Annotated in this window: 55 protein-coding genes and 1 pseudogene (1 of these 56 running past the window's edge); 29 read left to right on the forward strand and 27 right to left on the reverse strand. The window is 68.4% G+C overall.

Annotated features, from left to right (window positions below):
• The 3 genes from UK23_RS51475 to coaE all read left to right on the forward strand — a co-directional run.
• Window positions 1-1,046: endonuclease domain-containing protein (locus UK23_RS51475; RefSeq protein WP_231114475.1), on the forward strand; the 1,046-nt coding region annotated here is incomplete at its 5' end.
• 118 nt (window positions 1,047-1,164) lie between these two features.
• Entirely contained in the window at window positions 1,165-1,782 is a 618-nt protein-coding gene (locus UK23_RS12540) for a hypothetical protein (protein ID WP_045311640.1), read from the forward strand.
• Window positions 1,783-1,792: 10 nt separating this feature from the next.
• Complete coding sequence (gene coaE / locus UK23_RS12545) at window positions 1,793-2,941, forward strand: dephospho-CoA kinase (RefSeq protein ID WP_045311641.1); 1,149 nt, start codon at window positions 1,793-1,795, stop codon at window positions 2,939-2,941.
• Here coaE and UK23_RS12550 read toward each other — a convergent pair.
• Together UK23_RS12550 and UK23_RS12555 are read right to left on the reverse strand one after the other, a co-directional pair.
• A complete protein-coding gene (locus UK23_RS12550; RefSeq protein ID WP_231114476.1) occupies window positions 2,917-3,381 on the reverse strand; it encodes a DUF402 domain-containing protein in 465 nt (154 codons plus the stop codon). The genes coaE and UK23_RS12550 overlap by 25 nt on opposite strands.
• A 142-nt stretch (window positions 3,382-3,523) precedes the next feature.
• Complete coding sequence (locus tag UK23_RS12555) at window positions 3,524-4,033, reverse strand: DUF402 domain-containing protein (RefSeq protein WP_045311700.1); 510 nt, start codon at window positions 4,031-4,033, stop codon at window positions 3,524-3,526.
• 50 nt (window positions 4,034-4,083) lie between these two features.
• Here UK23_RS12555 and UK23_RS12560 point away from each other — a divergent pair, with 50 nt between their 5' ends.
• The 6 genes from UK23_RS12560 (at window position 4,084) to UK23_RS12585 (ending at window position 12,805) form a co-directional block, all read left to right on the forward strand.
• A complete protein-coding gene (locus UK23_RS12560; protein WP_045311643.1) occupies window positions 4,084-5,214 on the forward strand; it encodes a DUF5685 family protein in 1,131 nt (376 codons plus the stop codon).
• A gap of 54 nt (window positions 5,215-5,268) precedes the next feature.
• A complete protein-coding gene (gene uvrB, locus UK23_RS12565; RefSeq protein ID WP_045311644.1) occupies window positions 5,269-7,431 on the forward strand; it encodes an excinuclease ABC subunit UvrB in 2,163 nt (720 codons plus the stop codon).
• 460 nt (window positions 7,432-7,891) lie between these two features.
• A complete protein-coding gene (locus UK23_RS48565; protein WP_052684604.1) occupies window positions 7,892-8,701 on the forward strand; it encodes an AAA family ATPase in 810 nt (269 codons plus the stop codon).
• A gap of 387 nt (window positions 8,702-9,088) precedes the next feature.
• Window positions 9,089-11,971 carry a S8 family serine peptidase gene (locus UK23_RS12575; protein WP_196777716.1) on the forward strand — a complete coding sequence of 961 codons (2,883 nt, stop codon included), beginning with the start codon at window positions 9,089-9,091 and terminating at the stop codon, window positions 11,969-11,971.
• Between the two features lie 50 nt (window positions 11,972-12,021).
• Window positions 12,022-12,453 carry a MarR family winged helix-turn-helix transcriptional regulator gene (locus UK23_RS12580; RefSeq protein WP_231114477.1) on the forward strand — a complete coding sequence of 144 codons (432 nt, stop codon included), beginning with the start codon at window positions 12,022-12,024 and terminating at the stop codon, window positions 12,451-12,453.
• Between the two features lie 7 nt (window positions 12,454-12,460).
• Window positions 12,461-12,805: an MmcQ/YjbR family DNA-binding protein gene (locus UK23_RS12585; protein WP_045311646.1), complete on the forward strand. Its 345-nt coding sequence runs from the start codon at window positions 12,461-12,463 to the stop codon at window positions 12,803-12,805.
• Here the strand turns inward: UK23_RS12585 and UK23_RS12590 are convergent.
• A complete protein-coding gene (locus UK23_RS12590) occupies window positions 12,802-13,182 on the reverse strand; it encodes a VOC family protein (RefSeq protein WP_045311647.1) in 381 nt (126 codons plus the stop codon). The genes UK23_RS12585 and UK23_RS12590 overlap by 4 nt on opposite strands.
• Window positions 13,183-13,238: 56 nt before the next feature.
• On the opposite strand from UK23_RS12590, the gene UK23_RS12595 reads away from it, so the two are divergent.
• Window positions 13,239-13,637 carry a VOC family protein gene (locus UK23_RS12595; RefSeq protein ID WP_045311648.1) on the forward strand — a complete coding sequence of 133 codons (399 nt, stop codon included), beginning with the start codon at window positions 13,239-13,241 and terminating at the stop codon, window positions 13,635-13,637.
• A 27-nt stretch (window positions 13,638-13,664) separates the two neighbouring features.
• Here the strand turns inward: UK23_RS12595 and UK23_RS12600 are convergent, their stop codons facing one another.
• Genes UK23_RS12600 through UK23_RS12605 form a run of 3 tightly spaced genes read right to left on the reverse strand, consistent with a single transcriptional unit; the run spans window position 13,665 to window position 17,612 of the window.
• Window positions 13,665-14,591: an ABC transporter permease gene (locus UK23_RS12600; RefSeq protein WP_045311649.1), complete on the reverse strand. Its 927-nt coding sequence runs from the start codon at window positions 14,589-14,591 to the stop codon at window positions 13,665-13,667.
• Window positions 14,588-14,794, reverse strand: coding sequence for a hypothetical protein (locus UK23_RS51480; protein WP_156213055.1), 207 nt, complete (start codon window positions 14,792-14,794; stop codon window positions 14,588-14,590). The genes UK23_RS12600 and UK23_RS51480 overlap by 4 nt, the downstream gene beginning before the upstream one ends.
• A complete protein-coding gene (locus UK23_RS12605) occupies window positions 14,787-17,612 on the reverse strand; it encodes an alpha/beta fold hydrolase (protein WP_045311650.1) in 2,826 nt (941 codons plus the stop codon). Before UK23_RS12605 ends, UK23_RS51480 begins: the two co-directional genes overlap by 8 nt.
• Window positions 17,613-17,970: 358 nt before the next feature.
• On the opposite strand from UK23_RS12605, the gene UK23_RS12610 reads away from it, so the two are divergent.
• Window positions 17,971-18,969, forward strand: coding sequence for a TerC family protein (locus tag UK23_RS12610; RefSeq protein ID WP_045311651.1), 999 nt, complete (start codon window positions 17,971-17,973; stop codon window positions 18,967-18,969).
• Here UK23_RS12610 and UK23_RS12615 read toward each other — a convergent pair.
• On the reverse strand, window positions 18,966-20,168 hold the full coding sequence (locus UK23_RS12615; protein WP_045311652.1) for a metal-dependent hydrolase family protein: 1,203 nt from the start codon (window positions 20,166-20,168) through the stop codon (window positions 18,966-18,968). The genes UK23_RS12610 and UK23_RS12615 overlap by 4 nt on opposite strands.
• A gap of 89 nt (window positions 20,169-20,257) precedes the next feature.
• Between UK23_RS12615 and UK23_RS12620 the strand changes: the two genes are divergently transcribed.
• A complete protein-coding gene (locus UK23_RS12620; protein WP_045311653.1) occupies window positions 20,258-22,120 on the forward strand; it encodes an alpha/beta hydrolase family protein in 1,863 nt (620 codons plus the stop codon).
• Here the strand turns inward: UK23_RS12620 and UK23_RS12625 are convergent.
• The 4 genes from UK23_RS12625 to UK23_RS12640 form a co-directional block, all read right to left on the reverse strand.
• The gene (locus UK23_RS12625) at window positions 22,110-23,468 is read right to left on the reverse strand and encodes an NAD(P)/FAD-dependent oxidoreductase (protein WP_045311654.1); all 1,359 of its coding nucleotides are present in this window, start codon (window positions 23,466-23,468) and stop codon (window positions 22,110-22,112) included. The two genes, UK23_RS12620 and UK23_RS12625, sit on opposite strands and share 11 nt — an antisense overlap.
• A 59-nt stretch (window positions 23,469-23,527) precedes the next feature.
• Window positions 23,528-24,184 carry an RES family NAD+ phosphorylase gene (locus tag UK23_RS12630; protein ID WP_030466547.1) on the reverse strand — a complete coding sequence of 219 codons (657 nt, stop codon included), beginning with the start codon at window positions 24,182-24,184 and terminating at the stop codon, window positions 23,528-23,530.
• A 28-nt stretch (window positions 24,185-24,212) separates the two neighbouring features.
• The gene (locus UK23_RS12635; RefSeq protein ID WP_045311655.1) at window positions 24,213-24,797 is read right to left on the reverse strand and encodes a hypothetical protein; all 585 of its coding nucleotides are present in this window, start codon (window positions 24,795-24,797) and stop codon (window positions 24,213-24,215) included.
• Window positions 24,798-24,866: 69 nt separating this feature from the next.
• Window positions 24,867-25,412 (reverse strand): HdeD family acid-resistance protein, encoded by a 546-nt coding sequence (locus tag UK23_RS12640; RefSeq protein WP_045311656.1) that lies wholly within the window; start codon window positions 25,410-25,412, stop codon window positions 24,867-24,869.
• Window positions 25,413-25,465: 53 nt separating this feature from the next.
• Here UK23_RS12640 and UK23_RS12645 point away from each other — a divergent pair, with 53 nt between their 5' ends.
• Window positions 25,466-25,990: a hypothetical protein gene (locus tag UK23_RS12645; RefSeq protein WP_045311657.1), complete on the forward strand. Its 525-nt coding sequence runs from the start codon at window positions 25,466-25,468 to the stop codon at window positions 25,988-25,990.
• Here UK23_RS12645 and UK23_RS12650 read toward each other — a convergent pair.
• The 6 genes from UK23_RS12650 to UK23_RS12680 all read right to left on the reverse strand — a co-directional run bounded on the left by UK23_RS12650 (window position 25,987) and on the right by UK23_RS12680 (window position 34,016).
• Window positions 25,987-26,883, reverse strand: coding sequence for a hypothetical protein (locus UK23_RS12650; RefSeq protein ID WP_045311658.1), 897 nt, complete (start codon window positions 26,881-26,883; stop codon window positions 25,987-25,989). The two genes, UK23_RS12645 and UK23_RS12650, sit on opposite strands and share 4 nt — an antisense overlap.
• A gap of 97 nt (window positions 26,884-26,980) precedes the next feature.
• Complete coding sequence (locus tag UK23_RS12655) at window positions 26,981-27,847, reverse strand: immunity 49 family protein (protein ID WP_045311659.1); 867 nt, start codon at window positions 27,845-27,847, stop codon at window positions 26,981-26,983.
• On the reverse strand, window positions 27,825-32,630 hold the full coding sequence (locus UK23_RS54565; RefSeq protein WP_052684605.1) for a hypothetical protein: 4,806 nt from the start codon (window positions 32,628-32,630) through the stop codon (window positions 27,825-27,827). The genes UK23_RS12655 and UK23_RS54565 overlap by 23 nt, the downstream gene beginning before the upstream one ends.
• Window positions 32,630-32,935 carry a type VII secretion target gene (locus UK23_RS12670; RefSeq protein ID WP_045311660.1) on the reverse strand — a complete coding sequence of 102 codons (306 nt, stop codon included), beginning with the start codon at window positions 32,933-32,935 and terminating at the stop codon, window positions 32,630-32,632. The genes UK23_RS54565 and UK23_RS12670 overlap by 1 nt, the downstream gene beginning before the upstream one ends.
• A gap of 31 nt (window positions 32,936-32,966) precedes the next feature.
• The gene (locus tag UK23_RS12675) at window positions 32,967-33,500 is read right to left on the reverse strand and encodes a YbaB/EbfC family nucleoid-associated protein (RefSeq protein ID WP_156213056.1); all 534 of its coding nucleotides are present in this window, start codon (window positions 33,498-33,500) and stop codon (window positions 32,967-32,969) included.
• Window positions 33,501-33,641: 141 nt separating this feature from the next.
• Window positions 33,642-34,016: an FKBP-type peptidyl-prolyl cis-trans isomerase gene (locus tag UK23_RS12680; protein WP_045311661.1), complete on the reverse strand. Its 375-nt coding sequence runs from the start codon at window positions 34,014-34,016 to the stop codon at window positions 33,642-33,644.
• A 171-nt stretch (window positions 34,017-34,187) separates the two neighbouring features.
• Between UK23_RS12680 and UK23_RS12685 the strand changes: the two genes are divergently transcribed.
• Both UK23_RS12685 and UK23_RS12690 read left to right on the forward strand, forming a co-directional pair.
• Entirely contained in the window at window positions 34,188-34,994 is an 807-nt protein-coding gene (locus UK23_RS12685; RefSeq protein WP_052684615.1) for a S1 family peptidase, read from the forward strand.
• A 65-nt stretch (window positions 34,995-35,059) separates the two neighbouring features.
• Window positions 35,060-36,985 (forward strand): beta-propeller domain-containing protein, encoded by a 1,926-nt coding sequence (locus UK23_RS12690; RefSeq protein ID WP_045311662.1) that lies wholly within the window; start codon window positions 35,060-35,062, stop codon window positions 36,983-36,985.
• Here the strand turns inward: UK23_RS12690 and UK23_RS12695 are convergent.
• Window positions 36,975-37,730, reverse strand: coding sequence for an EI24 domain-containing protein (locus UK23_RS12695; protein ID WP_052684616.1), 756 nt, complete (start codon window positions 37,728-37,730; stop codon window positions 36,975-36,977). The two genes, UK23_RS12690 and UK23_RS12695, sit on opposite strands and share 11 nt — an antisense overlap.
• Before the next feature lie 194 nt (window positions 37,731-37,924).
• On the opposite strand from UK23_RS12695, the gene UK23_RS12700 reads away from it, so the two are divergent.
• From UK23_RS12700 to UK23_RS12705, 3 genes are all read left to right on the forward strand, one after another.
• A complete protein-coding gene (locus tag UK23_RS12700) occupies window positions 37,925-39,253 on the forward strand; it encodes a helix-turn-helix domain-containing protein (RefSeq protein WP_156213057.1) in 1,329 nt (442 codons plus the stop codon).
• Between the two features lie 79 nt (window positions 39,254-39,332).
• The gene (locus tag UK23_RS51485; RefSeq protein ID WP_156213058.1) at window positions 39,333-39,494 is read left to right on the forward strand and encodes a hypothetical protein; all 162 of its coding nucleotides are present in this window, start codon (window positions 39,333-39,335) and stop codon (window positions 39,492-39,494) included.
• Window positions 39,491-39,757: a hypothetical protein gene (locus UK23_RS12705; protein WP_052684607.1), complete on the forward strand. Its 267-nt coding sequence runs from the start codon at window positions 39,491-39,493 to the stop codon at window positions 39,755-39,757. Before UK23_RS51485 ends, UK23_RS12705 begins: the two co-directional genes overlap by 4 nt.
• On the opposite strand, the gene UK23_RS12710 is transcribed toward UK23_RS12705, so the two are convergent.
• The gene (locus UK23_RS12710) at window positions 39,743-40,417 is read right to left on the reverse strand and encodes a GNAT family N-acetyltransferase (RefSeq protein WP_196777717.1); all 675 of its coding nucleotides are present in this window, start codon (window positions 40,415-40,417) and stop codon (window positions 39,743-39,745) included. The genes UK23_RS12705 and UK23_RS12710 overlap by 15 nt on opposite strands.
• 104 nt (window positions 40,418-40,521) lie before the next feature.
• Here UK23_RS12710 and UK23_RS12715 point away from each other — a divergent pair, with 104 nt between their 5' ends.
• Window positions 40,522-40,959: a nitroreductase/quinone reductase family protein gene (locus UK23_RS12715; RefSeq protein ID WP_156213059.1), complete on the forward strand. Its 438-nt coding sequence runs from the start codon at window positions 40,522-40,524 to the stop codon at window positions 40,957-40,959.
• Window positions 40,956-41,318 (forward strand): hypothetical protein, encoded by a 363-nt coding sequence (locus UK23_RS12720; RefSeq protein ID WP_156213060.1) that lies wholly within the window; start codon window positions 40,956-40,958, stop codon window positions 41,316-41,318. The genes UK23_RS12715 and UK23_RS12720 overlap by 4 nt, the downstream gene beginning before the upstream one ends.
• Here the strand turns inward: UK23_RS12720 and UK23_RS12725 are convergent.
• Both UK23_RS12725 and UK23_RS12730 read right to left on the reverse strand, forming a co-directional pair.
• Window positions 41,289-42,212 carry a YihY/virulence factor BrkB family protein gene (locus tag UK23_RS12725; RefSeq protein WP_045311666.1) on the reverse strand — a complete coding sequence of 308 codons (924 nt, stop codon included), beginning with the start codon at window positions 42,210-42,212 and terminating at the stop codon, window positions 41,289-41,291. The genes UK23_RS12720 and UK23_RS12725 overlap by 30 nt on opposite strands.
• Window positions 42,199-42,384 carry a hypothetical protein gene (locus UK23_RS12730; RefSeq protein ID WP_045311710.1) on the reverse strand — a complete coding sequence of 62 codons (186 nt, stop codon included), beginning with the start codon at window positions 42,382-42,384 and terminating at the stop codon, window positions 42,199-42,201. Before UK23_RS12730 ends, UK23_RS12725 begins: the two co-directional genes overlap by 14 nt.
• 80 nt (window positions 42,385-42,464) lie before the next feature.
• On the opposite strand from UK23_RS12730, the gene UK23_RS12735 reads away from it, so the two are divergent.
• Entirely contained in the window at window positions 42,465-44,078 is a 1,614-nt protein-coding gene (locus UK23_RS12735; protein ID WP_045311667.1) for a hypothetical protein, read from the forward strand.
• Here UK23_RS12735 and UK23_RS12740 read toward each other — a convergent pair.
• From UK23_RS12740 to UK23_RS12750, 3 genes are read right to left on the reverse strand one after another with little or no spacing between them, the layout of a single operon-like run.
• Window positions 44,071-45,213, reverse strand: coding sequence for a cysteine desulfurase-like protein (locus UK23_RS12740; protein WP_045311668.1), 1,143 nt, complete (start codon window positions 45,211-45,213; stop codon window positions 44,071-44,073). The genes UK23_RS12735 and UK23_RS12740 overlap by 8 nt on opposite strands.
• 4 nt (window positions 45,214-45,217) lie before the next feature.
• On the reverse strand, window positions 45,218-45,814 hold the full coding sequence (locus tag UK23_RS12745; protein ID WP_045311669.1) for a TetR/AcrR family transcriptional regulator: 597 nt from the start codon (window positions 45,812-45,814) through the stop codon (window positions 45,218-45,220).
• Window positions 45,802-46,467 (reverse strand): hypothetical protein, encoded by a 666-nt coding sequence (locus UK23_RS12750; RefSeq protein ID WP_045311670.1) that lies wholly within the window; start codon window positions 46,465-46,467, stop codon window positions 45,802-45,804. Before UK23_RS12750 ends, UK23_RS12745 begins: the two co-directional genes overlap by 13 nt.
• A 107-nt stretch (window positions 46,468-46,574) precedes the next feature.
• Between UK23_RS12750 and UK23_RS12755 the strand changes: the two genes are divergently transcribed.
• Window positions 46,575-48,797, forward strand: a complete 2,223-nt coding sequence (locus UK23_RS12755; protein WP_045311671.1) for a glycosyl hydrolase family 95 catalytic domain-containing protein — start codon at window positions 46,575-46,577, stop codon at window positions 48,795-48,797.
• Here UK23_RS12755 and UK23_RS12760 read toward each other — a convergent pair.
• Complete coding sequence (locus tag UK23_RS12760) at window positions 48,794-49,933, reverse strand: GNAT family N-acetyltransferase (RefSeq protein ID WP_045311672.1); 1,140 nt, start codon at window positions 49,931-49,933, stop codon at window positions 48,794-48,796. The two genes, UK23_RS12755 and UK23_RS12760, sit on opposite strands and share 4 nt — an antisense overlap.
• A 55-nt stretch (window positions 49,934-49,988) precedes the next feature.
• Between UK23_RS12760 and UK23_RS12765 the strand changes: the two genes are divergently transcribed.
• The 4 genes and pseudogenes from UK23_RS12765 (at window position 49,989) to UK23_RS53680 (ending at window position 52,706) form a co-directional block, all read left to right on the forward strand.
• Window positions 49,989-50,492 (forward strand): DinB family protein, encoded by a 504-nt coding sequence (locus tag UK23_RS12765; protein ID WP_045311673.1) that lies wholly within the window; start codon window positions 49,989-49,991, stop codon window positions 50,490-50,492.
• Window positions 50,493-50,574: 82 nt separating this feature from the next.
• Entirely contained in the window at window positions 50,575-51,489 is a 915-nt protein-coding gene (locus tag UK23_RS12770; protein WP_045311674.1) for an NADP-dependent oxidoreductase, read from the forward strand.
• A gap of 71 nt (window positions 51,490-51,560) precedes the next feature.
• A pseudogene (locus tag UK23_RS53675) lies at window positions 51,561-51,950 on the forward strand (DUF6359 domain-containing protein); the annotation flags it as partial.
• Window positions 51,951-51,959: 9 nt separating this feature from the next.
• Window positions 51,960-52,706 carry an endonuclease I family protein gene (locus UK23_RS53680; protein ID WP_419503879.1) on the forward strand — a complete coding sequence of 249 codons (747 nt, stop codon included), beginning with the start codon at window positions 51,960-51,962 and terminating at the stop codon, window positions 52,704-52,706.
• Here the strand turns inward: UK23_RS53680 and UK23_RS12780 are convergent.
• Window positions 52,693-53,139 carry an NUDIX domain-containing protein gene (locus UK23_RS12780; protein ID WP_419503878.1) on the reverse strand — a complete coding sequence of 149 codons (447 nt, stop codon included), beginning with the start codon at window positions 53,137-53,139 and terminating at the stop codon, window positions 52,693-52,695. The two genes, UK23_RS53680 and UK23_RS12780, sit on opposite strands and share 14 nt — an antisense overlap.
• 26 nt (window positions 53,140-53,165) lie before the next feature.
• On the opposite strand from UK23_RS12780, the gene UK23_RS12785 reads away from it, so the two are divergent.
• On the forward strand, window positions 53,166-54,224 hold the full coding sequence (locus tag UK23_RS12785; protein WP_045311677.1) for a DNA polymerase IV: 1,059 nt from the start codon (window positions 53,166-53,168) through the stop codon (window positions 54,222-54,224).
• A 31-nt stretch (window positions 54,225-54,255) separates the two neighbouring features.
• Entirely contained in the window at window positions 54,256-54,471 is a 216-nt protein-coding gene (locus UK23_RS12790; RefSeq protein ID WP_045311678.1) for a hypothetical protein, read from the forward strand.
• A gap of 3 nt (window positions 54,472-54,474) precedes the next feature.
• Here UK23_RS12790 and UK23_RS48575 read toward each other — a convergent pair whose 3' ends face one another.
• Window positions 54,475-55,209 (reverse strand): class I SAM-dependent methyltransferase, encoded by a 735-nt coding sequence (locus UK23_RS48575; protein ID WP_052684608.1) that lies wholly within the window; start codon window positions 55,207-55,209, stop codon window positions 54,475-54,477.
• Window positions 55,210-55,283: 74 nt separating this feature from the next.
• Between UK23_RS48575 and UK23_RS12800 the strand changes: the two genes are divergently transcribed.
• Window positions 55,284-55,913: the 5' portion of a hypothetical protein gene (locus tag UK23_RS12800; protein ID WP_045311679.1), read on the forward strand. The gene runs 198 nt beyond the window's last position; 630 of the gene's 828 nt are visible here — the first part of the coding sequence; it begins with the start codon at window positions 55,284-55,286; its stop codon lies beyond the right edge, outside the window.

The following is a 55,913-nucleotide window of genomic DNA, read 5'->3' on the forward strand; positions in this document are numbered from 1 at the left end:
CCAGCAAGATCAGGATGGAAAAGGCTCACCACCAACTCAAGATCAAGAGGCACTTTTCTACTACCAACTGCGTGAGTTATCCACAGAAGAGCGAGGGAGCCGTCCAAGAGCGCTGGTGCTGGGTCAGTCTCTGTCTCATGGATGAGTGGATCGACGACGTCATCGAGCACGACGGATTGATCCTGCGTGAGCGAGCGCTGTGCCAAGGCGTGGATCCTGACCAGATCATGAAGGCGCTGCGGACAGGCCGGATCCGCCGGGTGCAGCGTTGCGTGTACGTGCGCCGAGGGACGGAGGCGGCTCCGTTGGCGTTGGCCAGGGCAGCGGTGCTGAGTTCCGGAGTGGCTGATGCCGTCGCCAGTCACCAGACCGCTGCGCGGGTCCACGCGATAGCCGTACCTGACGGGCGATGGCCGGAACACATCACGGTCGCACGTAACGAGCGGCGTATCCGCAGGCGAGAGTTGATCTGTCATGGCCGAGCTCTCGCACAGGGTGACGTTGAACTTCGTGATGACGTGCCCGTCACCACCGCAGTTCGTTCGTTGCTCGACATGTCGGCTGAGGTGCCCAGGCTCAATGCTGTATGGGCGATTGACGACGCTGTCCGTCGAGGAGTCGTCTCCGCACGTCAGATCGCCATGTCGTTGGCCACTCGTCCTGGAGGCAGAGGTGACGGTGTGATCAAGCTGCGGGTCGCGGAGTCAGACGGGCAGGCTGAGTCCATCCTGGAAACAGCTGGCAGGCTTGCTCTGAAGGATGCAGGAGTCGAGCTGCCAACCGCTCAGCACGAGGTTTTCGCGGGTGGTGAACTGGTGGCGCGTCTTGACGCCGCCTATCCAGAACGTCAACTCGGTCTCGAGTTCGACGGTGCCGCAGTGCATGAGGCCCCTCGCGCGGTGTATCGAGATCGGCAGCGGCAGAACCGCTTGCTGCAGCTCGGCTGGACATTGCTCAGGTTCACGTGGTGGGACGTGGTGCACGATCCGGCCGGGTTCGTGGCTACGGTTCGGCGAGCCCTTGAGCGTCAGCGAAGTTGGGTGTAGCTGGCGGCGGTTTGATCATGAGTTGGTGGTACTTGCAGACGCCTTGACCGAGCCTTGTTCGGTGGACACGTTCACTCTGTGGTGGAGGGCTTGAGGCGTTGTGTAGGTTGGCAAACCTATGCGTGGGAACAAGTTCTTCGGTGTGCTCGGCGCGATGGCGCTGACGTTGTGCGCGGCCTGCTCTGGTGTGGCGCCGCAGACTCAGGCGCCGCCGCCGCAGATTCCGAAGATCACTCCGCCCACCACGCCTTCGCGGGTTCCGGTGATGGTGGATCGGCCGTTGCCTGACGACTGCGAGCTCGTGGTGCCCGTTGATGTCATGAACGCGACGCTCGGGCAGGAGTTGCCTGGGGAGCCTCGGATCATCATCGGGATCAAGGAGCCCTCGATCGGGAAGACCGGGAAGATCGACTGCTACTACGGGATTCCCGAGAAGAAGGGCCTGGACGACGCCAAGATCGTCATCGGGCTGTCGACCTACACCGATGAGCTGACGGCTCGGACTCGGGTGTCCGAGAGCGTCGAGGCTGAGCGGGGCGACGGGGCGAAGATCACCGAGGTCGACGTCGGGAAGCAGAAGGGGACGTTGATCGAGGGGAAGGACGAGCAACTCCTCATCGGGTCTCTCGGGAAGTCGACGTTCGTGGTGCGCAACCGGAACAACTTCCTCCCGCAGGCTCGGTTGATGGCGGTTCTGCCGGTACTCGCCCAGCAGTGCATGACGCCGCCGGTCTAGCCTGTGCGGCATGCTCAGGGTGGGGTTGACCGGGGGAATCGGGTCCGGGAAGTCGACGATCGCGCGGCTGTTGGCCGGGAACGGCGCGGTTGTGATCGATGCGGACAAGCTCGCGCGTGAGGTGCTGGAGCCTGGGACTGACGGGCTCAAGGAGGTCGTGAAGGCGTTCGGTGAGGACGTGCTGAACGGCGACGGCACGTTGAACCGGGCTGCGTTGGCGGGCAAGGCGTTTGCTTCTGAGGAGGCTCGGCAGACGCTCAACGGGATCACGCATCCGCGCATCGGGGCGTTGACCGGGCAGCGGATGGCCGAGGCGCCTGAGGACGCCATCGTCGTGCACGACATCCCCCTGCTGGTGGAGCGGGACATGGCGGCGGCGTACCACCTGGTGATCGTCGTGTACGCGGATGCCGAGACGCGGCTGGGGCGGTTGGTGAGCAGTCGCGGGATGGATCGGCAGGACGCCGAGAACCGGATTGCCGCGCAGGCCACGGACGAGCAGCGGCGTGCGGTGGCGGACGTGTGGCTGGACAACTCCGGGGAGGTTCCGGACGTCACCGGGTTGTGGGATCGGCTGGTGGGGTTCGAGAAGAACGTGCGGACGCAGTCGTACGCGTCCGGCTCGCCGATCGTCGTGCCGTACGACGGAAGGTGGCCCGCTCAGGCTCGGAGGGTGGCGCGGCGGATCAGCTTGGCGGCCGGTGGGCGGTACGTCGAGCACATCGGGTCGACCGCGGTGCCGGGGCTCGCGGCCAAGGACGTGCTGGACTTCCAGCTCGCCGTCGAGGACATGGAGACCGCCGACTCGTTGCGGGACACGTTGGGGCAGGCGGGTTTTCCGTACGTGGGGCCGTACGTGGACACGCCGCGCGGTGAAGGCGACTGGAGCAAGCGGCTGCACGCCGGGGCCGATCCCGGGCGGCGGGTGAACCTGCACCTGCGGGTCGAAGGTGCGGCCAACTGGCGGTGGGCGGTTGATTTCCGGGACTGGCTGCGGCACGACGCGGCGGCTCGCGAGGAGTACGCGGAGCTGAAACTGAAGCTGTCCCAACGGTTCGCGGCCGACTCCGGAGCCTTTGCCTACGGTGAGGCGAAGGAGCCCTGGATGGAGACGGCCGTCGCGCGGGTGGAGGCCTACAGGGGCGGCCAGGAGTCGTAGATGCCCTGCCACGTCAGCCACGACGTGAGGTTGTGGTTGACGTTGCTGAGCTCTTCGAGGGTGCGGTGGATCGTGCGCAGGGCCTGGTCGGCGTCGCCGGGGCGCAGCACTCGGCCCGCGACGGCGGCGGCGAACTCCTCGTTGCGGACGATGCGCGGGGTCGTGCCGCCGGGAACTGCCAGGCCCAGCAACAGGTCCGTGGTCTGCCAGTGGCGGTGGTCGCGCTCCACGCGGACGGCTGAGAGCACGCTCGGGCCGCTGCGGGAGTGGCGTGAGCGGGCGCGGTAGGTCGTGAGGCGCAGGCCCAGTTCGGGCAGCAGCCAGGTGACCTCGGCGTCCGAGAACGGGTCTTCCGGGGTGGGGTGCTCGATTCGCAGACCCCACCGTTCGACGTCGCACGAACTGAGAGTTCGTGAACCACCGGACGAATAGGTTCGCACGCCCGAAATGGTGTCGACGACGTCTACCAGCTGAGGTGTAGTGACCGCTCCCACGCCGCCGAGCGTAGTCAAATAAGTGCGCCCAGTTACACGCCGGGTCGATTTGTTACGTCACGGTCAGATGACGACCACACTCTGTGTATCAACGCCAGGTGGTGGGACAACCCGAAGAGGTGAGCCACCTGACCACATCGTGACCGTGCGCTGAAATTCCCGACACCGCTGAGTAGGTGGTTTCCAGCGCCCATTGCGCGCGTTCCGGGGTGATCAACTTGTGCTGAACTGCGGCGATCAGTTCGTCCGTGTCCAGAACAGTCACGCTGTGACCCGTTCGGACGATCAGATCGAGGTACAGATCGGTCGTTTTCCAGACGGTGCCGATCGCGTTGATCTCCACGACGTCCACGTAGAAGTCGAAGTCGATCAGGTGACCTGGGTGCCAGGACTGCCGGGTGACCCGGATGTTGAGCTTGGGCAGGAACCAGCTCTCGAAGTGGCTGATCTTCGGGTGCCCGGCGAGCGGCCGGAACATGTAGAGGCCGGTCGGCGTGAGGCGGTACTCGTCGACGCTCCTCAACTGTCCCTTGGGATCGGTGTTGCTCTTGGCGTCCAGGTCGAAGTACTCGATCTTCGGCGGATGGATGTGTGCCACGTCCGCGATACTGCCATCGTTCGGCGCTGCGGCCACTTAGGATGCCGCGCATGTTCGGGATCATCCGCCCCTGCCGCAACAGAATGGGCGCTGAGCTGCGGTCCGCGTGGCTCGCGCACCTGTGCGGGATGTGCCTGTCGTTGCGCGACGAGCACGGTCATCTCTCCCGGCTCGTCACCAACTACGACGGGCTGTTGATCTCGGCGGCGGTCGAGGCGCAGTCGGTCGTGTCGAGGCGGACCGCGGGACCGTGTGCGTTGCGGGGTATGAAGTCCGCGGACGTGGCCATCGGTGATGGGGCTCGGCTGGCGGCTTCGGTCTCGCTGGTGCTGGCGTCGTTGAAGATCCACGACCACGTGGACGACGGGGACGGGCTCGCCGGCAAGGTCGGCTGGGCGGGACGGGTGGTGGCGCAGCGCTGGGCTGCCAAGGGCCTGGGAACGGCTTCCGACCTGGGGTTCGACGCGTCGCTGATGATCGACACGGTGCGACGGCAGCCCGAGGTGGAGCGCGCGGCCGGGCTCGGGAGCTCGGTGCTGCTGGTGACCGAGCCTACGGAGACGGCGACCGGGTTCGCCGTCGCGCAGACGGCGTTCATCGCCGGAAGGCCTCAGAACGCCGAACCGTTGCGCGAGGTGGGACGGCTGTTCGGGCGGGTCGCGCACCTGATCGATGCCGCGGAGGACCTGGAGGAGGACCGCGCGTCGGGTGCGTGGAATCCGTTGCTGGTCACCGGAACGTCGGTCGAGGAGGCGCATCGGCTGTGCCTGGACGCGGTGACGGGCATCCGGCTGGCGTTGAAGGACGTGGAGTTCACCGACTCACGGCTCGTGCACAGGTTATTGGTGCACGAGCTGGAGGAGTCGGTCGTCCGGGTGTTCGGCCGACGGGACCGGCACGACGACGGCAGGCGCACGCCGGTGGATCCCGGCAGCGGGCCGTGGGCGTACCCGAGGCTGACCCACGACCCGCGGCCGCGCGGGTTCCTGGAGGGCTGCGGTGCGTTCCTCTACATGTGCGGGACGTGCCAGTTCTGCTGCCGGGACCCGTACCCCGGCCCGTGGAGCGACAAGTGGCGCAACTCGTGCGACTGCGACTGCACCGGCAGCAACTGCGACGGCAGCCACGGCAGCGGCCCCGGCTGTGACTGCTGCGACTGCGGCTGCTGCCCGTGCGACTAGGCCTCTGACCAGGGCCGATCTGAAATTGTCAGACCCCCGGCGTAACGTGGCGCCGTGGCTTTCGCAACCGAGCTCCCGCCAGAGGAGAGCACCGTCAAGGCGCACTCCGAGCACCGTCCCGTCGGCGACATCGTCCGGTCCGACGGGCAGTTCCGCGTGGTCAGCGAGTACCAGCCGGCCGGCGACCAGCCCGCGGCCATCGACGACCTGGAACGCCGCGTCCGCACCGGCGAGCGCGACGTGGTGCTGCTCGGCGCCACCGGTACCGGCAAGTCGGCCACCACGGCGTGGCTGGTCGAACGGCTGCAGCGCCCCACCCTGGTCATGGCGCCGAACAAGACGCTGGCCGCCCAGCTGGCCAACGAGCTGAAGGAGCTCTTCCCGCACAACGCGGTGGAGTACTTCGTCAGCTACTACGACTACTACCAGCCAGAGGCGTACATCCCGCAGACGGACACGTACATCGAGAAGGACTCCTCGATCAACGAGGACGTCGAGCGGCTGAGGCACTCCGCCACCATGTCGCTGCTGACCCGGCGCGACGTCATCGTGGTCGCCTCGGTGTCGTGCATCTACGGCCTGGGCACGCCCCAGTCGTACCTCGACCGCTCGATCCGGCTCGAGACCGGTGTGGAGGTCGACCGCGACGCGTTCCTGCGCCTGCTGGTCGACGTGCAGTACACCCGCAACGACATGTCGTTCACCCGCGGCTCGTTCCGCGTGCGGGGCGACACGGTCGAGATCATCCCGTCCTACGAGGAGCTCGCCGTCCGCGTCGAGTTCTTCGGCGACGAGATCGACAAGCTCTACTACCTCCACCCGCTGACCGGCGACATCGTCCGCGAGGTGAACGACCTCCGGATCTTCCCGGCCACCCACTACGTCGCGGGCCCGGAGCGCATGGAGCGCGCGATCCGCGACATCGAGGCCGAGCTGGAGACGACGCTCGCCCAGATGGAGCGCCAGGGCAAGCTCCTCGAAGCCCAGCGCCTGCGCATGCGCACGTCCTACGACATCGAGATGATGCGCCAGGTCGGCTTCTGCAACGGCATCGAGAACTACTCGCGCCACATCGACGGCCGTGGCGCCGGCACCGCCCCCGCCACGCTGCTCGACTACTTCCCCGACGACTTCCTGATGGTCATCGACGAGTCGCACGTGACGGTGCCGCAGATCGGCGGCATGTACGAGGGCGACGCCTCCCGCAAGCGCAACCTGGTCGAGCACGGCTTCCGCCTGCCCTCCGCGTTGGACAACAGGCCGTTGACGTGGGAGGAGTTCGCCGACCGGATCGGGCAGGTCGTCTACCTGTCCGCGACGCCAGGGCCGTACGAGCTGGGGCAGTCCGGTGGCGAGTTCGTCGAGCAGGTGATCCGGCCGACCGGTCTGGTGGACCCGGAGATCGTCGTGAAGCCGACCGAGGGCCAGATCGACGACCTGGTGCACTCGATCCGCGAACGGGCGGAGCGGGACGAGCGCGTCCTCGTCACGACGCTGACGAAGAAGATGGCGGAAGACCTCACGGACTACCTGCTGGAGCTGGGCATCCGGGTCCGGTACCTGCACTCCGAGGTCGACACGCTGCGCCGCGTGGAGTTGTTGCGCCAGTTGCGTCTTGGCGAGTTCGACGTGCTGATCGGCATCAACCTGCTGCGGGAGGGCCTGGACCTGCCAGAGGTGTCGTTGGTGGCGATCCTCGACGCGGACAAGGAAGGGTTCCTGCGGTCCGGGACGTCGCTGGTGCAGACGATCGGTCGCGCGGCCCGCAACGTGTCGGGCGAGGTCCACATGTACGCGGACCGGATCACCGACTCGATGCGGCACGCGATCGACGAGACGAACCGGCGGCGGGAGAAGCAGGTCGCGTACAACGAGGAACGCGGGATCGATCCGCAGCCGCTGCGGAAGAAGATCACCGACATCCTGGAGGCGGTGTACTCCGAGATCGAGGACGAGGTTCCGGTCGGTGGCTCCGGGCGGAACCAGTCCCGGGGCAAGCGCGCCACCGGGGAGGGTGGTCGCTCTTCCGGCGTGGTGGCGTCTCATGAGCGGGCCGGGATGGCTCGGTCGGAGCTGGCCGATCTGGTGCAGTCGCTGACCGACCAGATGATGAACGCGGCGCGGGACCTGCAGTTCGAGCTGGCTGCCCGGTTGCGCGACGAGATCCAGGACCTGAAGAAGGAGCTCCGGGGGATGGACGCCGCCGGGGTGAAGTAGCGGCCGGCGCGCGTGCTCACCGGAAGCGGGCACGCGCGCTTGGCTGGATGGGGCTGGTCCGGTCAGAAGTCGCCGGTGTGCTTGAAGATCCAGCGCTGGTTGGTCTGGGCTTCGTCGCCGATCAGGTACCAGGGTTGTACTGGAGCGCTGTTGGACCCGGTCGTGCCGACGTTGGCGACCTTCGCCGCGTGGCCCAGGTCCGCGCGTCGAGGCAGCGGCCACCGGCGAGGTTGATCAGTTGGCGGTCCGGCCGGCGCGGCCCGCTCAAGGCAGTCTCTTTCAGTCGTGGGCGAACGCGCGGTCTGTCTCCGGGCATGCTCGCTAGGTTTGATCGGCTCGCTTCAACCACTTGCCTGGGGGAACAGTGCGATGTATCGCGGCCAGTCCTGCACTGGCACGGCTGGAATGGATTCTTGACGGCCTGGACGGGAAACCCGGTTGGGGGGCCGACGCGTCCACCGTGTTCGCGGCCGCGTTCGCCGCTGTCGTCACGCCCGAGAGGTACGTCGAGGTCACCCGCGGTCGAGCGGCCAACTACGCTCCGGTCGTCGTGGTCGGGCTCGACGTCGGCGAGACCACCGCGCGGGCACGGATCCGCCGTCACGACGGCACCGTTGATGTCGTCACCTGCGTCGTCGAGACCGCACGGCCGCATCGAATTGCCACCACGTGGGTTGTCGGACTGGTGCCGACCGATCTGACACCGAGGTTGCCCGCCGATTTCACCGACTACGACCTGCCTTCCGTCGCCACGGACGCTCGGCTGGTCGTGTTCTCCGGTATGCCCGGCAGCGGGAAGAGCACCCTGGCCGACGCCGCGGGCGCCGAACTGGGGATCCCTGTCTTCGCCACCGACTGGCTGCTCGGCGCGCTGACTCCGTTCGGCGGTCGCCATTTCGAAGAGCCAATGGCCATGGCCGAGGAGATGCTGACCACGCTCGCTCTGCGGCAGCTCGTCGCCGGACAGTCCGTCATCCTCGATCATCCGACCGAACTGGTGGCGACCAGGGATCGCTGGCGTGGCCTGGCGCGCCGGGCCGGTGCCGAGTTCCGCGTGGTCGTGTGCCAGTGCTCCGACCCGGAAGTCCACCGTGCCAGGCTCGAAGGTCGCAGTCGCGGAATCCCCGGCTGGCACGACGCCGGCGACTGGTCCGACGTGCAGCAGCGACTGGCACGCTTTCCCTCCTGGCACGGGGAGGCGCTCTCAGTGGACACCGCTCAACCACGTGAGCAGGCCCTTGCCGCGGTCATGCGGCACATCACCGCCTGACGGCCTCCGGGCAGGCGACAATCGACCTGAGCGTGCGCTGCTCCTGATGGCGCTTGACGGAAAACGTTTTCCCAGCCAGTGTCGATCTCGCGCACTCGCCGCTGCGCTACCGGAATCGGTTGGTGGCGGGAGGCTTTCATGTTGCGCGGGGTGGCGATTGGTGCTGCGCTCATTGTGGTTGCCGGGGGCGTTGGGGCCCCTTCGGCTGGGGCCGAGCGACTACCTTCCGGTGCGCCGCGTCTTGGTGTCCCGGTTCCCAGGGCGGTCACGTTGGTCACTGGTGATCGTGTTGTTCTGCAAGGTGATCAGGTCACGGTGGTGCCTGGGGGCGGGCGTGATGGGGTGTTGTTCCATCAGCGGGTCACGGCCAAGGGGCATGTTGAGGTCGTGCCGCAGGATGCTGTGCCGTTGATCCGGAGTGGCAAGGTCGACAAGCGGTTGTTCGACGTCACCGGGTTGATCGAGCAAGGGCGGGATGACGGTAGCCGGGACACGTTGCCGTTGATCGTTGATCGGGTCGCCCAGGCGCCGGCCAAGAGTGCGCTGCGGAGCACCTGGGAAGGCATCAAGAGCGATCCGGGCATCGCGAAGGTGTGGTTGGACGGGCGGGTGAGGTTGCTGGATGCGGAGAGCTTCCAGCAGGTTGGGGCGCCCGCGGCGTGGGACTTGGGGTTCACCGGGCGTGGGGTCACCGTTGCCGTGCTGGATGGCGGGGTTGATGCGGACCATCCGGACTTGCGGGGGAAGGTGTTGGAGGCCAAGGACTTCACCGGGACCGGGGTGAAGGACACGTTCGGGCACGGGACGCACGTTGCGGCGACTGTGGCTGGGGATGGGGCGTTTGGCGGGGTTGCGAAGGACGCTCGGTTGTTGGTGGGCAAGGTTTGTGCGGATGAGACGTGTGACGAGTCGGCTGTCTTGGCGGCCATGGAGTGGGCTGCGCCGCGGGCTGGGGTGGTCAATCTCAGTCTTGGCGGTGGGGCGAGTGACGGCACGGATCCCCTGTCCCTTGCCGTCGATCGTCTTTCCGCGCAGTTCGGGACGTTGTTCGTGGTGGCTGCCGGGAATGAGGGGGAGGACGGGGTCAGTTCGCCTGCGGCTGCCGATGCCGCGCTGGCGGTGGGGAGTGTCAGCAAGGCCGATCGGTTGAGCCGGTTTTCCAGTCGGGGGCCGCGGGTCGGGGACTTCGCGGTCAAGCCGGACGTGGTGGCGCCTGGGGAAGACATCGGGGCGGCGCGGGCGGCTGGGACGAGCATGGGGGAGCCGATTGACGCGTTGCACACTCGGGCGGACGGGACGTCCATGGCTGCGCCGCATGTGGCTGGGGCGGCTGCGTTGGTGAAGCAGGCGCATCCCGAGTGGGGTGGGGCGGAGTTGAAGGCGGTGCTCACCGGGAGCGCGAAGTCGATCGGGCGCGGTGTTTACGAGGAGGGCAGTGGGCGGCTTGATGTTGCCAGGGCTGTCGGGGCGCGGGTTGTTGCGAGCGCTTCGAGTTTGAGCTTCGGGGTGTTGAGGTTTCCGCACACGCAGTTGCCGCCGATCACCAAGAAGCTGAGTTATCGCAACGGGTCGGCGCAGGCGATCACCATGCCGATCAGCGTCGACAACGCGGCGGTCGAGGTGAGTGCCTCGGAGATCGTGGTGCCTGGCAACGGATCTGTGGACGTTGAGGTGACGTTGGATCCGGCGAAGGTCGCGGTGGGGTCTGGTGGGGCGCGGATCACGGCTGGGGGCGTGGTCACGGCTGTCGGGTTCACGGCTGAGGCTGAGATGTACGAGCTGACTGTGCTGACGGTGGGGCGGGATGGGAAGCCGTCGGATGCCGAGGTCAGTGCGCTCGAGTTGGACAGCGGGGAGAGCGTGGACTTCGCGCAGCCGGTTGGCGGGGTGACGAAGTTGCGGCTGTTGAAGGGGAACTACTCGGTGGACGCGTTGGTGCACGGGGAGTCGGAGCACACGTGGGCCAGCACCGGGAAGATCAGTGTGGACAAGGCCACGACGGTCACGATCGATGCGCGGCAAGGGAAAGAGGTCGGGGCGCGGTTCGATCGGGCGGTTGGGAGGAAGTACGTCGGGCTTGACGCGGTGTACCAGGCAGGGGGTGGCCGGGTGCAGACCGGGGTGTCGTCCAAGACTGACGATGCGTTCTTCGCGGTGCCGGTGAAGGCGGATGCGGCGTATTTCAGCTTCGGCACGTTCCAGGTGTGGGGTGGTGGCGGGCACGAGTACTTCGTGGCGGCGCCCCATGCCGGAGAGATTCCCGTCGAGCTGAAGCCTCGGGTTCGGGATCGCGAGCTGTACGGGGAGAAGGTGCGGTACCGGGCGCAAGGGGCACCGGCCATCGGGTCGCGGTCGTCCACGCCGTTCTACGTGAAGGGACAGGCGGTGACGTTCGGGGTGGCGCTGGACCTGCCGATTCCGCAGCGGCGGGTGGAGCACTTCACCGGGCGGCCGGACGTCAAGTGGGTCATGGACTTCTTCCAGCGGCCGCTTTCGCAGCCCAGTCTCGGGTTTGACGGGCACATCAGTGCTGGGCGGCTGGTGTTTCCGGGTGGGAAGACGGGATCCAGGTCGTGGAACAGCGTGGTGGCGTCCACGGATCTGAACTTGCGCGGGTTCCACGGGCTGGTGCGGTACGGGAACAACGGATGGGTGCAGCACTGGCCCTTCGCGCCTGGGGAGGCGGACGCGTCGGACGAGTTCGTGTTCGGGGCGCCATATGTGCGGGCGCGCACGAAGCTGTCCACTGTGGACGGAGAGGTGCTCGCCGAGAGTCCTGGGGTGTTCGCGAACTTCTCCGGGTTGCCTGAGGTGGAGGCGCGGTACGTGCTGGACGTCGAGGCGACGCGCAGCCCCAAATGGACGCCGTTCGCGCCGAAGGTGTCGGCGAGGTTCGAGTTCAAGTCGGCCCAGACGGACGGGAACGTCTACCTGCCGGTGCCCACGGTGCGGATTTCCGGGGCGTTCGACGACCTGAACCGGGCTCCTGCCGGGTGCCGGGTGTTCCCGGTGGACGTGAGCGTGGTGCCGCAGACGGGATCGGTCGGGGCGGCTGAGGTGAAGAGCGTGACGGTGCAGGCGTCGGTGGACGACGGGGCGACGTGGCGGAGTGTGCCTGTGGTGGGTTCCAAGGCGCGGTGGAAGGCGTTGGTCGCGCATCCCGGTGGGGCCGAGTTCGTGTCGCTCAAAGTGAAGGCGGTGGATGCGGCGGGTAACTCCGTGGAGCAGACGACCATGCGCGCTTACGGGATAAATCGCTCTCTGGGGTGAGATGTCGGCTGACAGCTTTCGTCACGGCGCGGGACGGCAATGATCTCGGGGTGGATGTGGACTCCCACCTCGCCGCGGTGGAGCAGGCTCTGATCGCGATGCGGCGCAGTCAGTCACGCCGAGCGCTTGCCGAGCTGGCCGTACCGGCCTTTGACGTGCTCGATGTCGTGGAGACGGCTGAGCGGACCGGCACGCAGGCGACGGTGTCCAGTGTGGCCTCGGCGTTGCACGTGGATCAGCCGCGCGCCAGCAAACTCGTCACGAGCGCGGTGGATTCCGGGCTGGTGTCGCGAGTCGCGGACAAGGCGGACGGGCGGCGCGTGCTGCTCGTCCGCACGCCGCGGGGGCGTGCGACGTCGGCTGAGCTGCACCGGGCGCGGCAGGCGGCGTGCGCGTCGGCGATGGACGGCTGGACCGACGAGGAACGGGTGGCGTTCGCCGAGTTGCTCACGCGTTTCGTCTCGGTGTTCGGCGCGCGATAATCCCGTCGTGACACTGGACGAGCTGATCGCCTACTGCGCAGGGAAGCCGGGCGCGGAGGAGACGTATCCGTGGGGCGACGCCGAGCTGGTGTGCAAGGTGGGAGGCAAGGCGTTCGCGTTCGTCGGCCTCGACTCGCACACCGTCGGGCTCAAGTGCGGGGCGGACGCCGAGGCCGCCGCGCCGTGGCGGGACCGCTTTCCCGGCGACATCACGATCAGCGGCTACGTCGGCCGCTACGGCTGGAACACCATCGCGCTCAAGGGATCGGTGCCCGACGACGACCTGCTGGAGCTGGTCGACGGCTCCTACGAGGCCGTCGTCGCGCGGTTGCCGAAGCGGAAGCGGCCTTAGCCCTCTTCCGGCTGCAGGATGCCGAAGATGTTGCCCTCGGTGTCCTTGTAGTAGGCGAGCAGGCCGACGCCGGGCATCTTGTCCTTGGGCAGCGCGACCGTGCCGCCGTTGACCTCGATGGCGGCGATGGTGGCGTCGATGTCCACCACGCTCGTCGTCATGACGAAGCCGTTGACGGGCGCGTCGGGCGCCGGGTCGGGGCCGCGGCGGGGAAGCAGTCCGCCGTTGACGCCGGGCTGGTCGTCGTCGCCGGTGGTGATGATCCAGTAGGGGATGTCGCCCCACTGGTCGATCTTCCAGCCGAAGACGGACGAGTAGAAGTTCCGCGCTCGCTCGGGATCTGCGGCGTGGATCTCGAAGTGCACAGGACGTGACATGAGACGGCACGCTACTCCGGACACTGGTTGTCCGCATTGGGTTCTACGGTGCGCTCATGGCAATCGGAATCCAGGTGACGATGGACGCGGCGGACCCCGCGAAGCTGGCCGAGTTCTGGGCGGAGGCACTCGGTTACGTGGTGCAGCCGCCACCTCCCGGCTTCGACTCGTGGGAGGCGTTCGCCGAGGCGAACAACATCCCGGCGGACAGGTGGAACGACTACTCGGCGATCATCGATCCCGCCGGCTCGGGCCCGCGGTTCTTCTTCCAGCGCGTGCCGGAGGGCAAGACGGCCAAGAACCGCGTCCACCTCGACGTGAACGCGGGTCTCGAGGCCGTTGATCGGCTCGTTGCCCTCGGGGCGACCAAGGTCCAGGAGTTCGACCAGCGGCCGATGGGCCACTGGGTCGTCATGCTCGACCCCGAAGGCAACGAGTTCTGCGTGCAGGCCTAGCGGCGCGACCCAGAACGTGCCACGCCACTAGCTGGTGATGTCCTTGTTCTTGAACTGACGTGCCGCGAGCAACGTGAAGATGCCGCCGTAGACGAGCGCGGAGAACGTTCCCCGCGTCATCTCGGACCAGTCCACATCGGTCGAGAGCAGGTCGGCCCACGCCATCGAGTAGTGCGTCGGCAGGTAGTTGCGCAGATCCTCGAGCGGCTGAATCTGGTCGAGGATCTGCGACACGATCGACACCAGCACCGTGCCGCCGACCGCGCCGAGCGGTGCGTCGGTGGACACGGACAGGAACAGTGCCAGGCCCGCGACCCAGAACAGGTTGATCGCGATGTAGCAGACCGCGAGGCCCATGCCGAGCACGCCGTCCGCGAACGGCGCCGCCTCGCCGGTGGGGCTCACGACCTCGCCCGCGCCGTACCAGATGACGCCGACCGCGAGGGCGACCGCCGGGAGGAGTGCGAGGGCGAAGAAGCTGAGCAGGCCGGACGCGATGGCCTTCTGGCGGAGCAGGCGGTGGCGCGGGATCGGTGCGGCCAGCAGATATTTGAGGCTCGACCAACTCGCTTCGGACGCGATCGTGTCGCCGAAGAACAGCGCCACGATCATCGGCAGCAGGAAGCTGCCGCTCACGAACAGCGTGAGCACCACGAAGTTGATACCGCTTGCCGTCGCGAGGTCCACGAAACCGCCGCTGCGCCGGTTCGGGTCGGACTGACCGATCTCGAAGCTCAGGGCGAGGATGAACGGCAGCAGCACCAGGAAGCCGAGGACGAGCTGGGTGCGTCGTCGCCGGATCTGTCGCTGGATTTCGACGCGGATCCTGAGTGTTCTCCGGGCTTTGTAGCCGGCTGCCGAGCCGTCCGGGGCCACCTCGGTGTGCTGGTGGGCGGCGGCTTCGGTGAGCTCGGTGAGCGCGCCGGGGTCGGTGTGGACGTCGTGTTCGTTCACCGGTCCACCTCCTGCCGTGGTGCTTTGGTGCGGTTCGGGTTCGCCAGACCGGAGCGCCCGAAATTGTCGGTGCCGGCTGGGATAATTGAGTCAAGGGGTCCCCCTTCGCCGGCGAGCAGCGTGCGCTCGCTCGACGAGGGGACCTCTGCCTCGGCTTGGGCGTTCGTCGTCGCGGACGCCGCTGCCATCAGGAAGTCATTCACCGACCAGCTCCAAGAACGCGTCTTCCAGCCTGCGTCGCGGACCCGCCTGGTCCACCGCCACACCGGCCGCCACGAGAGCGGACAGTGCTGCGGCGCGCGGGACGCCGTTCATCGACGCGTGCACGGCGTCCTCGTCCTCGTGCACGTCGTGCACGCCTTCGAGGCCCCGCAGGACGTCGGCCGCCTTCGAGGGGGAGTCGACGCGGAACGTCGCCTCGCCGCCTCCCGCCGCGATGTCGGCCACCTCGCCCGCGGCGACGAGTTGGCCCTTGTGCATCACGACCACGTGCGAACAGGTCTGCTCGACTTCGGCCAGCAGGTGCGACGACACCAGCACGGTGCGGCCGGCCGCGGCGTAGCGGCGCAGGACCTCGCGCATCTGGTGGATCTGGGGCGGGTCGAGGCCGTTGGTCGGCTCGTCCAGGATCAGCAGGTCCGGGAGGCCGAGCATCGCCTGGGCGATCGCGAGCCGCTGGCGCATGCCCTGGCTGTAGGTGCGCACGCGGCGGTTGACGGCGTCGCCGAGGCCCGCGATCTCCAGCGCCTCTTCGACGTGCGCCTCTTCGAGCGGCCGGCCCGTTGCCGCCCAGTACAACCGGAGGTTCGCGGCACCCGACAGGTGCGGCAGGAAGCCCGAACCCTCGACGAACGAACCGATGCGCGACAACACGGGCGCGCCGGGCGTCACCTTGTGGCCGAAGACCCGGATGTGGCCCTCGGACGGGTGGATCAGGCCCATCACCATGCGCAGTGTCGTGGTCTTGCCGGCGCCGTTCGGGCCGAGCAGACCCAGAACTTGGCCGTGCTCCACGCGGAACGAGAGATCGCGTACCGCCTTCAGACCACCGGGGTACGACTTGGTCAGGCCGGAGATGACCAGCGGCACCGACGAGAGCTCGGGATCCGAGTCGTGCGCGAGGCGGCGGCGGAACATCGCGATGATACCGGCACCGATCAGCACCAGCAGCGCGATCACGATGCCCCACAACGCGGCCACCGGGAAGCCGGTCGTCACGTTGCGTCCGGGCACCACGGGCACGGAGATCGAGTCGGACGCCAGCGAGATCCGGTACGCGGCAGGCTGTTCCGCGTTCGCGAACGCCTGGTCCGTCGTCGAGACGACCAGCGCCAGCTTGTGCTCGCTCTCGACGGGACGCACGGCAGGAGGCAGCGTCACGTTCACCTCGGCCGCGGAACCGTCCGGCGGCAGCGCCACGCGGAACGGCGCGACGACCGAGCCGGGCAGCACCCGCGTGCCGTCCGCCGAGACGTCGTACAGCTTGGCGAACAAGATGGCTTCACCAGAAGATTGATCACCACGAGCCACGCGCAGCCGGACTGTCGACGAACCGGTCAGCAGCAGCTGCGAGTCCAGCGGGTCCGAGGTGAACACCGCGGCCTGGCCCGGCAGGTCGATCGACAACCGCGACGAGATCGCCGACGAGCGCGACAGGGCGGAGCCGAGGCCGGGCAGGTTGGAGATCGCCGCCGGGTTGCCGCCCGCCGGGTTCACCGCGACCTGCTCGCGTCCGCTGAGCCGCACGGTCTTGCGCTCGGTGGCCGAACCGGAAAGCCCGGGGTACGAAGGCGCGACGACGGTCCGCAACGAAGGCGTGCCGGACGAGCGGAACGCGCCCTGCACCGTGTACTCGAAGCCGGTGCCGGGGTCGTTTCCCTTGCCCTGCAGGTGGAAGGCCATCCAGTCGGCGATCTCACCACGCAGCGACGTGCCGGGGTTGCCGCCGTCGTGGCCACCCGCGTACCAGACCATCTTGACCTTGCCGCCGGCCGCGGCGATCTGGCGCGCGGTCGCGTCCGACTGGTCGAGGCCGAACAGGGTGTCCGCCTCGCCCTGCACCAGCATCGTCGGCTGCTTGATCTGGTCGGTCACCGCGACGGGGGACGACTTGCGAAGCAGCTCAAGGGTTTGCTGCGACGCGCGGCCCGTCGTGGCGACCTCGGTGTAGGCGGCGCAGACCTCGGGCGTGAAGCGGCCGCACGCACCGAGAGCAGGCGTCGGAGGCTGACCCGCGGCACCGGAGTTGCCACCCGGTTGCTGAGCTGGTTGCTGGGACTCGGTCTGGCCCATCTCCGGCGCGTCACCCGTGGGCGACGAGAGGTCGATCGACGTCATGCCCGCCGAGAAGAAGATGCCCGCCCACGACCGCTTGAAGACGCCGTCCTCGCCGAACGAGGTGGCCGCTGGGGTGGCGTCCGCACGCGGTGTCGCCGAAGCCGAGTTCGGCAGCAGCGCCTGCGCGAGGTCGTTGTAGGTGATGACCGGGACGATCGTGTCGACGCGCTTGTCGACACCGGCGAGCAGCAACGAGAGAGCGCCGCCGTACGAAGCGCCTGTCACGCCGACGCGGGGGTCGCCGGCGGAGTCCTTCTGCACCTCGTCACGGGTGCCGAGGAAGTCGAGCAGCTTCTGTGCGTCGCGGACCTCGCGGTCGATCGAGTTCAGCGCGATCTGGCCGGTGCTGCGGCCGAAACCGCGCGCGGACCACGTCAGCACGACGAAGCCGCGCCGGGCGAACTCCTCGGCCTGGGTGTGCACGCTGCGGAGGCTGCCGCCGAAACCGTGCGCGAGCATGATCGCGGGCGCGGGCGTCTGCTGGGGGAGGTAAAGACGCGTCTCGATCGTCACCGTCTGAGTGCTGTCAGGGCTCTCAGGTGCGTCGATTTTCGCTTCTTTGTAGGGAACGGCCACGGGGTCGTCCCCGGATCGAGTGAAGTACACGCCGCCTGCGACGAGGGCGAGGACCACGATCAATGCGGGGATCGTCCACCTGCCGCGAAGGCGGGAGAGGCGGGACACGGTGATGACGATATGCGAGTTTTGCTGAGAACGACCTGTCGGGATCCGGTCCCGGTCTCAGCATGAGTCGATCTTCAGCGGAGCTTCAGGTAGCGGCGGTTCCGCTCCGAACGACACGCAGCGTATTCCCGTTGCACCTGGTTGCGTGGGTCTGCTCACCCTGTGTGGCGCTAACCGCCTCTCGTGGAGCACAATATTCACGCAGCATGGAGGGGAGTACTCCCTAAGCGGCGGTGTCGTCAGTACGGAGCTCGGCGTGGAGCTCCCGGTGCCGTCGGTCGTTCGAGAGATCATCTCGGCGGCGGAGGAGACCTCCGGGTTTATTTGGCGTGCGCCCGAGAATCCCGGAGGTTGGGTTGTGAACGTCCCCGCATGGATGTGGATCGCGACGATCGGTGGTCTGCTCGTTCTGCTCGCAATCGACCTCGTGATCGTCGATCGAAAACCCCATGAGGTGACGATCGGAGAAGCAGCCCGCTGGGTCGTCTTCTACGTGGCGATGGCCGCCCTCTTCGGCCTCGGCATCTGGTACTTCTCCGGTGGGCAGTACGCCACGGAGTTCTTCGCCGGGTACATCACCGAGTACTCGCTGAGCGTGGACAACCTCTTCATCTTCTTGATCATCATGACGACGTTCAAGGTGCCCGCGATCCACCAGCACAAGGTGCTGCTGATCGGCATCCTGCTCGCGCTCGTCATGCGTGGCATCTTCATCGCGGCAGGCGCGGCGCTCATCAGCCAGTTCAGCTGGGTGTTCTTCATCTTCGGCGCGTTCCTGATCTACACCGGCTGGCAGCTGGCGCGGGAGAACCACGACGAGGAAGAGGAGTACAAGGAGAACCTCATGCTCCGCATGGTGCGCAAGGTTTTCCCGGTGACCGACGACTTCCACGACGCCAAGTCGTTCATCAAGATCGACGGCAAGCGCTACGTGACCCCGATGTTCATCGTGATGGTCGCGATCGGCTCTACCGACCTGCTCTTCGCGCTCGACTCGATCCCCGCGATCTTCGGCCTCACCAAGGAGCCGTTCCTGGTGTTCACGGCCAACGCGTTCGCGCTGATGGGCTTGCGCCAGCTGTACTTCCTGCTCGGTGGCCTGCTCGCGAAGCTCGTCTACCTCTCGATCGGCCTGTCGGTGATCCTCGGCTTCATCGGCGTGAAGCTGATCCTCGAGGCGTTGCACACCAACAACCTGCCGTTCCTCAACGGCGGCGAGCCCTTCCACGTGCCGACGATCGGCATCGAGGTCTCCCTGTCGGTGATCATCGGCGTGCTGGCGATCACGACGATCGCCAGCCTCCTCAAGGTGAAGCGCGACCCGGAGGCCGCGAAGCACGTTGGTGCGAACCACTAAATGACGTTCACGCCGTTCTGGTAGACGGCGCGGACGGACTGCTTGAGCGTGCCCGCCTTGACGTGCTGCTCGGCGTCACCTTCCACGAGAACGAGATCGGCGAGCTTGCCAGGGGCGAGCTCGCCGAGTTCGTTTCCGAGCCGCATCAGCTCGGCGGCGGACGTGGTGGTCGCGTAGAGCGCCTCTGCGGGCGTCATGCCGTACTCGACCATCAGCGTGAGCTCGTTGAGGTTGTCGCCGTGCGGGCCGACCCCGGAGTCGGTGCCCATCGCGATCTTCACACCCGCCGCGTGCGCCTTCTGGAACGCCTGGGTGTGTTGCGCGACAACGGTCCTGGCCTTGTCCAGGATGACGTCGGAGATCGCCACGCCCGCGGCGGCCTGGTCGAGCACCATGCGCGGGGCCATCAGCGTCGGCACGAGCCAGGTGCCGTTCTTGAGCATCTCCTCGACGCCCTCGTCGGTGAGGAACACGCCGTGCTCGATGGACCGGACTCCGTTGCGCACGGCGGTGAGGATGCCGTCGCCGCTCATCGCGTGCGACATCACCGCGATGCCCGCGGCGTTGGCCTCCTGCACGATCATCGCGATCTCCTCGTCGCGGAAGTGCGCGTGCCTGGGGTTGCTGCGCGGCGACATCACGCCACCGCTGCTGGCGATCTTGATGATGTCCGCGCCGTGGCGGACGAGCGTGCGGATGACCTTGCGCAGTTCCTCCGGGCCGTCGGCCACGGTGTCCGGCAGGCCGGGGTGCAGCGGCGGTGAGATGTGGGCGCCGCACTGCATCCAGTCGTCGTTGTGGCCGCCGGTCTGCGAGACCATGTTGACCGCGATCTGCATGCGTGGCCCCTGGATCAGGCCGCGCCGGACCGCTTCCGCCACCCCGAGATCGGCGCCGAGCGCGTCGCGGACCGTCGTGATGCCGCACTCGAGCGTGGCTTTCATGTTGCCGATCGCCTCGTAGAACGGCAGCGAGAACGGCGTGTTCAGCGACCGCACCAGGTCGGCGCCGCTGAACATGAAGTGCACGTGGCAGTCGAACAGCCCCGGCAGGATCGTGTGGCCGGTCGCGTCGACCACGGTGTCGCCGTCGAGCCCGATGCCCACGTCGACGATGCGGTCGCCCTCCACGACCACGTCGCCGGGCTCGGTCGCCCGGCCGGTGAAGACCCTGCCCCCAGAGAACACGATGCGCGTCATAAGCGGAAATCTATGCGGCGAGTCAATTTCTGTGATCCGTCAACAAACAGTTATGAGCTTTGCTAACAAGCTCTGTTAGCGTCCTGCTCGTGCGCCCCGAAGACCTCCAGCTGCTCACCACGCCAGGCACCGTCGCCGTGTCGGGGGACTTGGTGCTGGTCAGCATCGCCACGCCCGATCTCGACAAGAACACCTACCGGGGTGGTCTGCACCGGGTTTTCCCGGACGGCACGACATCGCCGTGGACACACGGTGATCGTGACAATGCGCAGCGCATTTCACCGGACGGTCGTTTGGTCGCGTTCCTGCGCGTGGCCGGAAAATCCAAGCCGCAGATCTACGTCGCCCCGGTGGACGGCGGTGAGCCGCGCAGGCTGACCGACCTGCCCCTCGGAGCCGGTGCGCCGGTGTGGTCGCCGGACTCGTCGCGGCTCGCGTTCGTGGCGCGGGTGCCGGAGGACGGGCGTTACGGGACCACTGATGACGGGCCCGAGGCCGAGGCGCCGCGCCGGATCACGCGGCTGGACTACCGCGTCGACGACGTCGGTTTCCTCGCTGACCGTCGGCCGCGGCTGCACGTGGTCGACCTCGACGGTGTCGTCGCCGAGGTGACGGACGGGTCCTTCGACGTGTCCGACCCGGCGTGGATCGACTCCGAGACGCTGGTGTTCGTGGCGCCGCGTGATCTTGGCGCGGTCGAGACCCTGCACTCGTCGCTGTACACCGTGCCTGCCGCTGGTGGCGAGGTGTCCTTGCTGGTGCGCGGTTCCGGCGAGGCCTCGATGCCGTTCGTGGCCGGGTCGTCGCTGTACTACCTGGGCACCGAGTTCACCGGGATCGACGCGGTGGCGCGCAACCACGGGCTGTGGAAGGTGCCGCTGGACGGTTCTGCCGAGCCGGTTCGGCTCACGGATGTCGAAACCGTTGACGTGGAACGGCTTTCCGGACAGCCCGTGGCGGACGCTGCCGGCGTGCTGCTGGTCGTGCGCAACCGCGGTGCGTTGGAGCTGCAGCGGATCCCGTTCGACGGTGGGCCTGGCGAGGTGCTCGTCGGCGGTTCGCAGGCGGTCAAGTTCTTCGCCACCGACGGGTCTTCCGTGGTGGCTGTGGTGTCCACTCCGGACAGTCCTGGTCAGGTCCTCCTCGTCGACTCCGGTGTGCGCACGGCGTTTTCCTCGGTCGACGCGCGTCGGGTCGTGGAGCTCAACGGTTCGGCTTCCGACGGCTACCCGGTGCACGGCTGGCTCGTGCTGCCCGACGGCGACGGCCCGCACCCGGTCGTCCTGGCCGTGCACGGTGGCCCGTTCATGTACCACAGCTGGGGTTTCTTCGACGAGGCCCAGGTCTACGCGTCGGCCGGGTACGCGGTCGTGCTGCCGAACCCGCGCGGTTCGGCGGGCTACGGCCAGTCACACGGTCAGGCGGTGATCGGCAAGTTCGGCACGGTCGACGTGGACGACGTGCTGTCCCTTTTGGACGTGGCGCTGGCCCGTGAGGACACCGATTCCGAACGAGTCGGCGTGATGGGCGGCTCGTACGGCGGCTTCATGACGTCGTGGCTGTCCGCGCACCACGGTGAGCGGTTCAAGGCCGCCTGGAGCGAGCGCGCCGTCAACGCCTGGGACTCCTTCTCCGGTTCGTCCGACATCGGCTACTTCTTCGCCGACGCCTACTGCGGCACCGATCCCGAGGCCCAGCGCGCGATGTCGCCCCTGACCTACGCCGAGAAGATCAACCTCCCGTTCGCGGTCGTCCACTCCGAACAGGACTGGCGCTGCCCGCTGGAGCAGGCGCAGCGGATGTTCGTGGCGCTGAAGCGGCGCGGCGTCGAGGCGGAGATGCTGATCTTCCCGGGTGAGGGGCACGAGCTGACCCGGTCGGGCCAGCCGCGGCACCGCAAGCAGCGCTTCGACGCGGTGCTGGAGTGGTGGGCCCGCTACCTCAACTGCTGACCAGAGCACCGGTGATGATCTGGAGCAGCTCCTCGCGTGGTGGCCCGGCCGGCGTGCGGGTGAGCTGCGGCCAGATCCGTTCGATCCGGTCGTGCAGGTCGCTGTCGGTGTCGAAGACCGAGACGCGGTCGAGCAGCCCGATGCGGCCGACGATCCGGCGCAGCACGTGGTCGTCGTGCGGTGCGGCGGCCAATGCCGGGCCGAACGCGAACAGCGGATAGCAGCCGTCGCGGCGGCTGACGTCGAGTTTCGTGCCGCTCCAGGCCGCGTTGCGCGCCGCGTCGAACTCCAGCGCGAAGGTGTGGCGTTCCCTCGCTTCCGGACCGACGTCGGCGAGATAGGCCTCCGTGACGTCCTCCGGAGTGGTGTGCGCGCTGGCTCGAGCCAGCGCCTGCGCGTGCACCAGGGCGAACGACAGCCCGTAGGCGAACATGGGATTGGTGTGGCACAAGGCGTCGCCGACGGGGACGAGCCCCGGCACGCCAGAACCCCTTGTGCGGTCGATGTTGGCCAGGCCGCCCATCGGCATGACGTCGGTGATGGGCCGGGCGTGGTCCGGTGAGGTCATCAGGTCCAGCGGCGGGCAGACTCTCGCGGCGGCCATCCACGCGTTGTTGTCCTTCAGGACTCGCAGCTCGCGATCTGCGGTGGGCACGATGAAGATCACCGCGAACGTCCGGTTGTCGCCGCGGAACGTGTTGAACCCCATGTACCCGAGGTCGCCGCGCGGGTTGAGCAGCCACGGCCCCGCGAGGTGCTCGGCTTGTGGCGTGAGCTCGAAGTAGCGGCAGTAGTAGATCGAGCCGCAGTCGGTCGGCTCGGCTTTCGCGCGCGGCCAGCCGGGCGGGCAGCGGTACCGGCCCAGCGCGTCGACCACGACATCCGCGCGGATCTCTTCGCCGTTGTCGAGGTGGAACCCGCTCGCGCCGGGAACCAGGCAGGTGATCTGCCTGCCCGGGACCAGGCTGACGCCGGGCTCGGCCGCGGCGGCGCGGCGCAGTGCCCACTCGACCATCGGCCGGCGCACCCAGAGGTAGACCAGGTCCTCGTCACCGGGCTGCCGTGTTTTCAGCTTGGCAGCGAGGTCCTGCTCCTCGGCGCCCGCGTCGAGCATGGTGTCGATGACGTCCGGCGCGAGCTCGCGCAGCACCTTGCGACCGCGCGGCAGGAACGTGTGCGGCTGCTGGAAGTGCGGGATGCCCTTGCGGACGACGTCGAACGCACCCTGTGGGCCGTCCTGTGCGTTCACGTCGTCTCGCTCCACGACGACCGCTGTGTGACCGGCACGCGCCACTGCCAGGCCGGCGGCCAGCCCGGCGACACCACCCCCGGCGATCGCGAACCGCATCCGTTCAGGCTAGGCAGGCGGCCGTTCGGCGTACAGGGCCTTCAGTCCCTCGTGGACGGTCAGCCCAGCAGGGTGTAGTTGAGCTCCTCGCACACGCGCGCCAACGGCAGGTCCAGCCCCGGATGATCCAGTGGCAGCAGCACGTCCGGCGCCGCGGGCAAGCCGGAAGCGCCAGGCGGGTCCCACAGGCAGATGGCCGGGTCGCCCGAGTCCATCGACGACCGGTACCAGAGCCCGTCGAGCTCCGGATAAGCCGCCCGGATAGCCCGTGACCAGGCCTGCGTCACCAACTTCGGCCCCGTGGAGATCTCCTGCGAGGCCCCGACGCGGGTGGGCCACAGGCCGCCCAAATCCAGCAGGCGAAGGGTCCGGCGCGGGCGCAGGACGACCAGGAACGGCGAGCGGGTGCGGCGGTCCACGATCGAGGTGGCCTGGAAGACCTCGGCGATCGACGTGCGGACGGACAGTCCGAAGTAGAGGACGCCGTTCTCGTGGTCCTGCACCGGGGAGCCGTCGTCGGCCGGTTGTTGCGCGTCGAAGCGGGCGTGGGGGAGCGGGCCGGTGTAGCGGAACGTGTTCCAGCGCTGCGGGTGGGAGCCCTTGGCCGTGAACACGCGGACCAGGCGGGTGGCGCGGTGGACGGCCACCACGTCCTCGGTGCGGCGCAGGTGCGCTTGCAGCACGGCAGGGGCAGGCGGCTGCGGAAGCCGTGACATTCGGGTCCTGTCGGGTGTTCGGGAGCGCTCAGGCGGGGGTGCCGAGCGTGGAGGCCAGGTCGGCGACGCGGCGGGGGTCGCCTCCAGCGAGCAGCCAGTCGCGCGGGGTCGCGGGCTCGCCGTCCACGGGCAGGTCCTCCTGGAGAGTCGTCATGAAGGCGGCGACCACCAGTGCCGGCTGGTCTGACGGGATCTCCGCCAGCACGGTTTCCAGGCCTGGCAGGACGCCGGTGCCCGCGAACTGCCACGCCGGGAGCCGCCAGCTGCCGCGGTCCTTCCAGCCCACGAGCCTGCCGACGCCGAGGCGGTGGCGGATGCGGCTGGTGTCGACCTGGAGCTGGCGCGCGGCCTCGTTCACGGTCAGGGCCGAGTCGCGCAGCACGGCGTGGGCGACGACGGTGCGGGTGCGTGGTCGAGCATCGGACGGGCCCGCCGGGGACAGGTCCAGGCCCACGTCGGTGAGGGCCGCCTGCTGGTCCGGCGTGAAGTAGGTGGCCGGTTCCGGGTGCGGTGGAGCGAGCCTGCGTGCCGCGTCGGTCACGAGGGCCAGGAACTCGTCGGGGCTCACCTGCAGGCCGGCCTTGGCCAGCACTGTCTCCAGCGCGGGGCTCATGCGCACAGAGTATCTCGTGCGTGCGCATTTGTGCGCCCCGTGAGCGCATTGACCTTTAAACGTTCGTGCTCACACTCGCGGCGCAGGCCGGGCGAGGCCGCCCTCGAGCTGCTTCAGGCGCAGGCTGAACAGCACCAGCACGATGCCCCACAGGATCGCGAAGACGCCGATCGTGATCACGAACGCCAGCGCGCCCGCGGTCGGGTTCACGACCAGGATGATGCCGAGCAGGACGGTCAGCGCGCCGGTGATCACGTAGAACCACTCGTTCGTCATCACCTTGCGCAGGCGGATGGCGTCGACGATCTGCAGCACGCCGGTGACGAGCGCCCAGGCCGCGATGAGCAGCAGCAGCGCGGTCGCGGTGATGCCCGGCCAGAACAACGCGACCAAGCCGGTGACCACCCCCAGCACGCCGATCAGGCCCAGCGCCCAGCGAGCGGGCCACTCCTCGTGGGTCAGCGTCAGGTACAGCATCATCGCGCCGTCGACCAGCGCGTAGGCGCCCCACATGATGATCAGGACGAGCAGTGTGAGGCCGGGCCAGATCAGGGCCGCCAGGCCGAACAGGACAGCGAACACTCCGCGCACCGTGAAGAGCCACCACCGTTGCATGGTCAGGATCGTCTCGGCTGTCGGACACCTCGGCAACCTGAGACCCTCGTTCGGTGCTGATCCGAGTGGCTGACTGGGAACGGATTCGTTCCGGCGAGGTCACGCTGCAGTTCCGGCGGTGGAAACGGCCTGCGGTGCGCGCCGGTGGGACCTTGCGGACGTCGTTGGGCGTGCTGGCGATCGACGCGGTGGACGTCGTGTCGCGGGTGTCGCGTGCCGAGGCGGTGGCGGCGGGGTTCGCGTCCGTGCGCGAGCTTATGTCCGCTGTGGACGGACGCGAGGGCGCGCTTTACCGCGTTCGCTTGCGTTTCGTTGGCGAAGATCCGCGGATTGCGTTGCGCGATTCGTCCTCTGTGGACGGACTTGCGTTGTCAGAGGCTCTGCTGGCGTTGCTGCGGTTGATCGCGGCGAACCCCGGTGTGCGGGCGGCGGATCTTGCCGCGTCGGTGGGCCGCGAGAAGCTGCCGTTCAAGGCGGATGTCCGCAAGCTCAAGGCGAAAGGGCTCACGGAGTCGCTCGAGGTGGGGTATCGCCTCTCCCCGAGAGGAGAGGCGTACCTGCGTTCGCTGGAGGGTTAGCTCTGGCCCGTGATGAGCGAGACCGCGCGGTCCTGCGTCTGGTCCGTGACCTCGCCGATCTGGAAACCACGCGCCACCACGTGCGCGACCAGTTCCGGCTCCGGCGGCAGGCCGTACTTGCGCAGGTAGTGCGGCACGGCGCCGGCCCAGATCCAGGTGCCGTCGGTGCGGAAGTTGAGGGGCACGTCCTGCTCGCCGCTCTGCGAGAACTCGTCGAGGTCGTAGCTGCGGGCGGCCAGCACGACCGGTGCCGACTCGAGGTAGGTGAGCAGGCTGTCGACCAGCTGCGGGTCGATCGGCTGACGGTTGACGACGATGCGGCCGTCCTCGCCCTTGCCGTCGTACACGCGCGCGGTGCGCAGGTCGCCGTCCTGCTGGGGTGCCTGGCCGGGTGGGACCTGGAACTCCTGCTGTGCCTGCTGCGGCTGGGGTTCCGGCTCGGGCGCGGGCAGCGGCGGGAGGCCGACGCGCTGACGCCACCAGTCCGGGATCTGCCGGTCCGGGCGCGGGAACGTCTGCAGCTCGTCGCGGAAACCGATGGGCGGCGGGGCGTTGCGCCAGCGCGGCTCGTCCTCGGCGTTGAAGTCGACCGTGAACGCGGCCGGCGCCTCGATCTCGTACGTGGCGGCCAGCCAGGTGCCGCGCTCCGGGTGGTACATGCCCGCGCGCAGGTGGCCGAACATCTGCACGACGTCCATCGGCGGACGCACCGGGCGCAGCTGGCCGTCGGGACCCGCGAACGCCAGGTCGACCTCGATGTGCCGGCCCGCCGCGCGGTATTCGGCCCGGATGCGCTGCCAGCCCTGCGGTACGGCCGGCAGCATGGCGCGGCCGATCTGCCGCACGAGCTGCTGCTGGTCCTGCTCGCTCAGCGGTGTCGCCGGCTGGCTCATGATGGATCTCGCCCCTCTCCCCGTCAGACCCGCTGATCTTATCGGGCTGGTGTCGCGCGCGCGGGCCGGTCGTGAACCTAGCCCGGTTCACGCGCTCTCACTTGGTGGGGAACTCGCCCAGCCAGGTCCGCTGCACGAGGTGCTTGGGGAGGTAGTCGGACTCGACCTCGATCGGGAACTCGGCGTCGTAGGCGAAACAGGTCATCGCCAGCACACCGAGCGGCACGGCGCCGTTGGGCATGTAGTTGCGGCCCTCGTCCGGCGTGTCCCAGTACTCCTTGTGCAGCTCGAGTGCCTGGGCCAGTGCGGCGTTGAACTCCTCGCGCTGGTTCTCGAGGAACCGGTAGAAGAGGTTGATCGGCGGGAACAGCACCTTGAGCATCAGGTTCTCGGACACCTCGGCCACGTTCGGGTCTGTGCCCTCGATGGCCGTCTGGAGCTTGGCTCCGATGTCGGGGCCTTCCTGCCAGTAGGTCTGCAGGGTGTCGACCCAGGCGTAGATGTACTCGTCGAAGTCCGCACCCGACGCGCGCAGCAGGTCGATCGGGGTCTCGGCGAGCATCTTCAGCCGGTCCTGCTCGCGGCAGATCACGGCGAGGTAGTAGGCGGTGACCCAGTTGCCGGCGTTGGCGATGTCCCAGGTCGATCCGGCCGGGACGGTCACGGTCTGCTCGCCGATGAGCACCCGGACCTCGCCCGCGCCGGCGTTGGCGATCTCGAAGATCGCGTTCGCCGTCTGCATCGCCATCACGGTGGCTTCCCACGTCTCGACCTTGTTCGCGGTCGGGTCGAGGTAGCAGCGCCAGCCCACCAGCCGCTGCAGGGCCGAGAGAAGCCGGTTGAACGTGTGAGGATCGTTCTCGACGTTCGCCAGATCCGTCTGGACGGAGTTGGCGATGCGGGCGTCGACACCCTCGGTGCTCGGGACCTGAAGCTGGTGCCTAGTTACGGCCCTGGTAGCCACCGGGCTGAGCCTCCTTGTCGAGGTTGAAATACTTCATATCGTAACCGTCGTAGGCGCCGTCCTTCACGACCGGCTTGACCACGACGTACTCGACCTTGCCGTCTTGCAGCGCCTTGTTCAGCTTCTCGGCCAGCACGTCCTCGCCGTTGCCGAACGTTTCGCCGCGGGTCCTCATAGCGTCCGTGATGTGCTCGTAGTAGTCGCGGCGACCCTGGCCGACGCTGACCTTCTGGCCCGCGGGGCCCTCGATCTTGCTGGAGCCGAGGCCCGCGCTCGGGCCCTTCGCCTCCACGACGACCATGCGGCCGTCCGGCAGTTCGTAGACCTGGTCGAACTGGCGCTGACCGTAGCCGAGCTCCGGCAGATCGACCTTCGTGGCGCCGGGGAAGTGCTCCTGGACGGCGTGGAACTCCGCCGCGTGCTCGCCGAGCGCCTCGCCCGCCTTGGTCATGTCGTCGTGCGGCTTGGCGTGGGCGGCCCTCTCGTCCGCGTACTTCTGCTTCGCGTCGTCGTGCGCGGCCTTCGCGTCCTCGGCTTCCTTGCGGTTCGCCGGCGTGTCCTCGTTCTTGAGCTTCTCGTCGGCGGCGTCGGCCTTCTGCTTGGCGTTCTCGACGTCGTTCTTGGCGGCGGCGAGCTTGTCCTCGGCCGTCCTGTCCGCGGCGAGCTTCGCCTCGCGGTCCTTGACCGCGGCGTCGATCTTGTCCTTGTTCGCCTCCGGCACCGGGCCGGGCTTGTCCGGGGCGGAGTCGGGCGCGTCCTTGTACTTGTGCGGCAACGGGGGCGGGCCGGCGTCGGCCGCTTCCCACTTGCCGGTGTTCTCGTTCCACTTGATCTGCGGCAGCGGATCGTCGCCGATCATGCGCTCGGCCTCGCGGCGGTGGCCGTTCTTCGGCTTGTAGTTCTCCTCGAAGAACTTCTTGTCGTTGTTGGCCCTCTCGATGAGCGCGTCCCTGCGCTTCTCCGGCGTGTCCGCGCTGCCGTCGGCGTCGCCGCCCGAGTCGCCGCGGTCCTTCGCGTCGGTCGGGTCGAGGTCCTTGTCCTTGTCGTGCGTGCCGGGCGCGAAGCCGTCGTCGCTCGCCTTGGCCGTGTGGCCGTCCGGGTGGTGGGTCTCCCACTCGCCGTTCGGCGGGATCTTCGGCTGGCGCGTGCCGTCGGGGTGCAGTTCGGCGTCGCTGGTGAAGACGCGGCCGTGGCTGTCGGTCCAGGCCGGCTTGGTCGGCGCGACCACCGGCGCGTCGAGGTGCTTGGACAGCTGCTGCGCGAAGTCGTTGCTGCCCGCGTCGCAGCCGATCAGCCGGACCGGCTTGCTGCCGTCGTAGCCGGCGCGTTTGAGCATGTCCGCGTACTCGGCCGGCGTGTAGTCGTGGCCACCGATGCGCGCCTTGCCGTCCGGGGTGACGTGGACGTCCGCGGTGAAGAAGCGCGGGTCGTTCGGCACCTTGTGCGGCAGGTCGCCCATGTCCGGGTCGCCGCCGTGGTGACTCACACCGGCCGGGGTGCTCTCCGCGTGCCGTGCGTGTGCCTCTTCCGGGCTGGGCCGGTCCGCGGGCGGGGCGTCCGGGTCGTGGCTGTTGGGGCCGTCCGGGTCGCCGTCGTGCGGCTTGTCTCCGTCGTGGGGCTTGTCGCTGTCGTGGGGCTTGTCCGGGGTGTTGTCGTGGGGCTTGTCGGGCGTGTCGCTGTGCGGCTTGTCGGCGTCCGGGCCGTGGTGGGGTGCGTCGGCGTCGGGCCGGTGCGGGGTGGCGGCTTCCGGGTGGGTGGAGTCCGGGGCGCGGTGCGGTGCTTCGGCGGTGTCGGTGCCGCGGGAACGGGGGCTTTCCGGGCTGTGAGGCCGCGAACCGTCAGGTCGGGTGCCGTCGGGCCGGGTGCCGTCCGGGCCGTGGGGACGTGAGCCGTCGGGGCGGGTGCCGTCCGGGCGCGAACTGCCGGGGCGGGACCCGTCCGGACGGTTGCCGTCGGGTCGGTTGCCGGGGCCGCTGCCGTCCGGGCGGGACGGGCTGTCGGGCCGGTGCGGCGCGTCCGGACGGTTCGGACCGCCGTGGGGAGCGTCGGCACGGTTCGGACCGCCGTGGGGTGCGTCGGGACGGTGGGGAGCGTTCGGCCCGCCGTGCGGCGCGTTGGGGGAGTGCGGTGCGTTGGGCCCGCCGTTGGGACGTGACGGGGCGTTGGGCCCGCCGTGCGGTGCGTTGGGGGAGTGCGGTGCGTTTGGGCCACCGTGGGGCGCGTTGGGTGTGTTCGGCGCGTCAGGTCGCGACGGTGCGGACGGGCCGTTGTGGGGTGCGTCGGGACGTGACGGCGCGTTGGGGCTGTGCGGAGCGTCGGCGCGCGAGGACGGCGTGGTGCTGCCGTTCGGAGCGTCCGGGCGGGATGGCGCGTTGGGTCCGCCGTGGGGTGCGTCGGGTCGTGACGGTGCGTTGGGGCCGCCGTGTGGTGCGCCTGGACGGTGGGGAGCGTTCGGTGCGTCGGGTCGTGACGGTGCGGACGGGCCGTTGTGTGGCGCGTTGGGTCCGCCGTGGGGGCCGCCCGGACGTGACGGGGCGTTGGGGGCGCTGTGAGGTGTGTTGGGGGAGTTCGGGGCGCTGTTGGGAGCGGTTGGGCGGGGCGGGGCGTCCGTGCGGGCCGAAGGTGCCGACGGGGTGTTGGGGCTGTGTGGCGCGTTCGGGGACGTTGGGGCCGAGGACTGCGGGCGCATCGGGGCGTCGGTGCGCGGGGCGTTTGGTGCTCCTGCTGAGGGAGCGTTCGGGGCGTGTGGGGCGCCTGCCGGTGGCATGTTCGGAGTGGACGGTGCCGTCGGGGCGTGTGGGGCCGCTGCGGAAGGGGTCGTGGCGCGGCTTGGAGGAGTTGCGTCGGGGCGGGGGGCGTTCGGTGCTCCGGCGGAAGGGGCGCCTGCCGACGGGCCGTGCGGGGCGCCACCCGAAGGCGTGCCGCCGGACGGGGCGTGCGGGGCGCCACTCGAAGGCGTGCCGCCGGACGGGCCGTGCGGGGCGCCACCCGAAGGCATGCCGCCGGACGGGGCGTGCGGGGCGCTACCGGACGGCAGGCCGCCGGACGGGGCGCCCGAAGGCATTCCGCCCGAAGGCATGCCGCTGGAGGGCACGCCGCTGGAGGGCATGCCGCTGGAAGGCGCGCTGGGCGTCGAAGGCATCGACGGGGGCGTGGAGCGGGACGGGGCGTCGGCTCGGGAGGCCGAGGTCGACATGTCCGGGGAGCGTGGGGCGGGGGCGCTCGAGCCCAGGTCGCCTCGGCTGCCCGGGGTGCCGGTCCAGCCCTGGCCGCCGGTTGACGGGCGGGAGGCGGCTGGGGCGGATGGGGCGTTGCCGGCCGCGTTCGGGGCGTTGCCGCCCATCGCGGGCGACTGGGTGGGGGCCGAGGGGGAGTTGTCCGGGGTGCGGGACGGGGCGTGCGGGGCGTCCGCTCGGGTCGGGGCTTCCAGCGGCGGGGCCACGGAGGACTGGACGGTCGAGCCCGTGTTGCGGGTCGGAGCCGGCGCGTCCGGGGTGGAGGACGGGGCCGTGTGCGGAGCGGACGCGGTGCTGGGGCTCGACGGCGAGCTGTCCGGGGCTCGCGATGGGGCGTCCGGAGCAGAGCTGTCCGGGGTGCGGGAAGGGGCGTTCGGCGTTGAGCCGTCCGGGGTGCGCGAAGGCGCGTCCGGCGTCGAGCTGTCCGGGGCTCGGGAAGGGGTGTCTGGCGTCGACGAGCTGTCGGGCGTGCGTGACGGGCTCGGAGCCGACGACGGGGACGAGCTGTCCGGGGCTCGCGAAGGGCTGTCGGGCGTTGAAGAAGACGACGGCGAACTGTCCGGTGTGGACGATGAGGAGGGCGAGCTGTCCGGAGAGTGCGGCGAAGAGTCCGGAGTGGACGTTGAGGAGTCCGGCGACGAGGACGAGGAAGGCGAGCCGTGGCCACCGGAAGGCGAGAGGTCCGGCGCGTCCGTGCGGTGGAACAGGCCGCCCGGCTTGATGGACTTCGTGGAGATCACGTCGAGCCCGGTCACCTTGCCGACCAGCTTGCCGACGACCTTCATGATCTTCGTGAAGATCTCGACCAGACGACCCAGCAGCGGCGAGACCTTCTTGATGGTCTTGATGAGCTTCTGGATCAGCTCGCCGATCCGCGTCGCCCACTTGGAGATCGCGGTGACGGCCTGCGCCACGATCACCGGCGTGCCGAAGCCGAGCGTGAAAACAGCTTCGAGAACCCACGTGATCAGCTTCGCCACCAGGTCGGCGATCAGGTCGCGCACCATCTCGCGCACGAACCCGACGACCATGCCCATCACGCCGACGACGGTGCCGACCGAACCCGCGGTGGAAGCCGCGCCGGACAAGGCATCCAGCTGCTCACCGGCGGCCTTGCGATAAGCGTCACCCGCCGCACCGGTCCACGAGGCGGTCTGGTCGACGGCGGCCTTGTAGTCGGCCGCGATCTTGCCCATCTCAGTGGAAACGTTGCCCCACGTCGTGGAGTACGACTGGATCACCGGCGGGTCGCCCGCCAGCCAGTCCAGTGCCTCCTTCAACGGCTGCATGTGCTCCATCAAAAAAGAAGCGGCAGACGACAGAAGCGTGCCGAACGGGTCGATCGCCATCGAGGCGGCGTCGGCGACGAGACCGACGACGCCGAGGCCGCCCTCGATCCAGCTGCCCTCGGAGATGCCCTTGTACGCGTCGACCGCGGAGTCGGCGATCGAGAAACCCGTCGCCCAGCCGTTGTCGCCGGTGCCGGCGTTGAAGAAACCGGAGGGTTCCGCGGGAGCCTTCGCCACCAACGGGTTCGGCGTCGACATCAGAAGCCCTTCATGGTCTGAGCGATCTGGTCCTCGACGGCCTGGTAGTGCTTCGCGGTCTCGGTGACCTTCTTGGCGGTCGCGTCCATCGCCTCGGCGGCGCCCTTCAGCGCGTTCAGACCCCAGTTCTCAACGGGGTCGAGCAGCATCCGGAACGGCTGGCAGATGATCCCGTACGCGTCGGTCGGCATCGACACGGTGTTCGCCGCGTCCACTGCCCCCTGCAACCGCCCGTGCAGGCCCTCCAGGGCCTTGGCGTGCGCTTCCAGCACGTCCGAGGTGACGTTGAAACCACCGGCAGTCATCGAACCCCCTCAAGTTCGGACAGTGGAAAGATCAGCTGAGCACGGACTCGCCGCCGAAGTCGTCGTCGTCATCCGACGGCGGCCGACGACGCGCCGGGGGCGGCGAAGCAGGCCGTGCGGGTGGCGGAGCGTCGTCCTCCACGCGGAAGTTGATCTCGTTCGCCTCGAACGCCGGACGGGCGAACCCGTCCTCCGGCGGCGGCGCCGGGAAGTTCTTCTTGGCCTCGTCGAACAACACGTTGGCCGTCTCGTCCTGCGTGCCGATGGTCTCGGCCATCGCCTCCTGCAGCAGGGCCGGGATCTTCGACTGCGCGCGCTGCAACAGCTTCATGATCTCGCCGCTGACCTCGGACATGCGCTTGCCGGCAGCCGACTCGTTGATCACGAGGTTCTGCAGGATGCCGTTGGAGCCGATGGTGAGCTCGACGGACCCGTCGGACGACCGTTCGGAGATCGTCATCCCCTGCACGCGCGTCGCCATCTCCTGGTAGCGCGCGGCGCGTTCCTGGATGCTCTGGTTCCAGTTCGCGAGCATCTGCTCCGACCCGGCGATGTCCTCGGGCACCGAAAATCCCTCCAAAAGCGGCAGCGGACTCAAAGGATGACGCAGCCGGACGTGATCCAGTTCCGCCCACTCGGCAAATCGACCGCACAGACCAGCGGCGTTCCACTGAGTGGACCAGTGGAACGCCGCCGAGTAAGTGTTTCAGTTCACGCCCAGCAGGTCGACGACGAAGATCAGCGTCTCGTTGGGCTTGATCACGCCACCCGCACCGCGCGCGCCGTAGCCCAGGTGCGGCGGGATGACCAGCTTGCGGCGGCCACCGACCTTCATGCCCTGGACGCCCTGGTCCCAGCCCTGGATGACGCGGCCGCCGCCGAGCGGGAACTGGAACGCCTCGCCGCGGTCCCAGGACGCGTCGAACTGCTCACCGGTCGAGTGCGAGACGCCGACGTAGTGCACGGACACGAACTGCCCGGCCGTGGCCTCCGCGCCCTCGCCGACGGTGATGTCCTCGATCAGCAGGTCCGCGGGCGCCGGGCCGTCGTGCGGGTCGACCTCAGGCTTCGTGGGGGCCATGACAACTTCCTCTCGGAACGGGATTGTTCGCCGTCGATCCAATCACGCGCGCACCCACGCGGCCGAATGGCCTACGAAGACCAGCCCTAGCCCGTCTCGTAATTCTCTGGGTTCATCAGTAGACGCCACCGGCCCTGCACCGGTGGCCCGCAACAGAAGAAGGAGATGATCATGGCGGCAACCCTGCACCGCCTCCGGTCACTGCTCGGCGCGGCATTGGCGGCGGCGACGCTGTCGATGGCGTGCGTCAGCGTGGCCGAAGCAGCTCCGACCCCCTCCACCGACGGCGACGTCGGCGCGCAGATCGTCGGCGGCACGCGCGCGAGCACGTCCACCTACCCGTGGGTGGTGTACCTGGCGACGAGCAGCGGCTTCCAGTACTGCGGCGGCACTCTCGTAGCTCCCAACAAGGTCGTCACCGCCGCGCACTGCACCGAGGGCGACTCGGCCTCGGCGGTCCGCGTCGTCGCCGGCCGGGACGACAAGAACTCCACCGCGGGCACCACCGCGCGCGTCACGAAGATCTGGATCCACCCCAGCTACACCGACGCGACCCGCGGCTACGACGTCTCGGTGCTCACGCTCGACCGCAACCTGTCGCAGACCCCGATCAAGTTCGCGACGAGTGCGGACAGCGCGCTCTACACCGCGGGCACCAGTTCGACGATCCTCGGCTGGGGCACGACGAGCTCCGGTGGCAGTGCCTCGCGCTACCTGCTCAAGGCCACCGTGCCGCTGACCAGCAACTCGAGCTGCGCCAGCTCGTACGGCAGCGACTTCATCGCCTCGGCCATGGTGTGCGCCGGGTACGCCCAGGGCGGCACCGACACCTGCCAGGGCGACTCCGGCGGCCCGCTCGTGGCCGGCGGCAAGCTGATCGGCATCACGTCGTGGGGCGAGGGCTGCGCGGCCGCCGGTTACCCCGGCGTCTACACCCGCGTCGCCACCTACGCGCCGCAGATCCAGGCGCAGCTGTAGGAAACCCCGGAAAGGGTTGCCGAAACACGGGCAACCCTTTCCGGCCCTGCTTCCGTCCTCATGGCATGAACGGCAGAAAGCTGTTGGCCGGCGCCGCCGCGCTGGCACTCGCCGGAGTGTGCGTGAGCTCCGCGGTGCGGGACGAAACCCCCGCACCACCACCGATCGTGGACTACGGGCCGGTGCGTCTCGTCGCGTTCGACAGCTGCGACCACGCGCTGACCGAGCTGCGCAACGCCATGGCGCCGTACGTCGGCCCGTACGGCATCGGCGGCCGTCCGGAGATCTTTGCCATGGAGGACGCGACCAACAACAGTGCGGGCGTCGCGAAGGCCACTCCTGACGCGAGGGCCGCCACGCCACCCGCGCAGCAGCAGGATCACTCGACGACGAACGTCCACGAGCAGGGCGTCGACGAGCCGGACATCGTGAAGACGGACGGAAAACGCGTCCTCTCCATCACGGACGGCAAGCTGCGCGTGGTCGACGTCGCGAGCAGGAGCATCACGGGCACGGTCGATCTCGGGGAACGCTACGCGAGCCAGCTGCTCGTCTCGGGCGACCGCGCGCTCGTCATCGCGAACAGCCCGGTTCCGATGACGAAACGCGTTGACCCGGACAAGCCGTCGTTCGCGCCCGAGTCCGGCACCGAGCTGGTTCTCGTGGATCTCAAGGGGCTCAAGCAGATCGCGAGCCTCAAGACCGACGGCTTCTACCTCGACGCACGCCAGATCGGCGGCACCGCCCGCGTCGTCGTCCGCTCGCAGCCGCGCCTGCCGTGGGTGTACCGACAGTCCTTGCGCCGCAACAAGGAGATCCTGCAGAGCGAGCCGATCACCTCGTGGCTGCCGCGCTACGAACTGGACCAGAACGGCGCCAAGAGCAGCGGCACGCTGGTCGACTGCGCGAACGTCAGCCACCCGGTCGTGCACTCCGGCACGTCGATGCTGACCGTGCTCACCTTCGAGCTCTCCGGCCAGCTCGGCACCGGCCAGCCGGTCTCGATCGTGGCCGACGGCGACACGGTCTACGGCACCGACCGCAGCCTCTACGTCGCCGACGACCACCGCCTGATTCCCGAATTTCCCGGCAGGCCACCGGTTCAGCGCCCGGTCACCACGGCGATCCACCAGTTCGACATCAGCCAGGCCGGACCACCGAAGCACATCGCGTCCGGTGACGTGAACGGCACGCTGCTCAACCAGTACTCACTGTCCGAACACGACGGTGTCCTGCGCGTCGCCACCACGACGGGCACCCAGTCGCCCTGTTGCTGGCGCATGCCCAGCGACGTCGCACCACCACAGCAACAAGCTCCTTCGGAGAGCTTCGTCACCACGTTGCGCCGCAACGGCACCGAGCTGGTCAAGGAAGGCCAGATCGGCGGGCTGGGCAAGGGTGAGCGCATCTACAGCGTGCGGTTCATCGGCAAGATGGGCTACGTCGTCACGTTCCGGCAGACCGACCCGCTCTACACGCTGGACCTGAGCGATCCCAAGCAGCCCAGGGTGACCGGCGAGCTGAAGATCAACGGCTTCTCCGCCTACCTGCACCCCGCAGGTGACGGCAAGCTGATCGGCGTCGGCCAGGAGGCGACGGACCAGGGCCGCGTCACCGGCACGCAGGTGTCGTTGTTCGACGTGAGCAACCCCGCGGCACCGCAACGGGTCGCGCAGTACCACCTGCCGGACTCCAACTCGGAGGCCCAGTTCGACCCGCACGCGTTCCTGTTCTGGCCCCAGGACGGCACTCTCGTCATCCCGGTGGCGCAGTACCAGACGAACTACGAGGCCTCCTCGCTGGTGCTGCGCGTCGACGGCAACCAGATCAGGGAGACCGGCAGGATCGTCGAGCCGCAGAGCCAGAACTACGGCGGTGCCAGGCGCACCATGGTGATCGGCGACCAGCTCTGGTCGATCTCGCAGTCCGGCGTGCAGGTCAACGCGCGCAACGGGCTTTCACAGCAGGCCTGGTTGCCTTTTACGCAGTAGCGCGGTCTCCGTTGAGCAGGCGGTGCGACAACACCGTGCCGCCTGCCATCGCAGCCGGGATCACGATCATCGCGGCGAGCGGGATCAGGCACAGCAGGTAGGCGGGCACGGCGAACCCGAGCACCATCGACCGCCGCGTCGCGAGCAGCTTCCTGCGCTCCTTGAACGACTTGCCGCGGCGGGTGAACGGGATGCCGGTCAGTTCGATGCCGAGCAGATATCCGTTGATGCACACGGCCACCACCGGCACCACGGTCTGTCCGATGACCGGGATGAACCCGCAGATGAAGAGGGGGATCGCGAACAGGATCGACACGCCGACCAGCAGGATCGTGCCGCGCAGGCCCACCACGAACCCGCGCCAGAAGCCGACCTGCTCCGCACCCGGCACGCCGCCGAGCTCGTCCTCGACCTCTTCGGCGATGTACTCGTAGAACGGGCCGCCGATCATCAGCGTGATGGCGGTGAACAGCAGCACGCTCAGACCGAGGATCGCCGCGATGACGGAGATGCCGACAGCGATCTCCATGACCTTGCGCGAGGACTCGCTCCACGAGTCGGCGAACCCGGTCAGCCAGCCCGCGATCGAGTCGATGTAGGCGAACAACAGCACCCAGCCGGTGATCATCAGAACAGCCGTGATGACTGCGGGCAGCGCCCCGACGAGCACGCGCTTGGGTGAGCTGAACACCAGCTTGAACCCGCGCAGCAGCAGAGAGATACCGGCTCCGAAGTCCTTGATCACGCGCGCAGGGTAGCCGTTTTGAACGATTTCCATCCCGGTTACGTGTTCTACGAGGGTTCTTCGGGATCCATTTGAGATGCGGGCGAGCACAATTTCGTTCGGCCAGGCATGATCCAGGCGGCTAGCCCGGATGGCGGTCGATGCGAGCCTGAACCCGCTGCCACCATGCGAGCTGATTGCAGGAGGCGTTGAGGTTGAGCACACCAGCTAAGAACGCCGTCGTCGTCCCGGACGGGCCGCTGCCCATGCTGCCGCCCGCGATCTGGGAGTCGAAGGAAGTGCGGGACGCGGTCGCCGCGGAGTCGCCCGGCGCCGTGGTCGCGATCGCCCGCAAGGCGCACGGCCTGCGTCAGGACGAGCTCGGGACGCTGGCGGGCTTCTCCCAGTCGGCGATCTCGCGCCTGGAGGCCGGCAGCAACATCGCCTACGACATGCGCGTGCTCAGGACGTTGCAACGGCTGCTCGGCATCCCCGCCCACCTGCTCGGACTGACCGACCGCACGGTGCCGATGCGATCGGGTGAAGCCAGGAGCCTGGGCGCAGTGGGGCTCGACGGCGTGGCGAAAGACCTGGTCGTGGGCATGGAGGGCAAGGCGCTGATGGCGTTGTGCGCCTCCGCCGTCTTCGGTACGACCGACGGCAACGGCGTGATGGCCAGTGACGCCGTGAGCCAGCTCCTCGTGCTGCGCCGCATCGTCAACGACGCGCACAACTGGCGTGGCACCGGTGCGCTGATGCCCGCCGTCCGCAACATGTACGACTTCATCGACGTGCTGCGCCGCAACGCGCGTGGCGACGTACGGCGCCGTTTGCTCGGCACGGGTGCGATGTACGCGGAGTTCTACGGCTGGCTGCACGAGGAGATCGGCGACCTGCGGGGCGCTGGCCTGTGGACGTCCCGGGCCTTGGAGCAGGGCCAAGCCGCCGACGACCGTGATGTCGTCGCGTACTGCTACGTGCGGATGAGCCAGCTCGCCGAGGTCGACGGCGACGACGACCGCGTCATCGGCCTGGCGCGCGCCGCCCAGCGTGAGACGGGGCTGAGCCCGCTCGTGCGCGCGATGGCGTTGCGGCAGGAAGCACGGGGTCTCGCGCGTGCGGGGCAGGACGCGTGCATGCCGCGGTTCGACCTCGCGCGGTCGTTGGTGCTGAGCGCCGAACGGCCGCAGAGCGACGAGTACTCCATCGGCTACTGCTTCACCGAGCTGCACGTCCAGATGCAGCGCGCCGCGAGCATGGTCGACCTCGCCGACCACCGCCGGGCCATCAACGCGTACACGGACCTCATGCCCAGATGGGGCGCCATCTGCCAGTGGGAGCAGGGCGTGCACACGGCCAAGCTCGCCTATGCGTACGCGGCCAACGGTGACGTCGACCAGGCCGTCGACCTGGGGTTCGTGGCGCTCGATCTGGCCAGGGCGACCGGCTCACAGCTGATCGTCAACGAGCTGGACAAGCTCGACCCGTGGCACGGGACGCCGGCGATCGCCGAGCTGGCCGCCGAGGTCACCCAGCTCAGGTGAGTATGCGAGTTCCGCATACGCGACCCGTAAATCGTATGTAACCCTCCCAATTTCTTCTCGCGCGCCGCACGATCTAGGCGTGATCGACCTAGCCGAACGAACGCCGCGATCGGAAGAGGTCAGCGCCGACAAGTTCTGCGCGGCAGTGGCAGAGAGGAACTCGGGCCCCTACCGGCTCAAGTTCTACGCGACCACGCACGCCGTCGTGTGTGTGGTGGACGACGCCGAGGTGAAGGCATGAGCATTCAGGAAACGGAAGCGCGCATGCCCGTGTTGCTGGTCCGCAAGCGTGCGGGTGTCGTAGGAGAGACACAACGCACGTGCCACCTCGTACCCATGCCCGACGACGACAGCACGCCTCTCGCGCTCACCGCCTACTGCGGCGAGCTCATCCACCGCGGTGAGGCCGAACTGCTCAGCCAGCCGTCCGGAATGCCGTGCGTCGGCTGTTTGTTTCGAGTGCCGATGCCTCGCACTGGCGAACTGAACTCACACGACTGGTGAGCCGATGCAGGCCGTTCCGACGCGCCTGAACCCGACCCGCTCGTAAACGCGCGCGATGTCGAGGCTTTCTGCCGACAGGAACACCAGCGATGCGCCTCTCTCGAGAGCGTCTCGCGCCAGTTCCGCAGTCACCGCACCACCGAGGCCACGTCGCCGTGCCGCCGGCAACGTGCCGATTGCCGCGATCTCGACGACGTCACCCGCCCGTTGCGCAGTGCCCACCGCCAGCACGCCCTCGCCTGGCAGGTCGGCCACCGCGTGCCGGTGCCGGGTGGCGATCGGGGTCGCGTTCCGCAGCTCGGCGTCTCGTTCACGCACGCCAACGGAGCCTGGTGACGTGCCCGGCGACGAGAACGCCAGCTGGGCCACCACCGACACCTCGACCGGCCGCGTGTCGAGGACTTTCACGAACGGGTGCGGTTCGGGCAGCTTGTCCGGATCGAGCACCATCAGCGGAGCTTGGAGCACCTCCAAGCCCGCCGCGACAGCCGCGTCGAGGAGGCCCGGTGTGGTCTCGTGCACCCACTCGAGCGCTTCCGGCACGTCGAGCTCACGCTGCCGTGCGCGCATCTTCAGCACGTCCGCGACTGTCGGCCGGCCACCGGGGAACCGCGGCCGCGCGTAGTACGGATAGCCGTCGCCCGCCTGGACGAACAGCACCAGCTCGCCGTGTTCCTCAACGCGAGATCCCGGTCGGGGCACAGAGTCGTAAAACTCTTCGAGAACAGACCACACGGACGATCACGCTAGCTACCTTGAGCCCCATGACGCACGGCAATTCCCGCCCCACCGGGTTCGAGCAGTTCGCGAACAGGCTCGTGGGCAGGCTGGTGAAGCTCGGGCTCGGGCCCAGGAGCATGCGCACCCTGTTCGTGCGAGGCCGCAAGAGCGGCAAGGTGTACAGCGCCCCGGTGAACCTGCTGGAGCTGGACGGCACCCGCTACCTGCTCGCCCCGCGCGGCGTCACGTCGTGGGTCCGCAACCTGCGCGTCGCCGGCACCGGCGAGCTGCGCCGCGGTCGCGCGGTCGAGTCGTTCACCGCCGTCGAGCTGCCGGACGAGGCCAAGCCCGTGATCATGCAGGCCTACCTGCAGCGCTGGCACGGTCAGGTGAAGCAGTTCTTCCCCGGCATGGACGCCACGACACCGCAGGACAAGCTGCTGGCCCACGCCGGTGACTATCCCGTTTTCGAGTTGTCATGAGAGTCCTGGCCGCGGTGCTCGCGCTCTTCCTGGTCGCCGGATGCGGCAGTGACCGGGAGGACAGGTTCGCCCGGCCCGGCGCACCGAAGACGTCGCCCAGCGGCAAGTTCGTCGCGCACGCCGAGAGCGCGAGCGAGGTGAAGGTGACCGACCGCAACGGTGGTGAGGTGTTCCGCAAGTCCTACGAGTACGCCACGAGCTCGCGTGCGGACGGCATCGGTGTCGTGTGGCTGTCCAAGCAGGACCAGCTGTGGGTGCTCGTGCCCGGTGACACGAGCGAGCGCATCGAACCGGGCCCGGACGGCGTGTGGACGGCGGTCAAGGCCGAGCTACCCGGGGAGATCACGCGGCTCGGCTGACGGATCCCGTTCGCCCTCGCTCATGCGGCGGCCGCGCTCCAGCTCCGCGTCGAACTCGGCGCCGAGCAGCACGGCGATGTTCGAGATCCACAGCCACACCAGGAAGACGATGACGCCGCCGAGCGAGCCGTAGGTCTTGTTGTAGGACGCGAAGTTCGCCACGTAGACCGCGAAGCCGACGGTCGCCAGCGCCCACAGCACGATCGCGAGCAGGCTGCCCGGCGTGATCCAGCTGAAGCCCGGCTGCCGCACGTTCGGCGCCGCCCAGTAGAGCACCGCGAACGCGAGCGACACGAGCAGCAGGATCACCGGCCACTTGGCGATGTCCCACACGGTGACGACGACGTCGCCGAGCCCGAGCCAGTTGCCGACGGTGTCCGCGACGTCCCCGGTCAGCACGAGCGCGCCGAGCGTGAGCGACACCAGCACGACCGACCCCAGTGTCAGCCCGAGCCGCAGCGGCACGGTCTTCCAGAACGGCCGGCCCTCTTCCACGTCGTACACGGCGTTGCACGCGCGCATGAACGCGCCGAGGTAGCCAGAAGCGGTCCACAGTGCCGTCAGCACGCCGATGATGCCCAGCAGCCCGGCCGAGCTCTGGCCCTTCTGCAACTCCTCGACGGACGACTTGATGAGGTCACCCGCCTGGCCCGGCGCGACCTGGTCGACGTATTTCAGCAGCTCCTGCGTCGTCGTCTCGCCCAACAGCGCGAGAGCGGACGTCAGCACGATGAGGCCGGGGAACAACGACAGCACCGCGTAGTAGGTGAGCGCACCCGCCCAGTCGGTGAGGTTGTCGTCGTTGAACTCTTTGACCGTCCGTTTGAGAACGCCCCACCAGGCGCCCTTGGGCAGCTTGGTGGGGCGGTCGACGGTCTGCTCACCTGCGGGCACGGCGCCAGCTCCACGAGCGACTGCTGGAGCCGATTCCGGCCAGGTGCAGGGCGAGCAGCAACAGCCCGAGCACCACGAGCGTGTTGGCGGTGATCACGTCACCGAGCGCGGTCTTCGCCAGGTCGAGGATCAGGGCGAGACCGAACGCGACTGCGGCGATGATGGCCAGCATGTCCACCTCCGAGTTCAAGTGACCTGCGGATACCCGTTTCGTTGCGGGGGAATCGCACCGTTCGGAGCAACGGTCGTGTCATGATCCGCGTCATGGACGTCCAGCGGTGGGAAGCGGCCGCGGTTCCGTGGTGGGTGACCAAGGTCGGGCTGGTCGGTGGCTGGATCGTCGCCTTCTACTTCGCCGTGAGCGCGAACGAGGTCCCGTGCACGGCCGCGCAGCCGTGTCTGCCGGACCCCGTGTTCGCGCTCGCCGTGGTGCCGTTGCTGGCCACACCGCTGCTGTTGTTGTTCGGCCGTGTGCTCACGGGTTGTGCGATGGGTGTCGCGTTCGGTGCGCTGGACATCGTGCTCGACGGGTCGGCGACCGCCAATGTCGCGTTCGGGCTGCATGCCGGTGCGTGCGCGATCGTGGCGGCGTGGACGTTCCGGTCGCGCGTGGACCAGCACACTGCCGCGGGTGCGGTCGTCGTCTCGTTGCCGGACATGCCGCCACCGCGCGGAGTTCTGCGCATCGTCGCGGTGCTGCTCGTCCTGTTCGGCTTTCTCACGTTCGTGCAGTACGACCTGACGAACGGCGAGATCGAGCAGCACGTCGCGAAGGCCAGCAGGGTCGAGGCCGAGGTCGTCGACATCAAGGACACCTACGACGTGTGGGTCGAGCTGCCGGACAAGCAGCGCACCGCGTTCCAGCCGCTCGCGCCCGAGACGTACAAGATCGGCGACACGGTGATGGTGCTCGCGGACGGCTCGTGGGTGCAGATGGCGAACGAGCCCGAGGACGTCACGTGGTGGCTCACGCTCGCCGGCGCCGCCGTGTTCCTGGCGATCATGCTGGCCGCGCGTGAACGCCGCCGCCGGGCGTTGTGGACCGGGCCGGTGAAGGCGCTCCGGCTGCAGGCGCATCCGGTCGGGCCGCGCCGGATCCTGTTGCGGCACAACAAGACCGACATCGCCACCGTGGTCACGCTCGCGGACCTCGGGCTGGAGGAGCCGCTCTACCACGACACCGAGCAGTTCGGCCGGGTGTGGCGGGGTGAGGAGGACGCGCCGGTGCAGCTCGACCCGGCGGAGGTCCTCGTCGCGGGCGAGTGGCACCACGGCGGCCAGGTCGCGTTGCTGGTCGAGGGCGAGGTCGTGGCCACCAGCACGTTGTCCAGGGTGAGGCCGCGGCACACCGTCCACAGTGCACACCTGCCGGGCGAACCGGTCACCGCGGGCACCCAGGTCGAGCTGCCGCACGCGATGTGGCCGGGTGATCGGCGGCGGACCGAGGGCGTGGTGCTGCTGCTCGGCGCGGCCGGGGCGTTGATCGCTTTGAGGTACTACCCGGAGCTGATCATCCTGGGCCTGATCGGCGTGCAGTGCGTGCTGTCGGCTGTGACGCGGTTCCAGCCGTTGCTGCGCCTCGACCACAGCTCCGTCGTGCTCTACACGGGCATCTGGACCTACCGCGTGCCGTGGGCGCAGCTGCACGGGGTTCGCCGCGCCGGACCGCAGCTCATGCTCGCGTTCGGCCCGCACGGCGACGTGATCACGACCCCGCAGCTGCCGGACAGGCAGGCCGGCGAGAAGCTGATGTGGGCGCGGGCGAGGTCGTTGATCGCCGACCACCACGGTGAACGCATCACGCGCAAGCTCAACATCAGCGTGTTCATCGGACTCGCCTACGTGGGCCTGCTGCTGTTCATCTGAGCTTGGCCACGGCTTTCAACAATCGGTCCACATCGGACTCGTCGGTGTACGGGCCGATGCCCGCTCGCACCGCGCCCTTGTCGCCCAGACCGAGCCACCGCGAGCACTCGATGGCGTAGAAGTGGCCCGCGGGTGCGTTGACGCCCTCGGCGCCGAGCCTGCGGTACACCTCGGCCGGTTCCAGGCCGTCGACCGAGAACAGCACGGTCGGGGTGCGCTGCGAGGCCTTGCTGTAGATCCGCACGCCGAGCTCCCGCAGCCCGTTCTCGAGCTTGTCGCGCAGCCCGAACTCGTGTTCTTCGAGGCCCTCGAGCCCGCGCATGAACTCCACGGCGGCGGTCGTGCCGGCCAGCAGCTCGTACGGCAGTGTGCCCAGCTCGAACCGTTCCGGCACGGTGTTGGTCGAGGGCAGCAGCTTGTCCGGCCTGAGTGTCTCCAGCAGTTCCGGCGCGGCCGCGAGCACGCCCATGTGCGGACCGAGGAACTTGTACGGCGAGCACACGAAGAAGTCCGCGTCCATCGCTTCGATGTCCACCGGCAGGTGTGGTGTGTAGTGCACGCCGTCGACGTACACGAACGCCGCCATCTCGTGCGCCGCCGACGCGATCGCCGCCACGTCCGGACGGGTGCCGAGCAGGTTCGACGCCGCCGTGATCGCGACGACACGGGTGCGGTCGGACAGGAGGTTGGTGACGGCCTCGATGGGCATCTCACCGGTCGTGCGGTCGAACGGCGCCCAACGGACCGTTGCCCGCGCCGCCTCGGCTGCCTGCACCCACGGCCTGATGTTCGCGTCGTGGTCGATGCGGGTCACGATGATCTCGTCGCCCGGCCGCCAGTTCTTCGAAAGTGTGCGGGAGAAGTCGTAGGTCAGCTGGGTCATGCTGCGGCCGAACACGATGCTGCCCGCGTTCAGGAACTCGCCCATCGTGCGGCGTGCCTTCCGCACGATCTCCTCGGCCCGGCGTTCGGAGGCCGTGACGCTGCCGCGGTTCGAGACAGCCGAGGTCAGGGCCTCGCGGACCGCGTCGCCGACGACGTCCGGCGTCTGCGAGCCGCCGGGTCCGTCGAAGTGCGCGGCACCCTCGCGCAACGCGGGGAAGTGGGCGCGGACCGCTGCGACGTCGTAGGCCATGCCCTCATGGTGCTTGAGCACCCACGAAACGGGAAAGGATCAACCGGAGGGTGCTCACCTGAACGGTGGCGTCGAAGTCCGGGTCGACCAGCCTGCCGAACAGGCCGTCGACCAGTCCCTGCACCCACGTGGCGGCCGTGCGGGCGTCCACCGGCAGCGTGATCTGGTTGGTGTCGTGGGCGCGTTGCAGCAGGTCGGCCAGCTCGTCGCGGACCACCACCTCGTTGCGTGCGACCAGGTCCCACAGCTCCTGGTCGCGGCTCGCCTGCGCGACGACCTCCAGCACCAGCCCGGCGATCGTCCTGTCGAGTGCCGGGACGCACAGGTGGTCGACGACCATCAGCACGGCTTCCCACGGGTCCAGCGTTCTGGCGTGGGCGAACACCTCCGCGTTGTCCCGGCCGTCCTGCTCGAAGATCTCCAGGAAGATCGCGCGCTTGGTGGGGAAGTAGTGGAAGAGGCTGCCGGTGCTGATGTCGGCGGCCTTGCAGATGTCCGCGACGGTCGTCCGGTCGAAGCCCTTCTCCGCGAACAGGCCCGCGGCCGTGTCCGTGATGTGGCGCTTCTTCGCCGCGTGCTTGACCGGATCTACCGTTCGCACCTGTAGTACTGCCTCTTCTTCTGATCTTTGACGTAGACGCCGCGCTTGCGGATCTCCCGCGCCAATTCTGCGGCCTCCTCGTTCTCGTACTTCGAGATGGCCTTCCTCCGGGCGGTGAACAGCGCGTTCACGTCTGCCGGGAGCTCTGGCGCGTGTTCGACCCACATCCTGAACTCGTTCGCGAACGGGTCGGCGTCGCACCAGCGGTAGCCCTGGCTCCTGAAAGCTTCTGCGAGCCTGTTCTTGCTTAGATCGGATGTCTCGCGGGCCAGCTCGGCCCCGCTGGGTGAGAGGAGCACCAGCTGCTTGCCCTCGGCGAACACCGACTCGACCTCGTTGCGGCCGAAGTCGAAGGTCTTGTCGTCCTTCCTGAGCGTCACGCGGTCGTGTGAGACCTCGACGGACATCATCTCCGCGGCCCACATCAGTGCGAGCACGCCGCCCGCGATGGCGCCGAGCGCTACTGCCGCCGTGGTCGCCCATGGCTCCGGAATGTCCGTGATCAGCTCGAACACCCCCTGGAACGGGAACCACTCGAGCGTCGTGATCCACCCGGCTGCCAGCTTGAGCCCCCACACCGCGGCGGCACCCAGCACCGGGCAGAACACCCAGATGCCGTACCTGACCGCCGCGGTCTCCTGAACAGTCGTCATAGGCGCCAATACTAGACCGAGCGCTCGGTTTATTGACACGGAACGTTGCAGAGGACTACACATCCGATGAATCGGCCGCCGCCTCCGCTTCGTGGGATGGAGTCGTCGTGCGTTTCTCCCGTCGCACCCTCTTCGCGGGCACCGCCGGTGCGGTCGCCTTGTCGCGGGTCTCCACTGCTTCGGCTGCCTCGGCGGCGTTGGAGGACCAGGTCGACTGGCCGTCGTACCTGGGTGGGCTCGACCCGGTGTGGGCGTCCGTGCCGACGACCTTCTACCAGGGCCCGTTCCTCGGAAACGGTGGCTTGGGCGCCGCTGTGTACCGGGTCGGCAAGCGTTTGGCGTTCCGGATCGGCGACACCCGCGTGCGCGATCACCAGGGGACCGGCGGCACGAACTTCGGCAACGCGCGGCTGCCCATCGGCCACTTCCTGTTCGACACCGCCGGTGACATCGCGGACGTCGACCTGCGGCTGTCGTTGTGGAACGCGGAGCTCACCGGCACCGTCACGACTTCCGTTGGCGTGCTGGAGATCCGGGCGTTCGTGCACGCGTCACGTGACGTGCTGCTGGTCTCGGCCTCGGTGCGCTCCGGCGCGGAACGGGTGAAGTGGACGTTCGTGCCCTCCCCGGCCCGCAGTCCCCGGCTCGACTTCAAGCCCGCACCGTCCGGGCTGAAGACCAACCCGGAGCCCAAGACCAGCGGCACTACGTGCACGCAGGACCTGGTGGCGGGCGGGCAGACCGTGACGAAGTGGCAGATCCGGTCCGGTACGTTGCTGGCCACGGTCGCGCACACGTTCCCCGCGAAGAACGCCGACTCGGTGGCGTCGACAACGCTCACCAGCGCTTCAGTGCTGACTGATGATCAGTTGCGGACCGAGCACCGGTCGTGGTGGAACTCCTTCTACCCCAAGAGCTTCGTGTCGGTGGCCGACACCCGCCTGGAGAGCTTCTACTGGATCCAGCTCTACAAACTGGCTTGTGCAACGCGCCGCGACCGCCCGGTGCTCGGCACGTGCGGACCGTGGCTGGAGCCGACGCCGTGGCCGGGCACGTGGTGGAACCTCAACGTGCAGCTGGAGTACTGGATCCTCAACGCCACCAGCCACTGGGAGCTCGATTCTCTGAGTGCGTCGCTCGACCGCAGCCAGGACGCGCTGGTGGCCAACGTGCCCTCGCAGTACCGCTCCGACTCCGCCGGGATCGCCCGCACGACTCAGGAAGACCTTCGCGGAGGTGTCGCGCAACCGGGCGCGGACGGTGACCCGGAGTGCGGAAACCTGTTGTGGACCTTGCACAACGCGTTCCTGACCTACCGCCACCAGATGGACGACGCCGTGCTGCGCGACCTGGTGTTCCCGCTGCTGCGCCGGGCCGTGAACTACCACCTGCACTTCCTGACGAAGGACTCGAAGGGCGTCTACCACCTGCCGAAGACGTTCTCGCCGGAGTACGGGTCCACAAAGGACTGCAACTACGACCTGGCGCTGCTGCACTGGGGCTGCAGGACGTTGATCTGGGCGCAGGCGCGGCTGGGGTTGAACGATCCGTTGCTGGCCAAGTGGCGTGACGTCATGGACAACCTGGTGAAGCCGCCGCAGGACTCGACGCAGGGGTTCTGGATCGGCGCCGACCTGAAGCTCACCAAGTCGCACCGGCACTACTCGCACCTGCTGTGGTTCTACCCGCTCCACACCCTGGATCCGGCGATCGCGGCCAACCGCGACGCGTTGCAGAAGTCGATGAAGCACTGGCTGAGCTTCACGGGTGCGTTGCAGGGTTACACCTTCACGGGTTCCGGCTCGATGTACGCGTTGCTGGGCGACGGCGACAAGGCGCGCGGCCAGCTGGTCACGTTGCTGGACAAGTACGTGCAGCCCAACACGATGTACAAGGAGTCAGGCCCGGTCATCGAGACGCCGTTGTCCGGCGCGCAGACCATGCACGACATGCTGGTGCAGAGCTGGGGCGGGGTCGTGCGGGTCTTTCCCGCGGTGCCGGCGGCGTGGGCGAGCGTGTCCGTGCACAACGTGCGGACCGAGGGTGCGTTCCTGGTCAGCGCGGTGCGGAAGGCGGGCAAGACCCAGTTCGTCCGGGTGAGGTCGTTGGCCGGTGAGCCTCTCCGGTTGCATCCGGGCAACCTCGCCGGGCCGTTCGAGGTCGTGCGATTCGACGGCTCGGCGGTTCCGTTCCAGGCCAACTCGGACGGCACTTTGACGATCACGTTGGCGCGCAACGACGACGTGGTGGTGAAGACGCGCGGCACGTCGCCGGAGCTGGTGATCGCTCCGGCGGGCGCGAACACGAAACGGTTCTGGGGCTTGCCCTAGGGCAGGTAGAACGTCAGCAGGTCGCTGGTGACCGGCGGGAACAGCGCGTTCATCAGGTCGAACTTCGGGCCGGGGTAGATGTCGCTGAACAGCCGTCGCAGCCCGTCGATGCCGTGCGGGCCGAACAGCAGCGGCGCGAGGAGGTCCGGGGCGATACCGGCTCCGCCCTCCTCGCCGGGGCCCATCATCGTGCCGCCCCACTCGTACGGGCCGATCCCGGTTCCGTCCCAGCGGAAGCGGACGTGGGTGCGGTAGAAGCCGAGCAGCACCTCGGTCGGCTCCTGGCCCTGCAGGCGCTTCGTGAACACCGGGCGCAGGTGCTCGAACAGTTTCGGCACGTCCGGGATGCGCACCAGGTACTGCTCCAGGCCGGGGCGCCGGGCCTCCAGGAACTCCTCCAGCACCGGCAGCCGTTCGACGACCTGGTCCGGATTCACGAGCTGCACCAGCGCTTTGACCGCTGCATCGTCTCCGGCGACCTCGCCCAGCACGACGTCGCCCTCCTCCGGCGGTGTGCTGCGGCCGGTGGCGACCGGGCTGCCGTCGCGCTCGACGACCCACGTGGTGGTGCCGGTGCGGTTGATCAGCCAGCGCCAGCACTGGACCGTGTGGCCCATGCGCAGGTCCACGCCCTGCTGGACGTCGCGCTGGAACCGTTCGAGCGCCGGGATGTCGGCCTCGACCGCACGCCGGATCGTATGTCCTGCAACGGGTTCAGGTTTCCTGACCAGCGGCCTGGTCTGCTTGACCGGGATCGAGTACGTGTAGCCGAACTGGCGGTAGAAGTACGGGATGCCGATCATCACCTGGACCAGGTGACCGCGCTCGGCCGACCTGTCGTGCGCCCAGCCCATCAGCTGCCGCACCAGGCCCTTGCCTTCGTACTCGACGTCCGTGGCGACCTGTTCGACCTGGCCCGCCGGGATGTCGAGGCCGGCCAGCGTCACGGTCTCGTCCATCAGCGTGGCGGTCGAGACGATCCGGTCGCCGTCGGTGGCGACCGCGACCCATTCGCAGCCCGCGTCCGGGTCGGTCATCAGCAGGCGGGCGTCGACGCCGTCACTGGGGTCCATGCGCGAGACGATGAGCTTCTCGACCTGGTCCACGTCCTCGGCGCGCGAGGTGCGAATCTCCACCAGCCGAGTCTTTCCAGGACAGTGGTTGTCCGCAAACGGATTTACCGTTTCCGGCATGGACTGGAACAAGCAGTTGACAGACCAGCTCGACTGGCACTGGCGGGTTCAGGCGCGGCCGCGGCTCGATGGCCTGACCGACGACGAGTACTTCTGGCAGCCCGTGCCGGGCGCCTGGACCGTCCACCCCGACGGCTCGGTCGACTTCGAGCACCCGCAGCCCACGCCGGCGCCGGTCACGACGATCGCGTGGCGGATGGCGCACATCATCATCGGTGTCCTCAACATGCGCACGGCTTCGCACTTCGGTGGCCCGCCTGCGGACTACACGACGTGGCCGTACGCGAAGACCGCTGATGAGGCGCTGAAGCAGTTGGACGACGCCTACGGGGCGTGGATGGCCGGCGTGCGCACGGCCGACCTCTCGAAGCCGGTCGGACCGGCGGAGGGTCCGTTCGCCGAGGAACCGATGGCCACGCTCGTGCTGCACATCAACCGCGAGATGATCCACCACCTCGCCGAGATCGCGCTGCTGCGTGATCTGTATCTGAGGGAGAGTTAGTTACCTTGAAGTGCCTACTTTCTAAAAGTTGGCGCTAACTGCAAGATGGTGCCCATCGAGAACATCGAAGGGGATCATCATCATGCGAGTCATCACGCAGAAGACCGTCGGGGCCGCGTCCGTGCTGGAGGTCGCGGAGGTCGCGAAGCCGGTGCCCGGCGCCGGTCAGGTGCTGGTCAAGGTGGGTGCGGCCGGCGTGAACCCGGTCGACACGTACATCCGCGCCGGTGGCTTCCCCGCGCTCGGCGAGCCGCCGTTCACGCTGGGCTGGGACATCGCGGGCACCGTCGAGCAGCTCGGTGAGGGTGTGGAGGGGTTCGCGGCCGGTGACGAGGTCCACGGGCTGCTCACCTGGCCCGGCACCGGTGGTGGCTACGCCGAGTACGCCGTGGCGAACGCGTCCGACCTGGTGGCGCGGCCGTCGTACCTGACCGTCGAGGAGGCGGGCGCGGTACCGATGGTGGCTTTGACCGCCTGGCAGGCGCTGGTCGGTCGCGGTGGGCTTGCCGCTGGTCAGCGCGTGCTGATCCACGCCGCCGCCGGTGGTGTCGGGCACGTCGCGGTGCAGATCGCCAAGGCGCGCGGTGCGCACGTGATCGGCACGGCGTCGGCGGCCAAGCACGACTTCCTGCGCTCGCTCGGCGTGGACGAGGTCATCGACTACCGGCACGAGGACTTCACCTCGATCGACCCGGTCGACGTCGTGCTCGACACGATCGGCGGCGACTACGCCGAGCGGTCCGCGAAGGTCCTGAAGCCGGGTGGAGTGCTCGTTTCGATCATTCCGGGCAATCCAGGTTTTGACGTTGACCGAGCTGTGGACCTCGGCATCCGGTTCGAGTTGTTCATGGGCGTGTCCGCTTCTGGTGCCGACCTGGCCGCGTTGCCGCAGCTCAAGGTGCAGATCGACCACGCTGTGCCGCTCGCGGACGCCGCGAAGGCGCACGAGCTCGTCGAGTCGAAGAGGACCACGGGCAAGGTCGTCCTGGTCCCGTGATCAAGCGTTAACCATCCGTTGACCGGCTCAACCGATCGTGTGCACAACGTTCACACGATCGGGGAGGGCACATGGCGCGGTGGAGTCCACTTGCGTTAGTCATCGGTTTGTTGGCGGCGGTCGGCCTGTACGGGTCGACCGCCGCTGTCGCAGCAGCTCCGCTCACCGTTGCCCAGGCGATCAGCCGGCAGGACGGGTCGGCGAACACGGTCGGCGGGTACGTCGTCGGGCAGCCCACTGGTGCGAGCACTGTCGTCCGATCGGGTTTTCCTGACGACAACGCGCTCGCGCTGGCCGACTCGGCGTCCGAGACCGGCACCTCGCGCATGATCTACGTGCAGCTCACGACCGACTTCCGGGCCAAGTGGGGCCTGAGGTCGAACCCGTCGCTGATGGGCACCCAGATCTACGTCACGGGCACGCTGACCCCGTACTTCACCCCGCACGCCGGTCTGAAGTCGCCGACGGCGATCACCAGCACCACGCCGCCGACAACGTCAACGTCAACGTCGACAACACCGCCGCCATCGTCGTGCGACGGCTACTACGCGGCGGCCTGCAACAAGACCGGGTCCGCGTTGAAGACGGCGTTGAACAGCATCATCAAGAACCAGACCAAGCTCAGCTACGACGCGGTCTGGGAGGCGCTGAAGGTCACCGACCAGGACCCGGGCAACTCGAACAACGTGATCCTGCTGTACAGCGGCATCTCCCGGGCGAAGTCGGCGAACGGCGGCGGCAACGACAACTGGAACCGCGAGCACGTCTGGGCGAAGTCGCACGGTGACTTCGGCACCGCCACCGGCCCCGGCACCGACCTGCACCACCTCAGGCCGGAGGACGTCAACGTGAACGCGACCCGCGGCAACCTGGACTTCGACAGCGGTGGCTCCACCGTTTCGGAATGCACGGGATGCAAGTACGACGGTGACTCGTTCGAGCCGCGCAACGCCGTCAAGGGAGACGTCGCGCGGATGATCTTCTACATGGCCGTGCGCTACGAGGGCACCGACGGCTTCCCGAACCTGGAGCTCAACGACTCGGTGAACAACGGCACGGCGCCGTACATGGGCAAGCTGTCGGTCTTGAAGACGTGGAGCCACGACGACCCGCCGGACGCGTTCGAGAAGAACCGCAACGAGGCTATCTACGGCATCCAGAAGAACCGGAACCCGTTCATCGACCACCCGGAGTGGGTCTCGGCTATCTGGCCGTGAGTCGTTCGAGGAAGGGGCGTTGCGCGGAGACGATCTTCGCGCTCGCCTCTTCCACGCTGAACCACTGCACGCGGTCGACCTCGGGGAACTCCTTCTTCTGCCCCGACTTGGGCGGCCACTCCATCTCGAACGTGCCCGGCGTGACCGTCTCCGGATCGAGGTCGCCTTCGAGCGCCCACACCGTGATGACCTTGCCGGAGCCCTTGGCCTCCCCGAGCGGGAGCAGCTCACCGTCCGGCACCGGCAGTCCGAGCTCCTCGGTGAACTCCCTGCGCGCGGCGTCTTCCGGCGTCTCGTCCTCGGTGTACTCGCCCTTCGGCACCGACCACGCGCCGGCGTCCTTGCGAGCCCAGAAGGGGCCGCCCATGTGCCCCAGCAGCACCTCGAGCTGCGCGGTTCGCCTGAACAGCAGGATTCCAGCAGACCGTTTCATGCCCTCCATTATCTATTCTGGCCAGCATGGCGGACTGGGTCCTGCACGTGGACCTCGACCAGTTCATCGCGGCGGTCGAGGTGTTGCGCGACCCGTCGTTGCGCGGCAGGCCCGTGGTGGTGGGCGGCAACGGCGACCCGACCGAGCGCGCGGTCGTGGCCACGGCGTCGTACGAGGCGCGGGAGTTCGGCGTGCACTCCGGGATGCCGTTGCGGACCGCGTTCAAGAAGCTGCCGGACGCCGTGTTCCTGCCCGCCGACCACGGGCTGTACGAGGCGGCGTCGGCGGAGGTGATGGCCGTGCTGTGGTCGTTCCCGGTCGTCGTCGAGGTGATGGGGTGGGACGAGGCGTTCGTCGGCGCGTCGGTGGACGACCCGTTCGAGCTGGCCCGGTCGTTGCAGGCGGCGGTGCTGGCCGCGACCGGTCTGCACTGCTCGGTCGGCATCGGGGACAACAAGCTGCGCGCCAAGATCGCGACCGAGTTCGGCAAGCCGGCCGGGACGTTCCAGCTGACCCGCGAGAACTGGGTCGAGGTGATGGGGCACCGGCCGACGTCCGCGCTGTGGGGAATCGGGGCGAAGACCGAGCGCAAGCTGGCCGAGCTGGGCATCGTGACCGTGACGGATCTGGCGTCGGCGCCGGTCGAGGCGCTGGCAGATCGGTTCGGGCCGCGGATGGGCCCGTACTTCCGGACCGTGGCGCTGGGTGCGGGCGACACGGTGGTGTCCGCGACGCCGTGGGTGGTGAAGTCCCGCAGCCACGAGAAGACGTTCCAGCAGGACCTCACGTCGATGGAGGACATCCGGCGCGAGGTCGTCGGTCTGGCCCACCAGGTGGCGGAGGACGTTCGTGTTGAGGGACGGCCGGTCGTGCGCGTGGGCGTGAAGGTGCGGTTCGTGCCGTTCTTCACGAAGGTGCGGCTGATGAAGCTACCTGCGCCGACGTCATCTCCTGACGATCTCGCGGCCGCCGCGCTGACCGTGCTCGACCGGTTCGAACACGGCCGCGCCGTGCGTCTTCTGGGTGTACGCGCGGAATTCTCTGCCGATGATGTCGAACCGACCCCTTCTTCTTCGACGTACTAGTAAGTACACGCTTCACCGCTAGGAGAAGAAGATGACCGCCTCATCGCTCACACACCGCGACCGCGCAGTTCTCAGAGCCGTCGCCGACGGCCGTTGCGAGATCTCCGGAAGCTCCCTGCTCGTCGACGGCCTGTGCTGCGCCGACCAGTTCGCCGGACTGCGCCTGAGGTCCGCGGGCCTGATCAGCACCCGTCCTGGCCCCGCTGCCCTCACCTCGGCCGGCTACGAGATCCTCGCCGCGGCCTGACTTTCAGCTCCTGGGGATCTCGTTCTTGCGGAACACCGACATCAGGTACTTGTTCGCGAACCGATAACCGCCTTCTCCGGTGCGGAACTGTTCGGTCGCGGCCCTGATCTTCTCCGCCACACATTCTTCGCCGTCGGTCTCGATGATCGGCTGGTAGCCGCCTGTGCTCAGGAAGGCGCGCAGCATCGAGTCCTCGTCGGGGAAGTGCTGGGGAATGTCGATCGTCAGTTTCTCGTGCGGTTCCGGGGTCTTCGCGCGCCGGCGTCCGCTGGGACCTTTCACGCTCCACCCGACGGTGATGGTGTCGCTCGGGTGCTCCGGGTGCCAGTCGCACACGACCACGTAGTCGTTGCTGACCCGGACCGCCTCCGCGAACGCCGCCTCGGGATCCTGCGCGAAGAACAGCGCGTTGAACGCCGTGACGACGTCGAACGTGCCGTCCTGCCAAGGCAACGGCCCGAGCGCGCGCACGTGGAACTCGGCGGCGGGCGCGGTCGTCCTGGCCAGTTTGATCATCTCGTGCGACGCGTCGACACCGGTGGCGTGCGCGCCCGCTTCCGTTGCCAGGGCGCAGAACTCGCCGCTGCCGCAGCCGAGGTCGAGCACAGTGCTGCCTGGACCGGTGTTCGTGCGCTCGATCGCGGTCTTCCAGGCGGGCAGGGACATCTTCGCGCCGAGAGCTGCTCGTTGCGCGGCCCGGCGGCCCCAGAGCTCGCCCACCCGCATCGCGTCGGTCATACCGTCGAGGGTAGCCAGGTGATCAACGGGCGCGCTCGCGAAAACCACTGGCCGGTGCGCGGATCATGGTGGGCATGAGTGCGCTGACCCGAGTGCTGCGGGCGTTGGGCGGGGAGGACGCGCTGGACCGGCTCGCGCGGTTGTCCGGCAGCGACCTCACGACCTTGCTGCTCGCGCTGACGCGGCGGCGCGCTTCTGCGTTGTCGGGGCCGGATGTGTTGCGGCAGTACCGTTCCGACCGGTTCGTGGGGCCGTCGTCGATTCCGTTCGGGGTGCTGCGGGCGGCGGAGGACCGGTTGCTGGCCGCGCTGCCGCCGTCGTTCGACGTGGTGGGGCTCGCGCCGGTGGTGCCGCTGGGGACGTGTTCCGCGGTCGCCGAGCTGGACCAGAACAACGTGCTCTCCACGACTCGGGGCACCGAGGTCGCGGCTGATGCGACGAACTCCTTGGCGTTGGAGGCCGCGGTGCGTCGGCAGTCATCTGCCGATGACGTGCGGCTTGCGGCTGTGCAGCGCGTGGTGCGCGCGCAGATGTTCGAAGGAGCCGGGCGGTTCGCGCACTTCACCTTGTTCGCCGCCGTGTCGGCTGGACGTGACCGCGGCTCGCTCGCCTTTGAGCGGCAACACTTCGACGAGCACATCGCGTTGCTGCGCGAAGCCTGCGGGGACGTGGAGGTGCGCGTGACCGTGCTGGATCCGCGGTTC

The sequence above is a fragment of the Lentzea aerocolonigenes genome (assembly GCF_000955955.1).
GTDB classification, from domain to species: domain Bacteria; phylum Actinomycetota; class Actinomycetes; order Mycobacteriales; family Pseudonocardiaceae; genus Lentzea; species Lentzea aerocolonigenes_A.

What these genes read in the sequence shown, in the direction of transcription:
- UK23_RS12750 (WP_045311670.1), bottom strand. Translation starts at nt 46,467, where the DNA reads ATGACGACTGTTCAGGAGACCGCGGCGGTCAGGTACGGCATCTGGGTG.
- UK23_RS12560 (WP_045311643.1), top strand. Translation starts at nt 4,084, where the DNA reads ATGTTCGGGATCATCCGCCCCTGCCGCAACAGAATGGGCGCTGAGCTG.
- UK23_RS12635 (WP_045311655.1), bottom strand. Translation starts at nt 24,797, where the DNA reads ATGAGCCCCGCGCTGGAGACAGTGCTGGCCAAGGCCGGCCTGCAGGTG.
- UK23_RS12540 (WP_045311640.1), top strand. Translation starts at nt 1,165, where the DNA reads ATGCGTGGGAACAAGTTCTTCGGTGTGCTCGGCGCGATGGCGCTGACG.
- coaE (WP_045311641.1), top strand. Translation starts at nt 1,793, where the DNA reads ATGCTCAGGGTGGGGTTGACCGGGGGAATCGGGTCCGGGAAGTCGACG.
- UK23_RS12705 (WP_052684607.1), top strand. Translation starts at nt 39,491, where the DNA reads ATGAGCATTCAGGAAACGGAAGCGCGCATGCCCGTGTTGCTGGTCCGC.
- UK23_RS12680 (WP_045311661.1), bottom strand. Translation starts at nt 34,016, where the DNA reads ATGGCCCCCACGAAGCCTGAGGTCGACCCGCACGACGGCCCGGCGCCC.
- UK23_RS12735 (WP_045311667.1), top strand. Translation starts at nt 42,465, where the DNA reads ATGATCCGCGTCATGGACGTCCAGCGGTGGGAAGCGGCCGCGGTTCCG.
- UK23_RS12640 (WP_045311656.1), bottom strand. Translation starts at nt 25,412, where the DNA reads ATGCAACGGTGGTGGCTCTTCACGGTGCGCGGAGTGTTCGCTGTCCTG.
- UK23_RS12765 (WP_045311673.1), top strand. Translation starts at nt 49,989, where the DNA reads ATGGACTGGAACAAGCAGTTGACAGACCAGCTCGACTGGCACTGGCGG.
- UK23_RS12690 (WP_045311662.1), top strand. Translation starts at nt 35,060, where the DNA reads ATGAACGGCAGAAAGCTGTTGGCCGGCGCCGCCGCGCTGGCACTCGCC.
- UK23_RS12615 (WP_045311652.1), bottom strand. Translation starts at nt 20,168, where the DNA reads ATGACGCGCATCGTGTTCTCTGGGGGCAGGGTCTTCACCGGCCGGGCG.
- UK23_RS12780 (WP_419503878.1), bottom strand. Translation starts at nt 53,139, where the DNA reads ATGAAACGGTCTGCTGGAATCCTGCTGTTCAGGCGAACCGCGCAGCTC.
- UK23_RS48575 (WP_052684608.1), bottom strand. Translation starts at nt 55,209, where the DNA reads ATGACCGACGCGATGCGGGTGGGCGAGCTCTGGGGCCGCCGGGCCGCG.
- UK23_RS12650 (WP_045311658.1), bottom strand. Translation starts at nt 26,883, where the DNA reads ATGAGCCAGCCGGCGACACCGCTGAGCGAGCAGGACCAGCAGCAGCTC.
- UK23_RS12625 (WP_045311654.1), bottom strand. Translation starts at nt 23,468, where the DNA reads ATGCGGTTCGCGATCGCCGGGGGTGGTGTCGCCGGGCTGGCCGCCGGC.
- UK23_RS54565 (WP_052684605.1), bottom strand. Translation starts at nt 32,630, where the DNA reads ATGTCGACGCCGAACCCGTTGGTGGCGAAGGCTCCCGCGGAACCCTCC.
- UK23_RS12590 (WP_045311647.1), bottom strand. Translation starts at nt 13,182, where the DNA reads ATGTCACGTCCTGTGCACTTCGAGATCCACGCCGCAGATCCCGAGCGA.
- UK23_RS12730 (WP_045311710.1), bottom strand. Translation starts at nt 42,384, where the DNA reads ATGCTGGCCATCATCGCCGCAGTCGCGTTCGGTCTCGCCCTGATCCTC.
- UK23_RS12790 (WP_045311678.1), top strand. Translation starts at nt 54,256, where the DNA reads ATGACCGCCTCATCGCTCACACACCGCGACCGCGCAGTTCTCAGAGCC.
- UK23_RS12595 (WP_045311648.1), top strand. Translation starts at nt 13,239, where the DNA reads ATGGCAATCGGAATCCAGGTGACGATGGACGCGGCGGACCCCGCGAAG.
- UK23_RS12715 (WP_156213059.1), top strand. Translation starts at nt 40,522, where the DNA reads ATGACGCACGGCAATTCCCGCCCCACCGGGTTCGAGCAGTTCGCGAAC.
- UK23_RS12740 (WP_045311668.1), bottom strand. Translation starts at nt 45,213, where the DNA reads ATGGCCTACGACGTCGCAGCGGTCCGCGCCCACTTCCCCGCGTTGCGC.
- UK23_RS12720 (WP_156213060.1), top strand. Translation starts at nt 40,956, where the DNA reads ATGAGAGTCCTGGCCGCGGTGCTCGCGCTCTTCCTGGTCGCCGGATGC.
- UK23_RS12670 (WP_045311660.1), bottom strand. Translation starts at nt 32,935, where the DNA reads ATGACTGCCGGTGGTTTCAACGTCACCTCGGACGTGCTGGAAGCGCAC.
- UK23_RS12770 (WP_045311674.1), top strand. Translation starts at nt 50,575, where the DNA reads ATGCGAGTCATCACGCAGAAGACCGTCGGGGCCGCGTCCGTGCTGGAG.
- UK23_RS12685 (WP_052684615.1), top strand. Translation starts at nt 34,188, where the DNA reads ATGGCGGCAACCCTGCACCGCCTCCGGTCACTGCTCGGCGCGGCATTG.
- UK23_RS12785 (WP_045311677.1), top strand. Translation starts at nt 53,166, where the DNA reads ATGGCGGACTGGGTCCTGCACGTGGACCTCGACCAGTTCATCGCGGCG.
- UK23_RS12630 (WP_030466547.1), bottom strand. Translation starts at nt 24,184, where the DNA reads ATGTCACGGCTTCCGCAGCCGCCTGCCCCTGCCGTGCTGCAAGCGCAC.